57 protein-coding genes, 1 tRNA gene and 7 pseudogenes (1 of these 65 only partly in view) are annotated in these 55,209 nt (G+C 68.5%); 38 read left to right on the forward strand and 27 right to left on the reverse strand.

The features are described 5' to 3' along the window. The 3 genes from ACFYX3_RS24900 to ACFYX3_RS24910 all read left to right on the forward strand — a co-directional run. Window positions 1–418 carry the 3' portion of an SDR family NAD(P)-dependent oxidoreductase gene (locus ACFYX3_RS24900; protein ID WP_389017272.1) on the forward strand. The gene continues 374 nt to the left of window position 1, outside the view, so the window shows 418 of its 792 coding nt (coding positions 375–792); its start codon lies off the left edge, out of view; the stop codon is at window positions 416–418. A 28-nt stretch (window positions 419–446) separates the two neighbouring features. Next, entirely contained in the window at window positions 447–878 is a 432-nt protein-coding gene (locus ACFYX3_RS24905) for an NUDIX domain-containing protein (protein WP_389017275.1), read from the forward strand. A gap of 243 nt (window positions 879–1,121) precedes the next feature. Continuing rightward, window positions 1,122–3,026, forward strand: a complete 1,905-nt coding sequence (locus ACFYX3_RS24910) for an ABC transporter ATP-binding protein (protein ID WP_389017277.1) — start codon at window positions 1,122–1,124, stop codon at window positions 3,024–3,026. Between the two features lie 287 nt (window positions 3,027–3,313). Here ACFYX3_RS24910 and ACFYX3_RS24915 read toward each other — a convergent pair whose 3' ends face one another. After that, window positions 3,314–3,457, reverse strand: coding sequence for a hypothetical protein (locus ACFYX3_RS24915; protein ID WP_389017279.1), 144 nt, complete (start codon window positions 3,455–3,457; stop codon window positions 3,314–3,316). A gap of 51 nt (window positions 3,458–3,508) precedes the next feature. Between ACFYX3_RS24915 and ACFYX3_RS24920 the strand changes: the two are divergent. Both ACFYX3_RS24920 and ACFYX3_RS24925 read left to right on the forward strand, forming a co-directional pair. Beyond that, window positions 3,509–3,604, forward strand: a pseudogene (locus ACFYX3_RS24920) (GntR family transcriptional regulator); the annotation flags it as partial. Window positions 3,605–3,637: 33 nt separating this feature from the next. Beyond that, window positions 3,638–4,150 carry a hypothetical protein gene (locus tag ACFYX3_RS24925; RefSeq protein ID WP_389017282.1) on the forward strand — a complete coding sequence of 171 codons (513 nt, stop codon included), beginning with the start codon at window positions 3,638–3,640 and terminating at the stop codon, window positions 4,148–4,150. 440 nt (window positions 4,151–4,590) lie between these two features. On the opposite strand, the gene ACFYX3_RS24930 is transcribed toward ACFYX3_RS24925, so the two are convergent. After that, the gene (locus tag ACFYX3_RS24930; protein ID WP_389017285.1) at window positions 4,591–5,973 is read right to left on the reverse strand and encodes a serine/threonine-protein kinase; all 1,383 of its coding nucleotides are present in this window, start codon (window positions 5,971–5,973) and stop codon (window positions 4,591–4,593) included. Window positions 5,974–6,731: 758 nt separating this feature from the next. Here ACFYX3_RS24930 and ACFYX3_RS24935 point away from each other — a divergent pair. The 3 genes and pseudogenes from ACFYX3_RS24935 to ACFYX3_RS24945 form a co-directional block, all read left to right on the forward strand. After that, window positions 6,732–6,926 (forward strand): annotated as a pseudogene (locus ACFYX3_RS24935) (catalase); the annotation flags it as partial. A 278-nt stretch (window positions 6,927–7,204) separates the two neighbouring features. Beyond that, the gene (locus ACFYX3_RS24940; protein WP_389017288.1) at window positions 7,205–7,891 is read left to right on the forward strand and encodes a HemK2/MTQ2 family protein methyltransferase; all 687 of its coding nucleotides are present in this window, start codon (window positions 7,205–7,207) and stop codon (window positions 7,889–7,891) included. 486 nt (window positions 7,892–8,377) lie between these two features. Continuing rightward, a complete protein-coding gene (locus ACFYX3_RS24945; protein ID WP_389017291.1) occupies window positions 8,378–8,698 on the forward strand; it encodes a hypothetical protein in 321 nt (106 codons plus the stop codon). A gap of 231 nt (window positions 8,699–8,929) precedes the next feature. On the opposite strand, the gene ACFYX3_RS24950 is transcribed toward ACFYX3_RS24945, so the two are convergent. The 3 genes from ACFYX3_RS24950 to ACFYX3_RS24960 all read right to left on the reverse strand — a co-directional run bounded on the left by ACFYX3_RS24950 (window position 8,930) and on the right by ACFYX3_RS24960 (window position 10,932). Next, a complete protein-coding gene (locus ACFYX3_RS24950) occupies window positions 8,930–9,109 on the reverse strand; it encodes a hypothetical protein (RefSeq protein ID WP_389017294.1) in 180 nt (59 codons plus the stop codon). 14 nt (window positions 9,110–9,123) lie between these two features. Next, complete coding sequence (locus tag ACFYX3_RS24955) at window positions 9,124–10,215, reverse strand: IS630 family transposase (protein WP_389017297.1); 1,092 nt, start codon at window positions 10,213–10,215, stop codon at window positions 9,124–9,126. Window positions 10,216–10,326: 111 nt separating this feature from the next. Further along, complete coding sequence (locus tag ACFYX3_RS24960) at window positions 10,327–10,932, reverse strand: dihydrofolate reductase family protein (protein ID WP_389017300.1); 606 nt, start codon at window positions 10,930–10,932, stop codon at window positions 10,327–10,329. A 410-nt stretch (window positions 10,933–11,342) separates the two neighbouring features. On the opposite strand from ACFYX3_RS24960, the gene ACFYX3_RS24965 reads away from it, so the two are divergent. Then, the gene (locus ACFYX3_RS24965; RefSeq protein ID WP_389017303.1) at window positions 11,343–12,092 is read left to right on the forward strand and encodes a hypothetical protein; all 750 of its coding nucleotides are present in this window, start codon (window positions 11,343–11,345) and stop codon (window positions 12,090–12,092) included. Window positions 12,093–12,229: 137 nt separating this feature from the next. Here the strand turns inward: ACFYX3_RS24965 and ACFYX3_RS24970 are convergent, their stop codons facing one another. Next, a complete protein-coding gene (locus ACFYX3_RS24970; protein ID WP_389017306.1) occupies window positions 12,230–12,478 on the reverse strand; it encodes a hypothetical protein in 249 nt (82 codons plus the stop codon). Between the two features lie 23 nt (window positions 12,479–12,501). On the opposite strand from ACFYX3_RS24970, the gene ACFYX3_RS24975 reads away from it, so the two are divergent. Next, window positions 12,502–12,852, forward strand: a complete 351-nt coding sequence (locus ACFYX3_RS24975; RefSeq protein WP_389017309.1) for a hypothetical protein — start codon at window positions 12,502–12,504, stop codon at window positions 12,850–12,852. Between the two features lie 361 nt (window positions 12,853–13,213). On the opposite strand, the gene ACFYX3_RS24980 is transcribed toward ACFYX3_RS24975, so the two are convergent. Continuing rightward, complete coding sequence (locus ACFYX3_RS24980; protein ID WP_389017312.1) at window positions 13,214–13,711, reverse strand: hypothetical protein; 498 nt, start codon at window positions 13,709–13,711, stop codon at window positions 13,214–13,216. A 713-nt stretch (window positions 13,712–14,424) separates the two neighbouring features. Then, window positions 14,425–14,799 (reverse strand): hypothetical protein, encoded by a 375-nt coding sequence (locus tag ACFYX3_RS24985; protein ID WP_389017315.1) that lies wholly within the window; start codon window positions 14,797–14,799, stop codon window positions 14,425–14,427. Between the two features lie 8 nt (window positions 14,800–14,807). On the opposite strand from ACFYX3_RS24985, the gene ACFYX3_RS24990 reads away from it, so the two are divergent. Together ACFYX3_RS24990 and ACFYX3_RS24995 are read left to right on the forward strand one after the other, a co-directional pair. Next, window positions 14,808–15,404 (forward strand): hypothetical protein, encoded by a 597-nt coding sequence (locus ACFYX3_RS24990; RefSeq protein ID WP_389017318.1) that lies wholly within the window; start codon window positions 14,808–14,810, stop codon window positions 15,402–15,404. A gap of 269 nt (window positions 15,405–15,673) precedes the next feature. Beyond that, a tRNA-Met gene (locus tag ACFYX3_RS24995) sits at window positions 15,674–15,747 on the forward strand. Window positions 15,748–16,349: 602 nt separating this feature from the next. Here the strand turns inward: ACFYX3_RS24995 and ACFYX3_RS25000 are convergent. After that, window positions 16,350–17,327 carry a hypothetical protein gene (locus ACFYX3_RS25000; RefSeq protein WP_389017321.1) on the reverse strand — a complete coding sequence of 326 codons (978 nt, stop codon included), beginning with the start codon at window positions 17,325–17,327 and terminating at the stop codon, window positions 16,350–16,352. Window positions 17,328–17,570: 243 nt separating this feature from the next. Between ACFYX3_RS25000 and ACFYX3_RS25005 the strand changes: the two genes are divergently transcribed. Then, a complete protein-coding gene (locus ACFYX3_RS25005; protein ID WP_389017324.1) occupies window positions 17,571–17,909 on the forward strand; it encodes a thioredoxin family protein in 339 nt (112 codons plus the stop codon). 22 nt (window positions 17,910–17,931) lie between these two features. Here ACFYX3_RS25005 and ACFYX3_RS25010 read toward each other — a convergent pair whose 3' ends face one another. Next, window positions 17,932–18,267 carry a hypothetical protein gene (locus tag ACFYX3_RS25010; RefSeq protein ID WP_389017327.1) on the reverse strand — a complete coding sequence of 112 codons (336 nt, stop codon included), beginning with the start codon at window positions 18,265–18,267 and terminating at the stop codon, window positions 17,932–17,934. A 615-nt stretch (window positions 18,268–18,882) separates the two neighbouring features. Beyond that, window positions 18,883–19,353: a DIP1984 family protein gene (locus ACFYX3_RS25015; RefSeq protein ID WP_382663042.1), complete on the reverse strand. Its 471-nt coding sequence runs from the start codon at window positions 19,351–19,353 to the stop codon at window positions 18,883–18,885. A gap of 353 nt (window positions 19,354–19,706) precedes the next feature. Between ACFYX3_RS25015 and ACFYX3_RS25020 the strand changes: the two genes are divergently transcribed. After that, window positions 19,707–21,446 (forward strand): immunity 49 family protein, encoded by a 1,740-nt coding sequence (locus ACFYX3_RS25020; protein ID WP_389017492.1) that lies wholly within the window; start codon window positions 19,707–19,709, stop codon window positions 21,444–21,446. Between the two features lie 13 nt (window positions 21,447–21,459). Here the strand turns inward: ACFYX3_RS25020 and ACFYX3_RS25025 are convergent. Further along, window positions 21,460–22,684 (reverse strand): annotated as a pseudogene (locus tag ACFYX3_RS25025) (RNA-guided endonuclease InsQ/TnpB family protein). A 17-nt stretch (window positions 22,685–22,701) separates the two neighbouring features. Here ACFYX3_RS25025 and ACFYX3_RS25030 point away from each other — a divergent pair. Continuing rightward, entirely contained in the window at window positions 22,702–22,872 is a 171-nt protein-coding gene (locus ACFYX3_RS25030; protein ID WP_389017330.1) for a transposase, read from the forward strand. 522 nt (window positions 22,873–23,394) lie between these two features. On the opposite strand, the gene ACFYX3_RS25035 is transcribed toward ACFYX3_RS25030, so the two are convergent. Continuing rightward, a complete protein-coding gene (locus tag ACFYX3_RS25035) occupies window positions 23,395–24,495 on the reverse strand; it encodes a DUF5937 family protein (RefSeq protein ID WP_389017333.1) in 1,101 nt (366 codons plus the stop codon). A 128-nt stretch (window positions 24,496–24,623) separates the two neighbouring features. Between ACFYX3_RS25035 and ACFYX3_RS25040 the strand changes: the two genes are divergently transcribed. Both ACFYX3_RS25040 and ACFYX3_RS25045 read left to right on the forward strand, forming a co-directional pair. Beyond that, window positions 24,624–25,094, forward strand: coding sequence for an aminoacyl-tRNA deacylase (locus ACFYX3_RS25040; RefSeq protein WP_389017336.1), 471 nt, complete (start codon window positions 24,624–24,626; stop codon window positions 25,092–25,094). Window positions 25,095–25,191: 97 nt separating this feature from the next. After that, window positions 25,192–25,827: a LysE family translocator gene (locus ACFYX3_RS25045; protein WP_389017339.1), complete on the forward strand. Its 636-nt coding sequence runs from the start codon at window positions 25,192–25,194 to the stop codon at window positions 25,825–25,827. A 169-nt stretch (window positions 25,828–25,996) separates the two neighbouring features. Here the strand turns inward: ACFYX3_RS25045 and ACFYX3_RS25050 are convergent. The 5 genes and pseudogenes from ACFYX3_RS25050 to ACFYX3_RS25070 all read right to left on the reverse strand — a co-directional run. Further along, a pseudogene (locus ACFYX3_RS25050) lies at window positions 25,997–26,740 on the reverse strand (Tn3 family transposase); the annotation flags it as partial. 54 nt (window positions 26,741–26,794) lie between these two features. Continuing rightward, on the reverse strand, window positions 26,795–27,709 hold the full coding sequence (locus ACFYX3_RS25055) for a transposase family protein (protein WP_389017342.1): 915 nt from the start codon (window positions 27,707–27,709) through the stop codon (window positions 26,795–26,797). Window positions 27,710–27,846: 137 nt separating this feature from the next. Next, window positions 27,847–28,212 (reverse strand): ParA family protein, encoded by a 366-nt coding sequence (locus ACFYX3_RS25060; protein ID WP_389017345.1) that lies wholly within the window; start codon window positions 28,210–28,212, stop codon window positions 27,847–27,849. 908 nt (window positions 28,213–29,120) lie between these two features. Further along, window positions 29,121–29,783, reverse strand: a complete 663-nt coding sequence (locus ACFYX3_RS25065) for a response regulator (protein WP_389017348.1) — start codon at window positions 29,781–29,783, stop codon at window positions 29,121–29,123. Then, a complete protein-coding gene (locus ACFYX3_RS25070) occupies window positions 29,780–30,934 on the reverse strand; it encodes a sensor histidine kinase (RefSeq protein WP_389017352.1) in 1,155 nt (384 codons plus the stop codon). Before ACFYX3_RS25070 ends, ACFYX3_RS25065 begins: the two co-directional genes overlap by 4 nt. Window positions 30,935–31,229: 295 nt before the next feature. On the opposite strand from ACFYX3_RS25070, the gene ACFYX3_RS25075 reads away from it, so the two are divergent. Beyond that, entirely contained in the window at window positions 31,230–32,672 is a 1,443-nt protein-coding gene (locus ACFYX3_RS25075; protein WP_389017355.1) for an alpha/beta hydrolase family protein, read from the forward strand. Window positions 32,673–32,833: 161 nt separating this feature from the next. Here the strand turns inward: ACFYX3_RS25075 and ACFYX3_RS25080 are convergent, their stop codons facing one another. From ACFYX3_RS25080 to ACFYX3_RS25095, 4 genes and pseudogenes are all read right to left on the reverse strand, one after another. Continuing rightward, the gene (locus tag ACFYX3_RS25080; protein ID WP_389017358.1) at window positions 32,834–33,739 is read right to left on the reverse strand and encodes an HD domain-containing protein; all 906 of its coding nucleotides are present in this window, start codon (window positions 33,737–33,739) and stop codon (window positions 32,834–32,836) included. A gap of 285 nt (window positions 33,740–34,024) precedes the next feature. Beyond that, window positions 34,025–34,138 (reverse strand): annotated as a pseudogene (locus ACFYX3_RS25085) (HD domain-containing protein); the annotation flags it as partial. A 369-nt stretch (window positions 34,139–34,507) separates the two neighbouring features. After that, entirely contained in the window at window positions 34,508–35,683 is a 1,176-nt protein-coding gene (locus tag ACFYX3_RS25090; RefSeq protein ID WP_389017361.1) for a ParB/RepB/Spo0J family partition protein, read from the reverse strand. Next, the gene (locus ACFYX3_RS25095; protein WP_389017364.1) at window positions 35,683–36,417 is read right to left on the reverse strand and encodes a ParA family protein; all 735 of its coding nucleotides are present in this window, start codon (window positions 36,415–36,417) and stop codon (window positions 35,683–35,685) included. Before ACFYX3_RS25095 ends, ACFYX3_RS25090 begins: the two co-directional genes overlap by 1 nt. 341 nt (window positions 36,418–36,758) lie before the next feature. Between ACFYX3_RS25095 and ACFYX3_RS25100 the strand changes: the two are divergent. Next, window positions 36,759–37,490 (forward strand): annotated as a pseudogene (locus ACFYX3_RS25100) (transposase). Window positions 37,491–37,502: 12 nt separating this feature from the next. Here the strand turns inward: ACFYX3_RS25100 and ACFYX3_RS25105 are convergent. Together ACFYX3_RS25105 and ACFYX3_RS25110 are read right to left on the reverse strand one after the other, a co-directional pair. After that, window positions 37,503–37,808 (reverse strand): hypothetical protein, encoded by a 306-nt coding sequence (locus ACFYX3_RS25105; protein ID WP_389017367.1) that lies wholly within the window; start codon window positions 37,806–37,808, stop codon window positions 37,503–37,505. Between the two features lie 588 nt (window positions 37,809–38,396). Beyond that, on the reverse strand, window positions 38,397–39,623 hold the full coding sequence (locus tag ACFYX3_RS25110; RefSeq protein WP_389017370.1) for a hypothetical protein: 1,227 nt from the start codon (window positions 39,621–39,623) through the stop codon (window positions 38,397–38,399). A 370-nt stretch (window positions 39,624–39,993) separates the two neighbouring features. Between ACFYX3_RS25110 and ACFYX3_RS25115 the strand changes: the two genes are divergently transcribed. Genes ACFYX3_RS25115 through ACFYX3_RS25125 form a run of 3 tightly spaced genes read left to right on the forward strand, consistent with a single transcriptional unit; the run spans window position 39,994 to window position 40,888 of the window. After that, a complete protein-coding gene (locus ACFYX3_RS25115; RefSeq protein WP_389017373.1) occupies window positions 39,994–40,278 on the forward strand; it encodes a hypothetical protein in 285 nt (94 codons plus the stop codon). A 23-nt stretch (window positions 40,279–40,301) separates the two neighbouring features. Further along, window positions 40,302–40,556 (forward strand): hypothetical protein, encoded by a 255-nt coding sequence (locus ACFYX3_RS25120; protein ID WP_389017376.1) that lies wholly within the window; start codon window positions 40,302–40,304, stop codon window positions 40,554–40,556. A gap of 50 nt (window positions 40,557–40,606) precedes the next feature. Further along, window positions 40,607–40,888: a hypothetical protein gene (locus ACFYX3_RS25125; protein WP_389017500.1), complete on the forward strand. Its 282-nt coding sequence runs from the start codon at window positions 40,607–40,609 to the stop codon at window positions 40,886–40,888. Here the strand turns inward: ACFYX3_RS25125 and ACFYX3_RS25130 are convergent. Further along, on the reverse strand, window positions 40,795–41,316 hold the full coding sequence (locus ACFYX3_RS25130; RefSeq protein ID WP_389017380.1) for a hypothetical protein: 522 nt from the start codon (window positions 41,314–41,316) through the stop codon (window positions 40,795–40,797). The two genes, ACFYX3_RS25125 and ACFYX3_RS25130, sit on opposite strands and share 94 nt — an antisense overlap. A 1,174-nt stretch (window positions 41,317–42,490) precedes the next feature. On the opposite strand from ACFYX3_RS25130, the gene ACFYX3_RS25135 reads away from it, so the two are divergent. The 12 genes and pseudogenes from ACFYX3_RS25135 (at window position 42,491) to ACFYX3_RS25190 (ending at window position 51,792) form a co-directional block, all read left to right on the forward strand. After that, a complete protein-coding gene (locus ACFYX3_RS25135; protein WP_389017383.1) occupies window positions 42,491–42,721 on the forward strand; it encodes a hypothetical protein in 231 nt (76 codons plus the stop codon). Window positions 42,722–42,785: 64 nt separating this feature from the next. Next, complete coding sequence (locus ACFYX3_RS25140; RefSeq protein ID WP_389017386.1) at window positions 42,786–43,382, forward strand: SMI1/KNR4 family protein; 597 nt, start codon at window positions 42,786–42,788, stop codon at window positions 43,380–43,382. A gap of 994 nt (window positions 43,383–44,376) precedes the next feature. Further along, window positions 44,377–45,486 (forward strand): bifunctional DNA primase/polymerase, encoded by a 1,110-nt coding sequence (locus ACFYX3_RS25145; RefSeq protein WP_389017389.1) that lies wholly within the window; start codon window positions 44,377–44,379, stop codon window positions 45,484–45,486. Then, window positions 45,483–46,997 carry a phage/plasmid primase, P4 family gene (locus tag ACFYX3_RS25150; protein WP_389017392.1) on the forward strand — a complete coding sequence of 505 codons (1,515 nt, stop codon included), beginning with the start codon at window positions 45,483–45,485 and terminating at the stop codon, window positions 46,995–46,997. Before ACFYX3_RS25145 ends, ACFYX3_RS25150 begins: the two co-directional genes overlap by 4 nt. Beyond that, window positions 46,994–47,395 (forward strand): DUF6009 family protein, encoded by a 402-nt coding sequence (locus ACFYX3_RS25155; protein ID WP_389017395.1) that lies wholly within the window; start codon window positions 46,994–46,996, stop codon window positions 47,393–47,395. Before ACFYX3_RS25150 ends, ACFYX3_RS25155 begins: the two co-directional genes overlap by 4 nt. A 222-nt stretch (window positions 47,396–47,617) precedes the next feature. Beyond that, on the forward strand, window positions 47,618–47,839 hold the full coding sequence (locus ACFYX3_RS25160; RefSeq protein WP_389017398.1) for a hypothetical protein: 222 nt from the start codon (window positions 47,618–47,620) through the stop codon (window positions 47,837–47,839). Then, window positions 47,839–48,111: a hypothetical protein gene (locus ACFYX3_RS25165; protein ID WP_389017401.1), complete on the forward strand. Its 273-nt coding sequence runs from the start codon at window positions 47,839–47,841 to the stop codon at window positions 48,109–48,111. Before ACFYX3_RS25160 ends, ACFYX3_RS25165 begins: the two co-directional genes overlap by 1 nt. A gap of 241 nt (window positions 48,112–48,352) precedes the next feature. Next, a complete protein-coding gene (locus ACFYX3_RS25170; RefSeq protein WP_389017403.1) occupies window positions 48,353–48,955 on the forward strand; it encodes a hypothetical protein in 603 nt (200 codons plus the stop codon). Window positions 48,956–49,150: 195 nt separating this feature from the next. Further along, entirely contained in the window at window positions 49,151–49,579 is a 429-nt protein-coding gene (locus ACFYX3_RS25175) for a DUF4240 domain-containing protein (RefSeq protein ID WP_389017406.1), read from the forward strand. A 229-nt stretch (window positions 49,580–49,808) separates the two neighbouring features. Next, window positions 49,809–50,297: a hypothetical protein gene (locus ACFYX3_RS25180; RefSeq protein ID WP_389017409.1), complete on the forward strand. Its 489-nt coding sequence runs from the start codon at window positions 49,809–49,811 to the stop codon at window positions 50,295–50,297. A gap of 48 nt (window positions 50,298–50,345) precedes the next feature. Then, a pseudogene (locus ACFYX3_RS25185) lies at window positions 50,346–50,570 on the forward strand (transposase); the annotation flags it as partial. 307 nt (window positions 50,571–50,877) lie between these two features. Further along, window positions 50,878–51,792, forward strand: a complete 915-nt coding sequence (locus ACFYX3_RS25190; protein ID WP_389017412.1) for an SDR family NAD(P)-dependent oxidoreductase — start codon at window positions 50,878–50,880, stop codon at window positions 51,790–51,792. A gap of 289 nt (window positions 51,793–52,081) precedes the next feature. On the opposite strand, the gene ACFYX3_RS25195 is transcribed toward ACFYX3_RS25190, so the two are convergent. Continuing rightward, a complete protein-coding gene (locus ACFYX3_RS25195) occupies window positions 52,082–52,363 on the reverse strand; it encodes a hypothetical protein (RefSeq protein ID WP_389017415.1) in 282 nt (93 codons plus the stop codon). Between ACFYX3_RS25195 and ACFYX3_RS25200 the strand changes: the two genes are divergently transcribed. After that, the gene (locus tag ACFYX3_RS25200; protein ID WP_389017418.1) at window positions 52,355–52,810 is read left to right on the forward strand and encodes a hypothetical protein; all 456 of its coding nucleotides are present in this window, start codon (window positions 52,355–52,357) and stop codon (window positions 52,808–52,810) included. The two genes, ACFYX3_RS25195 and ACFYX3_RS25200, sit on opposite strands and share 9 nt — an antisense overlap. Before the next feature lie 111 nt (window positions 52,811–52,921). Here the strand turns inward: ACFYX3_RS25200 and ACFYX3_RS25205 are convergent, their stop codons facing one another. Then, a complete protein-coding gene (locus ACFYX3_RS25205) occupies window positions 52,922–53,593 on the reverse strand; it encodes a hypothetical protein (protein ID WP_389017421.1) in 672 nt (223 codons plus the stop codon). 87 nt (window positions 53,594–53,680) lie between these two features. Between ACFYX3_RS25205 and ACFYX3_RS25210 the strand changes: the two genes are divergently transcribed. From ACFYX3_RS25210 to ACFYX3_RS25220, 3 genes are all read left to right on the forward strand, one after another. Beyond that, window positions 53,681–53,971 (forward strand): hypothetical protein, encoded by a 291-nt coding sequence (locus tag ACFYX3_RS25210; protein WP_389017424.1) that lies wholly within the window; start codon window positions 53,681–53,683, stop codon window positions 53,969–53,971. A 35-nt stretch (window positions 53,972–54,006) separates the two neighbouring features. Then, on the forward strand, window positions 54,007–54,513 hold the full coding sequence (locus tag ACFYX3_RS25215) for an HD domain-containing protein (RefSeq protein WP_389017428.1): 507 nt from the start codon (window positions 54,007–54,009) through the stop codon (window positions 54,511–54,513). A gap of 435 nt (window positions 54,514–54,948) precedes the next feature. Beyond that, a complete protein-coding gene (locus ACFYX3_RS25220; protein ID WP_389017431.1) occupies window positions 54,949–55,158 on the forward strand; it encodes a hypothetical protein in 210 nt (69 codons plus the stop codon). Window positions 55,159–55,209: the final 51 nt, after the last annotated feature.

The raw sequence follows: 55,209 nt of genomic DNA on the forward strand, positions 1-55,209 counted from the left end.
CAACCTGACGATCCACTACCGCGTCAGCCAGGCCGTCACACGTGGCATGATCCGCAACCAGTGGGGCCGCATCATCAACATCGGCAGCGTCAACGCCCGTGTCGGGCGCCGCGGCCTCACCGCCTACAGCGCCGCCAAGGCCGGACTGCTCGGCTTCACACGCTCCCCAGCCCGCGAACTCGGCCCCGACGGCATCTGCGTGAACACCGTGCTCCCCGGAGCCATCCAGGTCGACAACCAGGACGTCTCCAACGACCGGTACAGCACCGCTCCTAGCGACCAGGTCCGCCGCCAGTGCGTGCCCCGCCGAGGTCGCCCCGAGGACGTCGCCGCCGCGGTGGCGTTCCTCGCCGCGCCCTCCGCATCGTTCATCACCGGCCAGTCGTTGCACGTCGACGGTGGCTGGCACCTCCACTGATCCGACACGTACAGGAAGAAGCACCGCCGTGACCGAACGCGTCCGCGCCATCCTCACCACCCCGTCCCGCACCCTCCTGCTGATCAAGCGCGTCAAGCCGGACGTCCCCGTCTACTGGGTCGTCCCGGGCGGCAAGGTCGAGACGTCCGACGCCACTCTCGAAGACGCCCTGCGCCGCGAGATCAGGGAGGAGATCGCCGGCGAGGTCGAGCACCTGCGGCTGCTGCACGTCCTGGAGGACGGTGAGGACCGCCAGCACTTCTACCTCGCCCCGATCAGCACGTGGTCGTTCGAGGACCGCACCGGCCCCGAATTCAGCCAGGAAGGCCGCGGCGAGTACCTGCTCGAAGAGATCCCCCTGACCCCCGAGGCCCTGCGGGAGATCAACCTCAAGCCGGACGCGATCACCGAGGTGATCATCAACGCCCTGCACAGCGGCATGATCCCGGCGGGGGTCTGACCCAGCACTCCGACGCCCCGCTCACGCCACGCCCAGCGTCTGAGCGGGGCGTCGTCATGACCTGCCCGCCTCGTGTCAGAAGATGCCGGCTCTCACGTACGCCACTCGCATCACAGCAGGTCAGAGGGTTTGAGACCGCCTCATCACACCCTCGGGTGATCAACGCTCCGAACGGTTCCCCGTGCGCGCTCACCCCCGTACGCTCACGCGCTCCACCACAACTCGACACGAGGAGCTGATGCGTTGTCCAGCGACACAGACACCGACAAACCCGTCGAGGAGCTGAGGTTCCAGTCCTCCACGGTGGCCGTCTTCCAGAGGCACTCGGTGACCACCTGGTCCATGGCCCGGCGCCTTCCCCAGCTCGTACGCCGGGCCCTTCACCTCGCATGGCGCGTGAATCCCCGTTCCGTGATCGTCCTGCTCACCTGCCAAGCTCTCTCGGCCGCCCTGGAGGCGTTCGCGCTCGTCGCCACCACGAGCACCATCACCGCACTGATCGCCTCCGGGCACATCCAGGACCGCCTCGTCGAGGCATTACCCGCGGTCAGCGTCCTCGCCGGCGCGGCCGGTGCACGCGCTCTGCTCGCCATCGTGATCGTCAATGTCTCCACCCGCCTCTCCCCTCGTATCTCGCGCGAGGCCGAGCTGGAGATGCTCGACGCGGCCGTCCACGCCGAACTCGCCGCCTACGACCACCCCGGTTTCAACGACAAGTGGGAAAACGCCGACCGGGGCGCCGACGTCGCACGGGATCTGATCACCGAATCCCAGCAGTTCATGGCCTGCCTCGCGTCGATCATCGCGGCGGCCGGCGTCGTCACCGTCCTGCACCCCGTGCTGCTGCCGCTCCTCGTCCTGGCTGTGCTCCCTCAGGGAATCGCCAGCATGAAGGGCGCGCGCATCCACTACGAGTCCTCACGCGCCATGGCCGCCGAGCGGCGCACCCTCAGCCACCTGCGGTGGTTCATCGTGGACAAGGACACCGCCGACCAGGTCCGTTCCGGCACCATGGCCGACTTCCTCCTCGGCCGCTACCGCGCCATCGGATCCCGTGTCGACGCCGTCACCGACAAGGCCGTCAATCAAGGCGCCCGCTACGCGCTCATCGGCGCCGTCACCGGCGGCATCGCGTCCGCCGCTGTGTGGATCGCCCTCGGCATGCTGCTCGCCACCGGCCACATGTCCGTCGCGTCTGCCGGAACCGCCGTCTTCGCGATGCGCACCGTCGGCTCCTCCCTGCGCGGCATGGTCGGCTACGGCACGCAGCTCTTCCGCACCGGCCTCTACTTCGACGACTGGGTGGAGTTCATCGAAGAGGCGGGCGGCCACCGCCTCAACCGGGGCACCGTGATTCCCGGATCGCCGAGCGTCGTCAAGGCCGACAGCCTCACGTACTACTACCCCGGAGCGGACCGGCCCGCGTTGGACAAGGTCACCCTGGAAGTCCGCCGCGGTGAAGTCCTGGCCCTGGTCGGCGAGAACGGCTCCGGCAAGACGACCCTCTCCAAGCTCCTGTCCGGTCTGTACCTGCCCACCGACGGCACCGTCACCTGGGACGACCACCACACGACCGACCTCGATCCCCACGCCCTGTGGGAGAACACCGCCGTCGTGCCCCAGTCGTTCGCCCGCTGGCCCCTCACGGCCCGCGAGAACATCACCCTGGGCCAGCCCCACGGAGGCGAGGACAACGTCCGCGCGGCCGCCGAGAAGGCCGGCGCCCATGAAGTCGTCGACGACCTCCGCAGCGGCCTGGACACGCTTCTGGCCCGCGAGTGGTTCGGCGGGGTCCAACTGTCGGGCGGTCAGTGGCAGCGCATCGCCATCGCCCGCGCCTTCCACCGCCCCGCCGGCCTCCTGGTCATGGACGAACCCACCAGCGCCCTCGACGCCCGCGCCGAGCACCGCATCTTCTCCGGCCTTCGCGAAGTCGCTCAGGACCGTGCCGTCGTCCTGGTCACGCACCGGCTCGCGAACGTCGCCGTCGCGGACCGCATTGTCGTTCTCGACCACGGCCGCGTCATTCAGGACGGCACCTTCGGCGAGCTGGTGAAGGCGCCGGGTCTCTTCAAGGAACTGTGGGACTTGCAGAACGACCGGGGCGTCCCTGCCCAACGCAACAACTCCGAGGAGACCGCCATGTGATCGAGAAGAGCACGCCATGACGGATCGACTCACACCCTCTCAGGGTGTCTATCTGATCCCCCGCCGGGAGATGGGGATGATGCTTCGCGACGTGGGCGGAACGCACTGCCGGCCCGGGTGCGGGACGGTGCTTGACGGGAAGCCGCGCTCTGGCAAGACCGCACTGGAGACCGCACGAGCGCGTAGCTACCTGCATAGCTGCCCGTGCCGCCTGGTCTCCTTCTACGCAGTCAGCCAGAAACAGGACATCGGCAGGGGCGCAGGCGCCCACCGGTGCCCCTTGCCCTTCAGGCGCTGCGGTTGACGAGCCGTTCGTAGATCTCTTCGGCCTGGGGTTCGGGGCTGACGTCGAGCCGTCGGTTGATGGTGAGGATGGTCTCGTACGCGGTGCAGACTCCGTTGTGGTTTCCGACCTGGTCCTCGATGAGCATCCAGTCCCGGTAGAGAGGCTCGGCGCTCGGAGGGAGCTTGCAGATGCCGCGTACTACAGCGACCAGGGGCGGCCCGTCGAGACGGCTGACACCCTCGTGCCTGCTGCCCTGTGCGGGATCGGCTATGAGCCTCCCCTCAGTCGATGATGGGAGGCTGTGATCCACTCGGGAGGGGTGCGAATGGCGGATGATCTCCAGTTCAGCTGGGAACTGGGCGGCTCGGGGTGGGCCACGTACCGTATCGCCGACGGAGCTTCGGAGCAGAAGGGCATCGTCGGCTACTGCACGGACGCCTTGGCCGATCTGCTGTATGCCGTGGCGGGTCTCTATGGGGACTCACCTGTCCAGCGCGTCTCGTTCGATCTCGAACCCGCCGAACTGAGGTGGCGACTCCGGCGCCGGGGAGCAGACGTGGCCATCGCCATCTACCGGTTCCCGGACATGTCGACGAGCTGGGACTCGCCCGACGATGCGGGCACTCTTTCCTGGAGCTCAACGCAGCCCCGCAGTGTGCTGGGCCACGTGGTGTTGGAAGCCGCCGAGACAGTGCAGCGGGTTCACGGCGAGGCGGGGTATCGGGAGAAGTGGGTGCTGCATCCGTTCCCTGTCGCCGCTCTGCAAGACCTTCGGCGGCTGCACCGGCGAGGCGCCGACTGCCGGCACGGGCAGTGCCGGGACAGTCCTGAGGACTGACATCGGCCAGCGGCATGGACGAGGACAAAGGTGACGTAGGGAGTGCACCTTGAGCGGCTCGACGAGCGGCTGTCCGATGAGGAACTGAACGACGGCGGTCGATCACGACTGGGGCCGGCTCCTCAGCAGCCGGTCCGTGTGACTCACGGCTTCCCCATGCGTTCGGTCCGAGCGGGTGTTCACGGCAGGGTCTGCTCTTGGGTGGCGATCCGCCGCTCGTCAGGCGCCGACGTGTTCCACCAGACAGACGTATGCCGGTGGTATCGCGGCGTCGAGACGGCTGTAGTCGAGGATCGCCGGGTAAGTCAGACGTGTCCCAGGGTAGGAGGGCGTGCACTCCTGGGGGGAGTCATAGAACACAACCGACTCGCCATCCAGATGCACAGCTTGTCCGTCGACGGCACCTACGAGAGTGGCGCCGCACTGATAGCCAGGGGCATTCAAGAGAAGCGCGCCATCGCGGTCGGTTCCCGTTCCTTCGCCAGTCCAAGCGATACAGAACGCCGTCCCGGGATCGCCGCCGGTTTCCGGCTGGGAAACGAGGCGGACAACCCGGGTGGAAGGGCGCTCGCCACACAGGGTGTTGATATCGGTGACGTACCACGGCGCACCGTCTGTGCAGATGTCTTCCTTGGATTCACAGCTCGACTCGCCGTCGGGAACTTGTAGGTGACGGGTAGGCATGTGGCCGAGGTCTTGGCAGTCGGCAGAGTGCTGGTTGACGACGGCATCGAAGCCGGGGCCGACCGGTCGCCGCTGCGCATCGTCGTGGGCGACGCCGGGGCGACCGGGTGTTGCCCGCGGATCGCGTAGGTAACTCCCAGAGCCACGGCGAATGCCATCACGCCGGCGGTGGCGAGGAGTCCGGCGCGGCGTCGGAGGGGACGTCGTCGGGCAAGCGTCCATGCGGGGTCGTCCTGAGTGGGTATGTCCCAGTGGGCGGCCACGAGGTCCCCGATGACGGTGGGCGTGTCAGCGTTCGGGGACAGGACGCTGGTGGTCTGGGCGGCGAGCAGAGCGGTGCATTTCTCCGCCAGAATGGCGGGTGTGGGCCGGTCGCCAGGTTCTTTGGCCAATGATGACGTCACCACCGCGAGCAAGTCATCAGGCACGCCGGCGATATCGGGTTCGCCGGACATCACGCGGAAAGCCACCACGTCCGGGGCTCCCGTGCCGAAGGGCAGACGTCCTGTCGCGGCGTACGCGATCAGAGCTCCCCAGGCGAATACATCGCCGGCGGCGCCGGCTGTGCCGGTTCGGTAGCACTCGGGACCGATCCAGCCGGCGGTGCCTGTCATCACACCCGTGTGGGTCACAGAGGTGCCGTCCAGAGCGTGGGCGATACCGAAATCGAGCACCCGTGGGCCGGATGGCGCCAGGATCACGTTGGCCGGTTTGATGTCACGGTGAACCACCCCTGCCTCGTGGATGGCCGCCAGTGCCGCCGCGGTGCCCGCCGCCAGGGTGTACAACTGGGCCCCGGTCAGCGGACCGTCCGCAGCGACGCGCTGACCAAGCGTGGGCCCGGGGACGTACTCGGTGGCCAGCCAGGGGTGGCTGGCATCGGTGTCGGCGTCGAGCACCTCCACCAGACAAGGACCGGAGACCCGCCGAGACAGCGCGACTTCCCGCTTGAACCGCGCACGGAACTCGCCGTCGTCGGCCTGTGCCGGATGAATGAGCTTGAGCGCGACTCGGCGCCCCGCGGAGTCCAGAGCAGCATGGACAGTTCCCATTCCGCCGGCACCCAGACGGCCGAGTATCCGGTAGGGGCCAACGCGGCCGGGATCGCCAGGACGGGCAGGCTGGACACGCGTGGGCAACGAACCTCCAAAGGCTAAAGCGAGGACGAGCCAGCACCGTAACGTCCTGGCCGACGTTCCGGACGCCTCGCGTGTTTTCGCAGCCCAACTGTTGTGCGTTCCGGCAGGCCGAAGTTCCGCAGACCCGGTCGCGGCCCGCCGGAGCTGCCGCCGGGAAGCAACGGTTCGACTCAGCCCCGCAGGTGCGGCCACCCGTCCCTGTTGGAGTAGCTCTCGAAGCAGCACACTGGGTCGATCGATCCCATTCCTCGCCGGTGGCCAGTTCGTACGCCTTGTCCGGTACATACAGCAGGTCGCTGCTGCCCCAGGTCCGCCGCACCTACGCGCCTCGATGGCCGCGGCCCTCGGGTATCACGCCGCCGACCCCGACCGCGGTCCACGGTTGTGCTTCCACCTCAAGCCCGGCAGCTACGGCACCACCGCTCTCATCGAGGTCCTCAAACAGCTCATGGTGTTCTACCGCGGGGAACGGGTCGTGGTGGTCCGGACGGACTGTCCGCCCACTGGAGCCGGGCCATGCGCGCCTGGGCCGCCTAGCAGGACTGGCTCACCCTGGAGCGATTACCCGCCTATGCACCCGAGCTCAACCCGGTGGAGCTGCTGTGGTCCTCGCTCAAGAAACGTGAACTTGCCAACCTCGCCGGCGACCATCTCGCCGACGTCGCCGAACAGGGCATCCACCGCATCGACCAGAACGACCAGATCACCTGGTCCTTCCTCACCCACACCGGCCTGACCATCCACCCACCACACTCACAGAACTTACGAAAAGATCAGCAGTCTGGGAGGACGCGCAGCGGATCAACGGGATGGACCCCGACTTCCACCGCCGTGACCTCTTCGATGCCATCGAATCCGGGGCGTACCCACAGTGGGAGCTCGGCATCCAGGTCTTCCCGTCGGCATCACAGCCGACGACCCGGGTACCGCTCTGGATGAGGACTGTACGGCCGTCGTAGAGACCGTTGCCGCAGCGCCGGCCGAGCACCGGGCCTGGGACAGGTTCCCGCCGGCTGTCTGAGGGACCAGGCGGGAACAACGAGAACGGGTCCCCGTGACCTCTGCGGTGAGCCCGTTCCCGCCCGCCGCCCCCTTTTCCCGGCGGGTTACGGCCTCCTCATCCGTGGTCCGAAGATCGCCGGAACGCTGCATGAGGTCGCCCACCCTGGGCAGCCGCCGTATGACGTCCAAGTAGGGGCCTTACGGGCGCCACGATCCCCGGAGGTACGTGATGTCCGGTACGGCTCTCAGCTTGGGCACTCTCACCGGTGGCCTGGTCGCCCTGCCGAATGTCTACCGCCCGCAGGCGGACACCCACCTGCTCGCCGAGGCACTTGCCCGCGAGGAGCTGGGGCCCCGCACCAGCGTCCTCGAAATCGGCACCGGAACCGGCGCGCTCGCTCTGCACGCCGCTCGCAGAGGTGCCGCGGTCACGGCGGTCGACGTCTCCTGGCAGGCCGTCGCATCAGCGCGTGTGAACGCCCTGCTCCATCGGCTTCCCCTGCGCGTCCTGCACGGAGACTTCAGGGCCCGTACCGTCGGCCTGCGATTCGACCTCATCGTGGCCAACCCGCCGTACGTACCCGCTCCGGGCGTGACATTGCCTTCGCGGGGGCCGCAGCGCGCTTGGGACGCCGGCCAGGACGGGCGCCTCGTGATCAACCGGATCTGTGCGACCGCTTCCACTCTGCTACGCCCCGGCGGCGCTCTGCTGATGGTGCATTCCGGCATGTGCGGGGCAGAGGAGACCGTGGACCGGCTGGCCGGGGCAGGACTGTCCGCGCAGGTCACAGCGAAGGCATCCGTGCCCTGGGGCCCGGTCCTGCGCTCGCGGCGGATCTGGCTGGAGCGGCAGGGCTTGGCGAGCGAGGCTGAGGAATGGGAAGAGTTGGTGGTCATCCGTGCCCAGCACCTCTGACGAGAGTCCGTGCCCGGCCGACGGAGTGAAGCCCGCCCGCCGCGTGTCCGTGGACCCACAGGAGCCCGTCCTGATCGAGGGCCCGGTCGAAATCGTCCTGGGCGACGGGACGACCACCCGCTCCGACCGGTTCGTTGTTGCCGTCTGCAGGTCGAAGCTGATCATCGCCGTGCCGGCGCTGCGGCCAAGCCGTTGTTTCCGGCCGCGGTGATCGTCCGGTTCTTCAGGTGGCCGGGGTCGCCGTCGCCGAGAACATAGAACTGGTTCTCCGCTACAGAGAACCGGTAGGGACCTTTCGCTTTCGTCCGCTCCAGGGAAAGCTCGACAGTCGGGAACCCCTCGTGGACCGGTTGCCCCCGGACCACGACCTCGAGCCGGCAGCCACGAGGGCTGTCGGCTCGACGCGCATCAGCCCCGGACGACCGGGCCCGCGTACGAGCTGGATCCTCCCGTACCCCTACTGTGGCAACCGGCGTTGGGAAGAGCATGGACCACGGCAATGCCACGCCGGTCACCGGAACCTACCCCGACGAGCCCCGCCTCGCTCTGCTCACCGCCGCCGAGGCCCGCGAGACGATCGGGCACCTGACGCTCCTGGAGCGCCTCGATCCCGGCGGGCGCGGCCAGGCGGCCGGGCAGCTCGCCGCCGAGGTCGCACAGAGTCTTCGAAGTCCCTTCGCCGGCGATCGGCCAGGTGGCTGTGTTCACGAGAACGAGGTTCTGGCACAACTTCTGTGGTGTCGGGCAGAATCTCGATGTCCGAGGCCGGAGCGCGCCGGGAATCAGCAGTTCAGCGGCTTGACCTGAGGCAGACACCAACCCGGGTGGTGTGGCTCCACATAAGTTGTGCCAGAGCCCGTTCTCGTAAACAGGGCCGAGTGCCCATCCCGGCAGCGGCGACAGCGTCGACGTTGGTCTGGGCCTCGAGAGAGGCATCCCAACCGAACAGGGCGGCGAACTCCAGGACGATCGCGACAAGCGATAGCCAGACGGTCGGCTCACAGCTGAGGAGGAAAGAGGTACGCATGCGGGACTCCTTCAGTGAGAGGACGGAGGGGTGGTACGTCCACGGATCGCACGGCCCACGAGCACGGCGAGCGGGGTCACGACCACGACGTACGCGGCGCAGGCCACTGCGGCCACGAAGCTGCCGGTGAATGCGAGGACGAGTCCCCCCAGGACGAGGGTCACGGCGAGGGTCCAGAAGAACAGGCGCATGAGACGTCCAACGACTAGTCTTCTGAGTCAGGAATTCTGTTCAGATATGAGGCGAGGCGTTCGAGGATCTCGTCCGCGGTCCTGGTCCAGACGTAAGGCCCGGGTTCGGTGTTCCAGGCTGCGATCCAGGTCCGGATGTCGTTCTCCAGGGCCTGGACGGTCTTGTGGACGCCTCGCCGTATCTGTTTGTTCGTCAGCTCGGCGAACCATCGCTCCACCAGGTTGAGCCAGGACGACCCGGTCGGTGTGAAGTGCAGGTGGAACCGGGGGTGGGCCAGTAGCCAGGTCTTGATGGCCGGGGTCTTGTGGGTGGCGCAGTTGTCCAGCACCAGGTGGACCTCGAGACCGTCCGGCACTTCCCGGTCGAGCTTGACGAGGAACTTCTTGAACTCCTCGGCGCGGTGGCGGCGGTGCAGGGAACCGATGACCTTGCCGGTGGCGACCTCGAGTGCGGCGAACAGGGTGGTGGTGCCGGCGCGGACGTAGTCGTGCGTGACGCGTTGCGGCACTCCGGGCATCATCGGCAGCACCGGCTGCGAGCGGTCCAGGGCCTGGATCTGCGACTTCTCGTCCACGCAGAAGACCAGGGCCCGCTCGGGCGGGTCCAGATAGAGGCCGACGACGTCGTGGACCTTGTCGACGAAGTACGGATCCGTGGACAGCTTGAAGGTCTCCGAGCGGTGCGGCTGCAGACCGAACGCCCGCCAGACCCGTGACACCGTCGACTGCGACAGACCCGTCTGCTTCGCCATCGACCGTGTCGACCAGTGCGTCGCGTTCTTCGGTGCGGACTCCAGGGTCCTGGCGACCAGCGCGGCCACCTGCTCGTCGGTGACCGACCTGGGACCGCCCGAGCGGGGCATGTCCCCCAGGCCGGCGATCCGGTGCTCGACGAACCTCGCCCGCCACCGGCCCACCGCATGCGCGGTCGAGCCGAGCCGGGCTGCCACGTCCTTGTTGGAAGCCCCCTCCGCGCAGGCCAGGATGATGCGGCAGCGAAGAGCCCACGCCTGCGGCGTGGAACGGCGCCGCACCCATCCCTCGAGCGCGGCCCGTTCCTCATCCGACAGAACCAACTCGGCCTTCGGCCGCCCAGTACGCGCCACAGGCCAAGCCTATACATCTGAACAGAATTCCTGACTCAGAAGACTAGTGCTGCTCCGCACCCGTCGGCGCCGGCTTGGCGGCCGTCCACCAGACCGGTGGACGAGGCGACGTCACGCAGGGACGCCGAGCGGCGGGTGCTCGAGCACGCGAGGCTTGTACTCGACCAGCTGGATGCTGTTGTCGAAGGTGCGGTGCGCGGTCATCTCAAGGGCAACATCCGGATAGCCGTCGTAGATGCGTTCTTCGCCCGTGGCCCCGGTGATCACGGGGAACATCACGACCCGGAAGCGGTCGACGAGTCCGGCACGCAGCAGGGACCGGCACAGACTGAGGCTGCCGATCGTGCTGAGGATCCCCGAGCCGCTCGACTTCATGGCGCGGACCGCCTCGACGGCGTCGTCTCGGACGAGCCTGGAGTTGGCCCACGTCAGCGGCTCCTCGAGTGAGGAGGAGAACACCACCTTGGAGGCTTGCGTGAGTTCGTCGACGGACGCCTCCTCCTCGGGCCTGAACTCGTCCTGACCGTTCGGGACCTCGCCTGCGGCGAAGCCCGACATCAGGCGGTAGGTGTTCGCTCCCATCAAGTAGGTGACCTCGGGCTGCTCGCCGAGCCATGCGAGGTACTCCGGGCCCTCGAGGCCCCAGAACCCGGGCCATCCCTGTCCCGATGCGTAGCCGTCGAGGGAGGTGATGAAGTCGACGAGAAGCTCCGACATGGCGGTGTCCTTCCTTGGGTGTCACGAGTGTGGACCGGGCGGGAGCCACAAACTCATCGGCCGCGCCGTGAGGTAGCGAGAAAACCCAACCGACCTGGCCTCTCTCGCTACTGGCCGTTCCGATCCTCCCGGAGGCGGTGGACCGCTTCTTCGGCATGGCCGTGCCGCGGGCATCCGCGCGCCTGGCGCACAGTCCACCGCAGGGCACACCGCTGACACGGGGGCAGCGGTGTGCCCTGCGCCGGCCGCAGCCGCGAATGTGTCCGCCAGACCGTCGCCTGACCCACCGCAACCACACACGGGAAGCGCCCGTCCTCGACCCGAGGGACGGGCGCTTCCCACGAGGGGGGTGGCTTTGTTCAAGCAGAAACACGCAGGACAACTGCCACTGACTCCGAGACCATCAGCCGATGACCACAGAACCGCATCTGCTGTCCCTCCGTATCGTCGTGCCACCGCTGGGAAGCCGACACGGCGCCGTGGAATGTCGACCGATCATCAACGGACGAGACCTCCTGGCCGACGTGTTCGACGAGGGGCCGGCAGATGACCCTCGGTATCTGTTGGGGCAGCATGCGCCGCTTCACGCGACAGACACGCCTCGCGAGGTTCGGCTTGCCGAGGCCGAGTGCACGGAAGGATGCTGCGGCGCTGTCTACGTGACCATCAGGCGCGAAGGGCAGCACGTGGTCTGGAGCGACTGGCGCAACCCTGATGAGGACGATGTCGACCTCGCAGAGCTTCGATTCGACGTCAATCAGTACGACGCGGAGGTCCGCCGGGCCTCGACCGACCACAGCTGGGAGTGGCCGGCCCGAACAGTCGCCAGGCTTCTGGAAGAACGGCTCCGGGAGCGGGTGGGCTGGCTGACGACCTGGGAATGCGAACTGGGAGCCGTCTCAGCTTGGCACTGGGAACCTGACCAGATCAGCGTCTTCCTGTTCCATCCCGGCCGTTCCGCGATCAGAGAAGACCGTCCCTGGCTTCAGTTCAGGATGCCCCTTCCGGTCTCCGGAGACGACCCGGGTGACCAAGCAGAGCGCCTTGAGGCGCGTCTCACGGCCGGAGACCCCCGCGAGGTCGCCGAGGTTTGCGGCGGTTCGAAGGAGTTTGCCGATCAGCTCGGCTACGCCTGGCCAGGTGCCCGACGTCGAGCATGAAGCGCGGTCCTCAAGGACACGCTGGAGACGCTCCGGGAGCAGGGCGGTCACACCGGGGGTGACCTCGGAAGACGGTTACGGCGTGGCCGACAGCAGTGGCCTCGCGCAAGCGCCCGGTCCCGGACCGCAGCGGTCCATCACACGCCGGCGTACGCGATCGCCAGGACCGTCAGCGTGCTCGTCGCCGCCCCGACCATGATCACCGCCGTCACGTGCCCGCGGGCCACCGTCCGGATGATGCCGTCGTCCTCGCCGTACGGCTCCGAGTGCGCCAGGGAATCCTCCTGCGCGTCGACGAGACAGACCGCGAGGTCCCGGCGCGCACGATCGGGGAGTTGCTTGTACGTGTCGAAAACATCGGCCGGAAAGCTGAGCCGGTAGGTCACGCGGCGCCCTCACGGTCACCACGGTGACCGGCATCGCGCAGGACATCGGCAGTGTGATCGACAAGACCCTCGCCACCCGCACCGAGCTGTCGCGCACGCGCGGCGGCGATCCGCCCGGCAGCGGACTCGAGTACCTCAGCCGCGGCCGCCCACCGGTCGAGCACCGCCGGCAGCTCGGCCACCGGCGTCAGGTGGACGTCCGCCAAGAGCTGCTGCCGAGAAGCCGAGTGCGGCAGAGCATGGTGGAGCCGGTCCACCGTCCACGTCCGAGCGACCGTTCCTGTCGCTGCCAGCGTACGCCGCCTCGCACAGCCAGGTCGGGCACTCCGCCAGTCCCCGCCGCCTCCGGGGACGGCATCCCCACCGACGTATGAACGCCCAAGGTCCGTAAGCCTCCGTTGCCGGCGCCGCAAGCGACTACGGGGCCGGCCGGGCTGAGAAGACGGCAGCAGCGGGAGGCAGAGGGGCCGCTGGGCCCGGAGCGGCGCCCCCCTCGCACTGGGCGCGGACCGTACCCCTGCCGTCACACCACCAGATCGTAAGGCGACCGCACCGCTGCCGAGGGCTGAGGAGGAGCAGCGGCTGCCGCGATGTGGCCGAGGCCGAATAGCTGATCCCAGCCCGGCGGGCCGCCCCTGGCCGAGCGTCCGGTCACTCGCCCACCCGGCCCGAGGCACAGACACGCGGGGCTGTGACTGAGCGATTCAGCGGACGGGGACTCGCCAGGTGTGGCGCTCAGGAGGCCGGGGAGCAGGTGCGATCGCCAGCGTCGCCGAGCGCGAGCGGGGCCTTGGACGTCGTGCCGCCGTGGCTCAGTGACAGCTCGATGCTGCCTTTCGTGTAGTCGGGGAACCATGCTGCGTAGAGCGTCCGGGCCCCGCCCGCCACGGTTCCGACCTTGCGGATTTCCAGGGGTGTGCCGCCGCAGGTCGCGGAGGTCACCTGCTGATGGTCGGCACCGAAGAGACGAACCCAGCCGTCGGTGAAGAGGGTGAAGATCGGATGTAGTCCGCTGGGGGACGTGACGGGCGGGTCCAGGCGACGGGTGGCGCAGGACTTTTCCCGGACCATGGTCGCGGTGACCGTGGCCGAGCAGAGCCTCTGGTCGCGGGTCTCCCAGGCGTAGGCGGCGCCGGCCGGCCACACCTCAACCAGCATCAGCCCCTGCGGGCCTGGGGCGTCGGGGCTCTGTGTCACCGACTTCGTGAGGGTTTCGTGGGTCTTGTCGGTCACTTCGGTCAGGTCTTGAGGCGAGGCAGACGGCCCAGCGGTCGAGGCGGAGGTGCGGGAGAGGGACGGCACCGCAGAACTCCCCTCTCCACCCGAGCAGCCTGTCGAGGTTGTGACCAGCAGTACCGCTGCCCCGAAGACAGTACGAAGTTCGCGTCGCATGAGCATTCCTCCCCCGTGCGCGCCCCGAGACTTGGGCGCACACAGAGGATTACAGCAGCCAGAGCGGACGGCTGCCCTGCCGCCAACCCCGCCAAGTCGACGGCTCGGTCGCCAGGTGAAGCGCTCAGTCACAGGGGCTCCGCCCCACACCCCGGCCACCACGGCCTCAGGGAGCATCGGCACAGCGGTTGGCTGAGAACTTCGACGGAACGCTGCGTGCGGGCGCGGCTGAGGCGGGATTCGAGCTGCCAACACCCCGCTCAGTACCGAACCTCTTTCACCGCCTCCTGACCGAACCGGGCGCCCGGATCTGCGTGCCGGAGTCGAGGATGACGGGTTCGAAGGCCTGATGGAGTGCTGGGAGGCGACGTGGCCGGAGGGCCAGGAGACGTTCGACCGTGTGCGCGCCGCTCACCGTGAGGCCGCGCTTGCCGGCGTCGACCTGATGGCACAGTCGCCCATGGCGACCGGGCTGATCGGCCTGACGCGAGCCGTCGCTGGTTCAGAGCGCGGGTCAAGTCCCGGTTGGCGGCTCGGGCGGCGTCTAGTTCGGCCTACCGTTCCTCCAACGCTCGGGACAACTCGACGTTTCGCTGTTCGAGCCGGGTGAGGCGGCTGCTCAGATCGGCGACGTCGGCAGGTGCCCCGAGCCCGGAGGTCCACCGGCTCTCTTCGCTGAGCGCTTTCGACAGGTGATCTTCGAGCTGGTGGACGCACTCGGCCAAGCGGACGCTGCGGGCATCCGTGTTGACTGGGTCGGCTTGCAGCGAAGCCCGTGTGACGGCCGGCCCGGTCCCGGCCGGGCTGACGGGTTCGTGGGCGGCGGTGTGGAGGGCGTCGTGGAGGTCGCGGTGGCGGTGGAGGAAGCTGCGGTCGATACGGGCGGCCCGGGCGAGGGCCTTGCTGACTACCGGAGGATCTCGGATCATGCGTGTCCATGGCAGACGTAACGGCGGTGCTTGGGCTGGTCGGCGGGTTAGGTGCAGCAGCTATCGGTGCGATGGGCGGCATCCTCCTGCAGCGATCTAAGCGCCGTGAGGACAGCGCCGCAGTCGCCGTGCAGCGCGCGGATGCTGCGGACGAGCGACGGCGACTCATGAACGAACTGACGCTGGAGATCATCACTTCCGCACGGACTGTCAACCGTGCGCTGTTGGCGTCACTCGAACGATTCGTGCAGGACGCTGAAGCTGGTCGGTCGGTCGACGCCAACCGCTTTGATGAGCAGGTCGGCACGTTGGAGGCTGATCTGGCTGGATCGCTCCACCGCCTGGCGGCGAGCGAGACTGCGATCGTGCCGACGGAATCCCTTACCGGTGAGCACAGACCCTTCGCCGAAGTCGTGGCTGAGATGACCGCCTCCATACGGAAGCACCTCCTAGAAGTGGCCTCTGGCTCTTCCTTGGACTGCCTGGAGACTGACCTCCGCTTGGCACGTGCCACGTCCGCCGACCTCGACACGTTCCTCCGCGCCCAGACCGAGGCTGTCGTGGGACGGCCACTCGGCTTCAGGCTGGCGATGGACGAGGTCTGATCTGGGCGGCGATCGCTGCGGAGGACGTCAATGGGTCTGCCGCGGCTGGACCCGGCTCGCGGTGGCTGCGGTCGAACGCGCCGTGCCGTGGCGCCCATCTCCAGCACCGCAACGAACATCGTGACCGACGCCGGCTCGCAGGCCAGTGGCGGCCCGGCGGGATGCCGGTCCTGCCGTGTGGCGGCAAGCCCCACCCCCAGCACCTGCCGGGTGAGTCAAGTGGCTGGTCTTGGGTGACACTGCGGGTGGCGTACAGTTGGACCTTCCGACGCGGGGTGGAGCAGCTCGGTAGCTCGCTGGGCTCATAACCCAGAGGTCGCAGGTTCAAATCCTGTCCCCGCTACTGAAGTCGTTTGAGGCCCGGATCCTGTGGATCCGGGCCTCAAACGTGCACGTGAGCGTGAAGCCGTCCCGCCTGTTCCCGTCGACCGGGCCGACGAGGGATGCCAGCCTGCTCCTCGACGCGCCCGACCACACCTGATCTGCCCCGATCACCACGCTGAGCGCTCCAGAGCGGTGGACACTTCTGGCCGATTTCCGACTTCAGTGGCGGGGCTCTTGCCGACGGGTGTATTCCTCGGCCGGCTTGAAGCGCGGGCGATGCGGTCTGCCAGGCGTGAGGCACCAAGCTCCGGCACCTGGCCGCAGACGGGGCAGCCCACGTCGTACACCTGCCACACGGGCCGGGCCTCCCTCTGCCGCGCTTCCCGCTCATCGATGATCAGCTGCAAGCGCTCGTCATGCGGCACCTGCCGCACCTGACCGGCACGGCCTCCGCCCAAGACAACGCACCTCTGGCCACGACCCACCTCGCAACGCGGACACGCCTTCTTGGTCCAGTACGCCCGGCCGACCTGGTTGTGCAGCGGCGCACGTTCTCGTGGCCTGAGCGGCGCGAGTGTCTGGGACGAGAAGGGCATGGACCGGGCCCTTTCGCTCCACAGCTCAATCTGGGTCTGCCGATGCGCCCCAACCTTGCCGACCTCGTTGGATTCCCGGCACAGTTACTTGACCTTGGACCCTGGTCTTCTGTCCGGCCACGCCCTGGTTCAGCCGGGCACACAGATCCTGGCGCGTCTCGGTTTCCTTCTCCATCCAGAGGGAAGCGTTTCGCAGGGCGACGTCCAGCTGGCCCTGGAGCTGCGGGCTCACGTCAGTCAGCTCGCCGATCTCGTGGCACACCGATTGCGCCAGGTTTGTGGACTCGACCCGGCGGGCGTAGAGCAGCCGGCGCAGCAGCTCCTGCGCATGCACGTCCTGCGCCGGTTCCTCCTGCTTCTTGCCCGGAGTCCACCGGGTGGAAGGGGGCCCGCTCCAGGCTTGGACGATCCGCTCGACCGCCGGGGTGGACAGGCCCCGCTCGGTGATCTCGCATTCGTCCAGGGCGAACCACTCGGTGGGCCGGGCGAACGCCTCGGTCCCGATCCGCACCCGGCGGGCGGTGCCGTCGCTGTCGAGGCGGATGCGGTGCACGCACCAATGTCGGATCAGGGTGTCCGGGTCCACCGGGACGGACACCCCGAGTACCGGTTCGTGCTCTGCGTCCCAGTCCGGTGCCACCTCCTGGTCCAGGTGCACGCGCAGCCTCTTGTGCGGGAGCTGGATGTCGACGACCGAACCGATCGGCGCCCCGTCCGGCTGGACGAAATCGAAGCCGGCCTGTGTACCGCGAGCGCGCAGCCAGATGTCGGCCGCGGCCTTCACGTACAGATGGTCTGCGCTCGCCACCCCACGAGCACGGCGTCCGCGCAGATGAGGAGGCCCGTCGGGGCCGGGATGGTGGGCGAAGTGGCAGACCCGGTCGGTATACACCTTGGTGGTCAGCTGCAGGCCACAGCCTCCGAGCAGTAGCCCGCACCAGAGCGTGTCGTGTTCGTGCCGCCGGCGGAAGGCGTCCAGCTTGATCGCTTCCAGCGGCAGCATCAACGGCTCCTCCGAGTCCGCGCTGCCCAGTACCGCCGTCTGAATCTGCCGCCTGTCACCCCGCACGCACCCCCACCTTCCCCTCCAATTCGGCGTGCCATCACACCCACTGGCTCCGCAGCCGATCATCGTGTCCACCCCGCTGCACGTGAAGGAGGGCAACGTGACGGTCGTACTCGGTGCTCTTCTGCAGCGCGGGAGATGATGGGGAGGGAATGATGGAACGCGAGGTCAGGAGCCTCCATGGCGAAGCAGGTTCACCAACCGCGTGAGGACGCGGAGTTCGACTTCATCCTCGGGATGAGCGGAGTCCCGGTCCTCGCGTACTTCATCGGGACATGGCCCAAGGCGATCGAACCCTGCCGGGCGATGGACCTCGTCGTGGGCGCCATCGCCGAGGAGTACACGGGCCGCCTGACGGTCGTCCGCACCGACATCACGCGCTGTCCGGTCGCCACCGAACGATACGGGGTCACCGGAGCCCCGTCCTACGTACTGCTGAGAGAGGGAGCGGCTGTGGCGCACGGCACGGGGCTCATGACCATTGCCGAGGTACGGGAGTTCCTGGGCGGCCGTCTCTGATCTGCTGCGGCCGCAAGGCCCGTCACGCAACCCGTGGGCGTGCCGTCTCGGCTCCAACACGGCCGGCGCCGTTCCGCCCGGCGGCGCGCTCGGCTCGGGCCCGCAGGATCGCGGCCGCGCGGACGGCTTCGACGGCCTGGCGTTGCTTGACACGGACGTCCTCGAGCGACGCCGGCGCCTCGTCCTCCTGGTCCTGGTCGATGTCGGGGAAGACGCGTTCGGCGAGCTCGCGGCGGGCCTGTTCCTGCCGTACGACGGCGGCGGCGAGTGCCGGGTCCTCCTGGCGGGGCGGGGCGACCACGCGGTGGGCGGCGAGTGCACGGTGGTAGCCGGCCGATGTGGTCTCCCGGGTCTTCACCGGTCCGGGCCGGGACGACCTGTCGCGGGGCTGGTTTCTTGGCGGCCGCCAAGGACGTTGCCGTGATGGCGGCGCGGAAGGCGGATGCCAGGACGTGCACGGCTTGGACGTTCGCTTCGGGCACCGTCTTGTTGGCGGCCTCGATGAGCTTCGGCGCGATCCAGCGGATCTTCGTGCCGTATGCGAGGGCGTCGGGGACAACGTCCACGCAGTTGGTCGTCTCCGCCGCTGACCTCGACCCGGATGGCGAAAGGTTCCCTGCCGGAGCTCCCGCGGCCTTCTCCCCTCAGGGAGGACCTGTTTCGGGCCTGTCTTCCGGTTCTGTGCCTGTCGCCGAAATCGTCGACGGCGTCAGGTGGAGACTGCTGTTCTTCGGTGGTGCTGTGATGTGGAAAGCCCCGAACCCGCCCTCGCCGCCTCGGATCTGCACGTGGTGATGTGCTGTGCGATGTGCACCATTACCTGTACACGGTGCTGAGCTGCACTGTTGATGGGGAGTCGAACCCCCGCGTTGCTCTTCACGCGCCAGGAGTGGGCTGGAAAACCGCCGGCCCTCGGTGTGTGCACGCCTCCGAAGCTGCTACCTGCTCCACAAAGCCCAGCCTGCCGGACTTCTCAGTCCAGCAGATCGACCTCCCAGTTCGTGCGCTGGATCCGCACATCGACCTCGCGGATCTCCCGAGCCAGTGCATCTGCCTGACCGCGCAGCTCCGCGACAGGAAGGGCGGAAAGCATCATCAGCTCGGACCGAAGCTGCCGGCCGTATCCCCGCTCGCCGCTACCCGCCGCGGCATCCGCTGCCGCGGTGACCACAGAGTGACGCAAACGCAGGACATCACGGCGTGCGAGGGCATCGGTGAGCGTGCCGTCTGGACCCATTTCCACGGTGGCATTGGTCCGGTTGATCCGCCGGATCAACGTTTCCAGGGAGTCCAGCACCTCGCCGACCTCAGCCAGCAGCTGGGCTGCATCCTCGGCAGGTGTCTCGCCTTCCTGGTACCGAGCACTGCCGACAACGCGTGCTCGCAGCTGTTCTACACGGCGCGTGGCCTCCGCGCGTTCTGCCAGTGCCTCAGCAAGCTTCACTGTCTCCACCTCCCCCTCCATGAGCTTGCACGAGTATACGAGTGCGAACGAGCGCGGCCGCTTCGCAGACGGCACCGGCAAGATCCTCCTGTTCGTACGGCACCGGCCTCGCTCCGGGCGGCAGAGCCGTCACGGAGCGAGGCAGCATCGGCTCGACGGGCGGTGAGAGGTGCACTCTCCACTCCTACGCCTTTCGTGCCCCGCCCGCTCGCCTGCACGCGCCGCGCTGGGCTCCCGAGGCGACGCCGTATGGCATGGGGCCTTGCTCACGTTGCCGGCCTGTCAGAGTCCGCGCCTAGGCTGTCGCAGAGATTCGATCAAGGAGCAGGGCAGTGCGAATAGAGCGTCACCAGGTGGGCCGGGCCGCCGTTTCGACAGCGCGCGAGGACTTCACGAACCGCATCGGGCGTCAGGTGCACTCCATGTCGAGGGCCGGCCGCATGGCCACGTACGAATGGCAGTCGGTCGCGGACGAGTTCCTCGACTACCTCGGCGCTCTCTCCGTCGAAACACCCGACCTCGACAGCCCAGAGGCCAAGGCCGCCCTCAAGGACGCCTCCGAGGCCGCGGTCGGCGCCGTCGCCTACGCCGCGTACCACCCCCACTGCACCTTCAACGTCTTCCTGGAGTACGTCAACTTCGGCATGAGCTACGACCCGGGTGACGAGGCCCCCGAGGAAACGGTCACACCCGGCGAGTGGATCGACGCGCTGTGTCTGTCGGTGCTCCGGGACAAGGCGAAGTGGCACGGTGAGGAATTCACCTTTGCCCGGCGGAAGTTCGCCGAGCAGGCGAAGGGAACGCCTGGCGGTGAGCTCGCCACGGGGTTGACGGCCGTGGTCCTGGACGACGCCGGCGACGGGGAGTACCCGCCGAGCGCGCGGGCCAAGCTGGCTGCCCTCGACGCTGCTCTGGACCGGATCCGTGCCTGCGCCGAACAGACCGGCGAGCCCCTCCTGGACCGGCCCGACAGCCTGGCGCTGCGCACACTGCGCGCACTGACGACAGAGGACCGGGAGGCCTTCGATGCCGCACTCGCCGACCTCCTGACCAGGCACGCCGCCCTGCACGGCCCAACAGCCACACCAAGCACTCTCCTCCCCCTGGTCCCCATCGCACTCGCCGCGCTCGCGTACCGGACGCTGGGCTGGGCACCTGCCGTCCACACGGACTACCTGCCGCACGCGCTGGTCACCGGCTTCGAGACGCAGGGACCGCGGGTCGCAGGGTTCGGCCGGAGCCGGCGGCCGGACGCTGTCGCCGCGCTCGCCACGGGCCCGCTTGTCGTGGAACGGCCGGCCTGCGAGCGGGATGGGGATGGGATCCAGCGGATCGAGGCCATGTACGAGGAACACCTCCACGAAGCGTTCACTCCCGTCGACGGCAAGCCTCTTGCTGTCTCGCATCTGGCCCACGTGCTGGAGGACCAGAGGCGCCTGTTCCAGTGGCGGGCGGGAAACCCCGGCGACCTCGCGGACGCCCAGCTCGCCACTCTTCGGCTGGCCTCTCAGATGGGCGCGGCCCTGTTCCGCGTCGCGCTGGCGGAGCCGGACACCGAGGTCGAGGTGTCCATCGGCGGGCGCACCCTGCGCTACCCCGCCAAGCGGGGTAGGGAAGCCGGTGCCGGGTACTGGCAGATGGCCGTCGCCTTCGCCCTGATCACCGGTGTGCGTGAGGACCTCGCCCCGCTGGTCCTCACCGGCCCCACCTTTGCCGGCCCGGACGGATCCGCGTTCACCGCGTACCGCGAAGCGCTCTACGCCTACCTGGCGGGCGCCGAACCCGAAGCGGCCGCACAGCGGGCGCTGCAGGAGGCCGAGAAGGCCAAGGACTGGGGCTTCGCGATGCCGCCGGCCGTGCTGCTGTCGCAGCTCGTGGAGGGCAACGAGGAGAGCTTCAACCTCGCCCTGGCCGACGCGCTCGAAGCCCATCGCGCCTACTACCAGGTCGCCGACCGCGCCGACGGCCCCGAAGTCTCCGTCAACCTCGACGTCCTGGCCCTGGCCTGCCACGGCCGCCGCCGGGGCTGGGCCATCCGCGTGGAGTCCTCCTACCTGCCGCAGTACCTCCTGCGGGCCGCTGAACCCTTTTGACATCCTCTCCGCCCTAAAGGACGGAGATTCCCGCCTGCCGCGCCGTTGACCGGCGCGGCTTCGGGTGGGTTCCTGTTTCTTCGCGCTGTGCCGGGACGAGTCCCGGTCTCACCCGCGCTCCGCAGGCTGATACCGCCAGTCCGGCGGCCTTGGCGACGTTGACCGCCGCGTTGATGTCCCGGTCCAGGACAGCCCCGCAGGCCCCGCAGGTCCACATACGGATGTGCAGGGGTTGGGGGCCGTCCTTGCTCCCGCAGGCCGAGCAGACCTGCGAGGTCGGCTCGAACCGGCCGATGCGGTGGAAGACACGCCCGTACAGGGCGGCCTTGTACTCCAGCATCGAAACGAACGCCGACCATCCGGCGTCGTGCACGGACTTCGCGAGGCGGGTGCGGGCAAGCCCCTTGACCGCCAGGTCTTCCACCGCCACCGCTTGGTTCTCGCGGATGACCTTCGTGGAGAGCTGGTGGTGGAACTCGCGCCGCGCATCGGCGGTCCGTGCGTGGGCGCGGGCGACCTTGATGCGGGCCTTGGCCCGGTTGCTGCTGCCCTTGGCCTTGCGGGACAGATCCCGCTGGGCCTTCTTCAGCTTCTTCTCGGCCCGGCGCAGGAAGCGGGGGCTGTCGATCTTCGTGCCGTCGGACAGGATCGCGAAGTGGGTCAGACCGAGATCGATGCCGACCACGGCGTCCGTGGCGGGCAGCACCTCGGGGGCGGTCTCGACCACGAACGAGGCGAAGTACCGGCCCGCACTGTCCATGACCACCGTCACCGTGGACGGCACCGACGGCAGGGTGCGGGACCACTTCACGGCGATGTCACCGACCTTTGGGAAGCCGGAGCTTTCCCCCAGCCGTGATCTTCCACCCGGCGTTCGCGGTGAACCGGACCGACTGCCGCGTGTCCTTGCGGGACTTGAACCGGGGCGCACCCATGCGCGGGCGCTTGCCCTTGAGGCCGTCGAAGAAGTTCTTGTAGGCGGCGTCCAGATCCCGCAGGGACTGCTGCAGGACGACCGATGACACCTCGGCGAGCCACGCCCGCTCGGGAGTCTTCTTCGAGGCGGTGAGCTGCTTGGACAGCTCACCCGACGGGATGAACGGCAGCCCGGCGGCCCGGGCGGTCTCACGGACGCGCAGCGCGTCGTTGAAGACGACCCGAGCACACCCGAACGCCCTCGCCAGCGACTTGCGCTGACCGGCGCTCGGGTACACGCGGAAGCTGTACCGAAGCTGCATGACGACCACCATATTCTTTGGTCTACGGCGTATCGGCCCGGATGCTGCGCAAGGAGTACGACGCTCACGTGCGCCGGTACCTGTGGGGCGGACACTTCTGGTCCGGCTCCTCCTTTGCCAGGAGCTGCGGCGGCGCACCGCTGACCGCGGTCAAGCAGTACACCGAGAACCGGAAGCGACCCGTCTGACCGCCACCCCGCAGGCACAGCGAACCCCGGCGATCCGCGCCTCCGGGCCAACAATGCGCTTCACCCCCGCCCTGAAGGGGCGGAGCACTGCGCAAGATCAGAGATAGAAGCCCCACGGCCTTTCGTCAGCACGCCCATCAACCCGTTGCGCGTACGGCCCACGGCTACCCCACCCTCACAAGCGGATTCCCACGGAGCGTAGTGGCCCACCGGGTGGTGGGTCCGGGATCAAAGCCGTGATCAAGACGGTGTCAGTGAGCCTTTTCCAACCTCGTATCTGTGCTGGTCAAGGGCACGTGGACAGCTGGCTACGCCAGTCGGCGACAGGCCCCTGGCCAGCAGATCCACAGCTGGCCACCATGTCCCGAACTCTCAACCGGACGTAGCCAGCCCTGCTGACAGGCAGGTTGGAAAAGGCTCATAGGAATCAGTGGACATGCCGCCGCCCTGTCGTCAAACGATCGTTTGCCGACACAGGTCTTGCTTCTGGCGATGCCCGCGGGGGCCTGCAACAGCGTTCGCTCAGGCCTCGGGCCTGGGGGCGAGGGTGATGAGGGCGGTGGCAATCTGGTCGAGGCGAGCGGGGGCGAGGGCGTAGAGAACGTAGTAGCCCTCGCGCTGGGTGGTGGTGAGTCCTGCCTGGGTGAGCTGATGGAGGTGGCGGGAGGTCACGGAGGGGGACAGGCCGAGGAGGGTGGCGAGTTCCTGTGTGGTGCGGCTCTGGGCGGCGAGGTGGGTGACGATCTGCAGGCGTGGGGCGGCGGCCAGGGCCCGGAGCACGGTGAGGGTGTCTTTCTGACTGGTGGGGCGGGCGGTCGAGGCGGGCGCGAGGGGCAGCGCGGGGTAGGTGATCCGCATGGGCCAGGGGGCGTCGCAGGTGACGCGGACGTGGGGCCAGACGTAGTGGCTGGCGGTGAACGTCACGGGGTGTTCATGGGTGACGGTGACGTCGTGGTCGTGCGGACGGTCGAGCCGCAGGGTCCGCCGGCCGGGGTCCACGCGGATCTGGGGAGCGAGGGTGCGGAGCATCGGGAACAGGCCCTGGTGGGCGATCCGGGCGCCCGAGCGGGCGATCGACTCGTACAAGGAGGGCTCGATGCGCTCCCACTCCTGGGCGAAGCCGGCGTCCCAGTAGTCCTCGAGCACGGTGAGCGCGTCGTCGAGGACGGGTCGGGGATCGGTGAGGATGCCCTCCAGCCGTGCCGCCCGGCCGGGGTCGCTGTCCCGGTACTCGGTGAGTACCGCGTCGCGGGCGGCGGGGTCGTCGACGAGGTCGTCTCCTGTGTGGCGGGTGGTGTCGACGAGCGTTCTGGCGAGTTCGGCGGCCAGCAGAGCGGGCGGCAGGTCCCGTACGGCCGCGAGCTGGTCCGCGAAGTCGGCGTCGTGATCACCGGTGCGGCTTTCGAAGAGGGCGGGGATGTGGTCGGCCACGACGAAGTCGTGCTCGCGCATGCGCCGGCGCAGGGCGGCGGGCAGGCGGCGGCACTGCCGGACCCAGGGGACGTGCAGGGCGTGGTGGCCGGGGTCGGTGAGGACGTGCCAGGAGTGGACGGCTTCGAGTAGGGGTGAGACGGAGAAGGCGATGTCCTCCTCGGCCGTCTCGGCGAAGCGCAGGGTGATCACGATTGCAGGATTTCACAATCAGTTGATCGGAACCCGCTGCGTCGATCAGGCTCAGGAGCAGACCGCGCGCCGTCCGGCCGCAGGTCGACTCCCGTCCGTTTCGAGCCGAAGGCTGCAGGTGTCCCTCCATGAGTACGCCCGAAGCGCCCTGGCAAGCCGTGCTGGACGCGGATGGCTGCCCGTACACCGTCCACCAGCATGCCTCCGCGCACAGTGTCGCCGAGCGCCAGGCCTTGCCTTTCCCCTGGTCGCAGGCGGTGAAGACGCTCGCCTTCACCACTCCGGACGTCCCGCTGTTGCTCGTGGCGCTGCGGGCGGAGGACCGGGTGGACTTCGCCCGTCTGGCGGCCGTCCTGGGCACCAGCCGTTCCCGGCTGCGCACGGCGGACGCCGGCCTGCTCGCCTCGGAGGGCCTGGTGCCCGGGGGCGTGCCGCCGGTCAGCCACCGGCCCGGGGTGCCGTGCCTGATCGATGCCACGGTCGCCGAACCGGACCGGCCCGTCTACTGCGGCGCCGGATCAGCCGACCGCACCCTCCAGATCGACTCCGCCGTCCTGGCCCGCCTCCCCCGCGCCCAGGTGGCCGCCCTCTCCCGGTAGCCATCCCGCCTGCGCGCCGGGCCCGCCCCCTCGTCACAGCTCGCACCTCGCGCAGCCCTTCACCGGCTGCGCGGCACAGATCAGGAAGTCCCGGCACATGGTGAGTACCGAAAGCCTTCTGGCGTTTGCCGCGATGTCCCTCGTTGTGATCGCGATTCCCGGCCCGAGCGTCCTGTTCATCGTCGGCCGCGCCCTCGCCCACGGCCGCGGCACCGCGCTCGCCACCGTCCTGGGCAACCTCCTGGGCTCCTACGCCCTCGTCCTCGCCGTCGCCCTCGGCGTCGGCGCCCTTGTCCAGAGCTCGACCACCGTGTTCACCGCCGTAAAGCTGGCCGGCGCCGTCTACCTCGTCTACCTTGGCGTCCAGGCGTACCGCCAGCGTGGTCGGCTGCGCGCCGACCTGACGACCGGGGAGGGCGAACGGCGCGGTGATCTGCGCACCGTCCTGGACGGCCTGCTGGTGGGCGCCACGAACCCCAAGGGCCTGGTCTTCTTCGCCGCGGTCCTGCCGCAGTTCGTGAACCACGACGCGGGGAACATCCCGCTGCAGATGATGGTCCTTGGCCTGATCCCGGCCGGGATCGGCCTGGTCTGCGACACCGTCTGGGGCCTGGGCGCCTCGGTGGCCCGAACCTGGTTCGCCGGCTCCGACCGGCGCCTGTCGATGATCGGCGGCGCGGGCGGCATCGCGCTGATCGGCCTCGGGCTCATCGTCGCCACCACCCGCCGCTGACCCCTCCCGAACCAGCGCAGCCGTGGGCCGCGCGGGGCTTGCTCGCTAGCCCGCATCAACGAGATCGACCCCTACGGCTGCCTCGGCGGACGCCTGAGCTGACTCCCACTGCAACGCCCATCCAGCGCGTCCGGCGGGGCGGGCGCGCTGGCACCGCCACAGCCGCCTGTCAGTCTCCGGTGCCGTCGTCTTCGTCCAGCTCAGGCGCGTCCGGGTCGCGCAGCGGGCGCAGGGCGCCGACGGCTGGGACCCTAGCAATGAAGCTGTATCGGCCGAGCAGGTTCAGGTTCTTGTGCTTGAGCGGGGAGAGCCGGGCGATGTCCTCGTCGCGGATCTCCTGGCCCTCGACCTTCAGCTGGTCGACGGCGGCGTCGATGTAGCGGGCGGTCCACAGCACGATGGCGTTGAGAACCAGGCCGAGCGCGCCGAGCTGGTCCTCCATCCCGTCGCGGTACGCCTGATGGATGGTGCCGCGCTTGCCGTGACAGACATCCCGCGCGAGCTTGTGGCGGGATTCCTGCACGGTGAGCTGCCGGTTCATCTGCCGCCGGTAGGTGTCGTCGACCGGGTCGACCACGCGCAGCAGGTGCTCGGTCTTGGCGATCCGCCCGTACTCCGCGAACGCTGCGCCCAGCGAAGTGGGGCGGCCCTCGCGGCCGAACATACGGAGCAGGTCGTAGGCGCGGACCTGGTTGGTGACCAGGGAACCGGCGACCTTCAGCATGTCCGGCCACTGCGTGATCACCTTGTTCAGGTTCACGCGGTTGCGGACCAGGTCTTCCACCGCGCCGTACGTTCCGGTTTCGACGCCGGGCATCGTGGCCCGCCAGAACCGCTGGTCGTCCAGGTCGCGGAACCGCGGGCTGAAGTTGTAGCCGAGGATCTTGAACAGGCCGGACACCATGTCGGAGTAACGAGTTGGTGCGTGATAGCGGGTGGGACATGTCTGCCCTGTTCAGTGCCGTCTTCAGTCGGTGATGTTGCGGTCGGAGACGAGGGCGGCGATGGCTTGGTAGGTGGCGGGAAGGTTCTCTCTGCGGTGGGTCCAGCGCGTCAGTTGTTTCCAGCGTTTGTGGTCGGCGAGGGCGTGTTCGACGGTGATCCGCTGTGAGGAGTGCTCGTGTCGCTGGCGTTCGTTGTGTTCGAGGAAGGGAAGCGTTGCGCCCGGCCGTAGCTTGCGCGGCTGGGTGAGAGCCTTGCCTCGATGGTCTCTGCTCAGGCCGAGGTAGCCGTCGTCGAGGAGGACCTGGACCAGGTCGAAGGCATGGAAGCATCTGGCGATGCCGGCCGTGCGGGCGGCGGTGGCGTCGTGCATGCGGCCTGGCCGCAGGGCGTCGGTCCACAGGGTACGGCCGTGGTGGTCGGCGATGACGGTGGCCTTCATCGTGTTCTGCTTCTTCTTGCCCGACACGAACGCCTGCCGACCGCCCCGGCCCGCGGTGGGCCTGCGGACCTGGACCTCGGTGGCGTCCAGCCGCAACCGGACCCCTTCGGCCTGGGCGTAGGCGAAGACGTCCTCCAGGGTCCGCAGTCGCAGCCCGGGCCGCTCCGGGACGGCAAACCCTCTCCCGGCCAACAGACGGCGCACCTCACCGACCGCCCGGGTCATGGTGGAACGGTCCACTTCGTAAAGGAGGGCCAGGACCGCGTGCGGGAGGTCGTGACGCAGGGGGATGAGCGTGGCGACAAGCCGGTCCACGAACACCAGCCGATGGCGGGCACCCGCTCCCGGCGCCCGCTTCCTGGCCCCGCCTCGAGCCTGGTGCCGGCGGCCTTCGACCCCGGCCACCCACGGCCGTGCCAACTCCGCGACCAGCGAAGACAGATGACTCCTCGAGACACCTGTGAACAACGGATGCGCCAGGACCGAACGATCCACCATGCCTTTCACCAGCAGAGCATGCCCACTCGCTATCGCGCACCAACTCGTTAGGGCCGGGTCAAGTTGACGCGCAGTTCCTGGGGCACCTTGCCGATCTTCCGGCAGGCCACGGCCGCAGCTTCGACATGCCGGACCGTCTACTCGAGGACTGGCGCGGCACCCCGAAGGTCAGCGGACAGTTGACTCTTGATGTCTTCCTGTACCCATGTGGCAGAGGAGTTCGTCGCGAAGATGATGACTCCCAGGAGCCGGAGCACCGGGTTCAGGGCGACCGCATGAGCAAACCGTCTTGCGACCGTACGCAGGCCCTTCCGGGACGACAGGTCGGATTTCGTCGGGATCAGGACGCGATGCCCCGCGACGAGGACCTGGAATTGGAGTGGTTCGCACCCGGGTGCGACGTCGAGGATGATGACGTCGTAGTCGTCGGCGACAGCATCGATGACGGCCGCGTACATCGCTGTCCATGCGGCCTGGTCGTCGAGGTTGTCTGTGTGCCGCACCGCGCGGCGCTGGCACTACAGCTCCTCGACGATTTCTTCGAGCGCGGACCGCCGGGGAGTACGAACAGATTCGGGCGCGCTTCGCCGGTTGGAATGAGTGGCTTGCCGTCGAGAATGGCTGCGGCCTGCGCACGTCCCCCATCGTCGAGGGGACCTCCCGTGAAGCCGAGGTCTTCCGCTACGTACGCGTCCCGCTCCTCGGTGAACTCGCCCGGTCTCAGCCTGTACAGCTCCTCGGCGAGCTGCTCGGCATCCACGCCCCCACTGTGCGCCGTACGCACCTAGACGACACGGCCACGTCGACAGCGGCTCCGCCAGATGCCCCGGCCAGGTCACCCGCCCGGTCTGAAAAACATCTCTCTGCGGGCTCTCCGGCCCACCGGGACGTACGGTCGGAGGACGGCATCCGGCAACGGATTCCGAAGGACCGGCCGCCCGCAGCCCCGAGCGCGGGCGGCCGGCCACTCACCAGGGTCCACGACCGTTGAGCGCGCGAACGAGTAACCCGCTCTGCAAGGTGGCGCTGATCGAGGCCGCCCCCGACAGCACGAACGAGTTCCTCGCCAGCGCCCCGCCGTTCGCCGCGGGGCTACCCGATCGGACTCGTCCTGGCCGTGCGTGAAGCCGCCAGCCGACTCGCCACCGCGCTGCGCCCGTGCCCTGCAGCTCGATGGCACCGGCCGGTTCACCAGCAGCTTGCGGACCCGCCTCTCACCCCGGCCCGTCTCGCACAGCCCGTCATCAATCAGCTTCGGCGGAACGAGCTGGGGCAATCGCCAAGACGGCCGGTGGCGAAGACACTTCGAACGGACACGGTAGGAGCCGGCATGCCAGGCTGGACGGACAACAAGGCTCCCGTGGTACGGCGTCTTGGTCGCCTTCCGTCCTACGCGGAGCCCCGGCCGGCGTCAGGCCGGGGAGACCAGGCGGTTCTCGTGGGCGAAGACCACGGCCTGGATCCGGTCGCGGAGTTCCAGTTTGAGCAGGATCCGCCCCAGATGGGACTTCACGGTCGCCTCCGCGAGGCACAAGGCGGCCGCGATCTCGGCGTTGGACAGGCCGCGACCGACCTCGACGAGCACCTCACGCTCCCGGGCGCTGAGCCGCTCCAGCCGCTCGTCGCGGGCGGCGGTGCCCCCGTCGGCCAGGTGCGGACGGAAGTCCTCCAGCAGGCGCCGGGTGATCCGCGGGGAGAGCACCGCGTCACCCGCCGCGACGTTGCGGATCGCGGTGAGCAGCTCCTCGGGCCGGGTGTTCTTCAGCAGGAAGCCCGAGGCCCCGGCGCCGAGCGCGGCGAAGGCGTACGCGTCCAGGTCGAAGGTGGTCAGGATCAGCACCCTGCTCCCCGGGGAGACCTCGACGACCTGCCGGGTCGCCTCGATCCCGTCCGTCCCGGGCATCCGGACGTCCATCAGGACGACGTCGGGCCGCAGCTCCCGGGCGAGGCGGACGGCCTGGGCGCCGTCCGCGGCCTCGCCGACCGGCACCATGTCGGGCTGGGCCTCCAGCACCGTGCCGAAGGCCATCCGGAGCAGCGCCTCGTCGTCGGCGATCACGATACGGATCGTCATACGATGCCCGTCCCACCGCTGTTGAGCAGGAGCCGGGTCCGCACGCCCCAGCCGCCGCCCGGAAGCGGTCCGGCCCGCAGCGTCCCTCCGTAGGCGGCCGCGCGCTCGCGCATGCCGGGGATGCCGTGGCCGGGCGGTGCGGCGGCGGGAAGCGCCGGCCGGGGGCCGTTGTCGGTGACCTCCACGCCGACGCTCCCGGCCGAGCACTCGACCAGGACCGTCGCGCGGGTGCCGACGGGGGTGTGCTTGAGGGTGTTGGTCAAGGCTTCCTGCACCAGGCGGTAGACGGTGAGTTGCGCGGTGGCCGGCAGGTGGGCGTGGCCGCCGCGGATCTCCAGGCCGGTCGGCAGCCCGGCGGCGGTCATCTGGTCGGCGAGCGCCTCCAGCTGGGTGATGCCGGGCAGCGGGTGGCGCTCGGCGTCCGGCTCGTCGGCCCGCAGGACGCCCAGCGAGCGCCGCATGTCGGTGAGGGCCTGCCGGCCCGTCTCGGAGATCTGCAGCATCGCGGCGGTGGCCCGGTCCGGGGACCTGTGCTGCGCGTAGACGGCGGCGTCGGTGAGCGCGACCATGACGGACAGGTTGTGGGTGACGATGTCGTGCATCTCGCGGGTGATCCGGGCCCGCTCCTCGGCGACGGCCAGCCGAGCCTGCTGCTCCTGGTGCAGCGCCTGCCGTTCGGCCCGCTCCTGCACGGCGGCGAGGTAGGCCCGGCCGGTCCGCACGTTCACCCCGAGGACGGCGGCGGCGACCACCGTCGCGGAGAGCGCGACGAACGGGGTCAGGAACGCGCCGTCGGGTGTCCAGCGCAGGCAGGCCAGCGCGGCCCCGCCCTCCACGACGCCGGCGGCGAGCAGCGTGCCGCGCCGGCCCGTGTGCGCGGCCGCGGTGTACAGGGCCACCAGCAGGGCGGCATCCGCGGGCAGTTGGACATCCGCCAGCCACTGGAGGAAGGCCGCGGCCACCACGGTGGTGAACACCGCGAGCGGGGCGCGGCGCCGCCACACCAGGGGCAGCCCCAGGGCGGCCGTGAGCGCCGCCGCCACCGGCAGCTCCCGCGCCGGGTACGTGGTCACGACGTTGAGGAGGAGCAGCGCCGGCAGCACCGAGTCCCACACCAGGGGCGGTACCCGGTCCCGGTGGCGCACCGTCACACCTCTCCGCCGCTCGGTTGTCGTGGCTGCCCGGTCGGGGCCGCCACCACGTACAGCCGCAGCCTAGGCCGCGGGCCCGCGCCGCACATGAGCCCAGCGTCGGAGCGCACCGGGCAGGGGTACGACCACAGGAGGAGACCCGCCACCTCCCGCAGTCGCAGGCCTGCCGCCGGTCCGGGGCGCCCGGTTGCCACTCCGGTCGCACCGCGGCCCGCCCCCGGTTGCGACGCCGGTCGCAGTCGGCAGCGACCCGGGGCCGATGCGGCGGCCCGGACCCGGCGCCGAGCATGACCGGGTGACCGAAACCATCCCGGGGCTGTTCCTGTCCCTTCCGGAAGTCCTCGTCCTGCTGGGCACCGTCGCGCTGCTGGTGGCGCGCTGGCTCCCCCCGGCCACCCGCCGGCCCGTCACCGTCGCGGCGGGGACGGTCCTCGTACCGTCGGCGATCGTGCTGGGCACCGTGGGAATCCGCTGGCAGATGCTGCCGGTCCTGGCCGGCGCCGCCGCCGCCTCGGCGTTCGCCCTCCCGCCCCTGCTGCGGCGCCGTCCCGGCCGACCGGCGCGGCGGGCCCGCTGGTGGCTGGCCCTGCCGGGATCGCTGGCCTGCGTCGGCCTGATCGCCACCGGCCCGGTGGCCGCCTGGGCCTTCCCCGTGCCCGTCTTCCCCGAGCCGACGGGCGCCTTCGCGGTCGGCACCCGGGTGGTGCAGTGGACCGACTCTCTCCGCCCCGAGAGCTTCACCGCCGATCCGGACGACCGGCGCACGGTCGTGGTCCAGCTCTGGTACCCGGCGCAGAAGAGCCCCGCGGGCGTCCCCCGGGCCCAGTACCTGGGACGTACAGAGGACGAAGCGCGGACCGTCTCCGAGGCCCTCGCCCACGGGGTCGGCCTGCCCGGCTTCCTGGTCGACGGCGTCCCGAGGGCCCGCAGCCACGCGGTCGTCGACGCCCCGGTGACCGGCGGAGGAGAGCGGTTCCCGGTCGTCCTGTTCTCCCCCGGGTCGGGCGGGGTGCGGACCCAGAACACCACCTGGGCGGAGGAGCTGGCCAGCCACGGCTACCTGGTCGCCGCCCTCGACCACCCGTACGACTCCACTGTCGTCGTCCTCGCCGACGGCCGCACGATACGCGCCACCACCGCCTCCTCCGGGGACCGCGACAGGGACGAGGCGCTGGCCGCCGACTGGACCGCCGTCCGGGCCGCCGACCTCGGCTTCGTCCTCACCCAACTGGAGCGACTGGACCGCGGTGAGACCGCCGACCCGCTGACCGGGCGCCTGGACACCGGCCGCGCCGCGGTGGCCGGCCACTCCCTGGGCGGAGCCGCCGCCCTGCAGGCGGCCCGGCAGGACCGCCGGTTCGACGCCGCCGTCGACCTGGACGGCTACCCCCACGGCCCCACCACGCCCGCCCTCAAGCAGCCCGCGCTCGCGCTCACCCAGGAGATCACCGCCGGCACCGACCCGCGCTACCTGCCCCGGCTCACCGAAGCCCTCGATCACAGCACCGCGACGAGCTATCGGCTCACCGTCCCCGGCGCCGGGCACCTCACCTTCATGGACGGCCCGCTCTACCTGCCGCCGGTGCCCTCGATCGTGGGCACCCTGGGCCGCACCGCGAGCCCGCGCGTCGTCGCGGCGGCCACCCTCGCCTTCCTGGACGCCACCCTCCGAGGCCGCCCCGGCGACCCGGCCGACACCCTCCGGGCCTACGGCCACCTGACCGTCCACCAGGGGTAACCAGGGGCTTGGGGAACTGCGAGGCCGACCACGTGATGGGCCGAACCCACGCGTAAGGCCGACCACGGGTCGGCCTCGCAGTTCCCCGAGCCCTGAAGACGATGCCCTACGCCTCACCGTGCCGCGAAAGCTCCCGCCAGGACCAGCGTGCCGCCGGCGAGTCAGGGCTCGCAGAGAATCAACATGCTGACAAGTAATGCTCTGACCTGCTGTGTCAAGGTACAGAACCTGCAGGTTGATTCTCTGCGCGCCCTTATGCACGTGTCGTAGGCGTGCACCTCGTCGATGACGACGACCTTTCCCGCGACCGCCAAGTGCCTCAGCGCCAGGTGCTTGCTCTTGAGCCCGGCGAACAGCAGCTGGTCCACGGTCCCGGTCACGAAGAACGACAGCATCGCCTTCTTCCGCCCCCACAACCAGATGTGAGCCACCAGGTACGCCGCAGCAGCGCGAACACTCGCGGACGGGTTCTGCGCCACTCTCCCGGCGTCCGGCTCGACGGCCGCGACCTTCCCGACCTCCATGAGATCGGTGAACTCGTCGTTCAGCGCGGCCTTGGAGCGAGCGAGAAGCACTGAATGGCGCTGCCCTTCCAAGGAAGGCAGTCTCTCCAGCCGCTTCAGCAGCCGGGGAAACATCGCATTGCCGGTGGCCATGGTCGGCAGGGCGAAGAACACTCCCCCGGTCCCGGACCGGGCGGCGAAGATCTCCGCCACGGCCAGCGCGGCCTCGGTCTTCCCCTCCCCCATCGGCGCCTCGATCACCATCAGCCCGGGCGCCGTCATGGACCTGGCCAGCTCGACCGCCGCCGCCTGGACAGGACGCGCCTTCGTTCTCTCCGGGAGCGCGAACCTGGAAGCGAACAGCTCGCTGACGTCCACGGGCGGCTCCGCGGGCCGCCACGGTCCCGGCAGGTTGAGCCCCCGCCACGCGGCTGCCGCACGCTCGGCGCTGCTGCGCGAGATGTCCTGCGGGTAGTAGAGGAACAGCTCCAAGTTGCTCGCGATCCAGTCGGCGACGATCACCAGCGCCGTCAGCAGCACCTGCACGGGCTGCGGCAGCTTCACCGCAGACCACTCCCCCAGCCGGTCCAGCGCGCCGAACTCGTCGGCACGCTTCCAGCAGCTCCCTCTGCACCTGACGCCATAAGCTCCGACTCGCGCCCGTCGACCACAGCAGGTGCCCACGATTGTCCAGCGCGCTGATCTGCCTGTACTCGGACGGCACCCCGTGGTGTCTCCCACGACCGCCGAGAACTGATCGCACTGCCCCGGCGCCCATCCGCAGCACTCCTCCAGCCGCTCCCCCAGCAGCAGCACCTGACAGGCGAACGCGGGCGTGGCCTTGCCGATGTCGTGCACAACGGCCAGCCACATGACCAGCCGACGCCCGTCGGCCTCGCCCCCGGGCAGCGCCTCACCGATCAGCCGTCGAATCTGCGTGGGAATCCACTCGTCCCAGAGCAGCCCGCCACAGCCGCGCTGTCATCCATGTGCTGCCACAACGGCAGCCACCCATCAGGAGTCCCCGTCGTACTTGCCCCACAGCGCGAGCACCGGTCCCTCAAGCCTGCTGCGAAGGCCTGAACGGCCCTCCCCCTCACGTGCCATGGAAGATGCATACACGGCGCCGACGGGGGTGGAGACCCGATCAAGACAAGATCCGGAGATCTCCATCGACTTCCGCAGCACTTACACACAGCAGGCAACCGGACGCGTAGTGTAAGCACTTTTTCACTCGATACGGCGCCTTCCCGACTGCAGACAGCAACATCCCGGAGCACCACGAAGCCCCTGCCCTTCCGTGCGGAAGAACAGGGGCTTCACGTCTTCTGGCTACGCCTCGCGTACGAGCCCGGCACCAACCTGCTGCAGGATCGCCCCGAGTGAGACACGGGCATGGGACGCGAGATCCCCCCGCATGTCCGCGATCACGGCCTCGACGCCACTGCTGCGCCGGAAGTAGCGCTGGATGAACGCGCTTCGCTGGACCGGGTCGAGCCTGTCGAAGGCCATGTCCATCAGAGCGACGCCGTCGTGCCAGGGCGCGGCTGACACCGGCTCGGCCGGAACGGCCGCAGTGCTCCGCGGTTCCGGAACGGCGACTGCCGGCTCGGCCAGATCGGCGACCTCGGTGGCCACCCCTCCCCCACTGGGCTCGGACGCCTCCGCCCCGGACTTCAAAACCGGGTTTTGAACCGGCGGCATCGTCGGCTCCGGAACGCCGGGCTTCAAAACCGGGTTTTGAACCGCCGGGATCGGCGTCTCCGGAACAGCGGCCCGCTTACGCGGTGCCTTCGGCTCCTGCGACTTCCGGATCTCCTCGGCCGCGACAGCCTTCTGCTGCTCCGGATCCTGGATCTTGGCGATCTTCTCCGCCGTCTTCACCTTGATCTGCTTGGTGTCGACGACCTCACGCAGTTCAGGCGTGAGGTTGAGCAGCGCCAGCCGGTTGGAGACGTACATCTGCGACTTGCCGATGCGCTCCGCGACCTTCTCCTGGGAGCCGTGCCTCTCGACCATCCGCTGCAGGAACTCCGCCTCCTTGTAGGGAGGGATGTTCTTGCGGTGGATGTTCTCGATGACGACGGCTTCGTCGACCTTGTCGTCGCCCTCGTTGCCGAGGCGGTCGCGCACCCGGATCTCGAACTTCGTCCAGCCGAGCTGCTTGGCCGCGTGAAAGCGCCGGTTGCCGAGGATGACGACCCACTCGGCATCACCAATACGAGAACCCTGCTCCGGCTTGAGGCGGAGATACGCCTCGCGGGACAAGGCAACGGCCGGCTGCAGCTGCCCGACCGACTTCATCGACGCCTTGAGCTCACGGAAGTCGGAGTCCTCGTCGGTGTAGTCGAGATCGGTCCGCGGGTTCTCGGGGTTGCCGATGAGCGTGTGCATGTACACGGTCGTCGGCGGCGCCTCCTCCTTGGCGGGCGCATCCGCGGAAGCCCGCTTACTGCCGGGCTTGCCAGGACCGTCGAGCAGATCGGTCCAGGGCTTCTTCGCCGCCATCAGCGCGAGCCCTTCTTGCCGGCACCGAGCTCAAGGGCGAGCTGGTAGAAGTCCTCGCGCGCCTCCATGGCGACGCGGTTCTTCTTGTACTGGGTGACGACGGTGCCTTCGAGGGCGGCCCGGGTGTGCACCTTGTAGTGGCGGATCACGGTGTTGGCCAGGTTCCAGCCCTGGGCCCGCACGAAGTCCTTGGTCTGGTCGAGGTCGGCTTCGCCGTCGCGCGGGTCCCAGTTGTTGATCACGACGAGGTAGGGGATGCCGAGGGGCTTCACCACTTCCTCGATGGTGTCGCGGGTCGGCATGAAACCGAGCGGCTCCGGCTCGACGGGGACGATGATGTCGTCGGCATTGGTCAGCACGGCGCGCATGGCATCAGCGGCCGTACTCTTGCCGAACGGGTCGCCGGCCTCTTCCTTCTCGTCCTCGGGAAGGTCCATCCAACCCGGGGTGTCGATGAAGGCGTGCTTGATCTTGCGGGACTTCTTCAGGTGGGAGAAGAGCTCCAGGTCGTCCTTCGAGTTGATCTGCTCGAAGGAGAAGGGGAGGTCGTGCCCCACTCGCTCCGACCACCAGGTGGTCGATCCCTGAGGGTCGGCGGAGACGGCGGCGACGAAGTGCGGGTCGCCTTCGGGGGCTGCGCCCAGGACGTGGGCGGTGATGGCGGCCGTGTTGACGGTCAGAGTCGACTTGCCGACGCCGCCCTTGCGGTTGATGAGCGCGGTAATCCGTGCCATGGGTGGTACTCCTGATGCTCCGTATGCTTCCCAGCCAGGTCGGCTGGTACTAGCGGACGTGGACAGGATGCCACGTATCCCCTCGTTCATAGGCACTCCGGCACGGCGGTTTCAAAACCGGGTTTTGAACTTGCCACCCCGCCCGGGCCCCGATCACCTCCCCGACTCCCCCAGGCGTCCGGTCTCTCTCAGCCCCACAGCTCATCAGCGAACCAATCGTCTGGTCTTCTGGCTCAGCGACTCCCGTCGTGCCGATGGAGGTGCTGGCAATGCTGAAGCGTGTCCCCCAGTTCGTAGCCTCCGTCAAGCAGTACCCGTGGATATATGGCGGTTGATCCGACATTGAGCCCAGGGGCGGGTTGAACGATGAGGGCTGGGGCGGATCTGGCGGCTGCTGCCACCAGATCCGCCCCGTGGTGGTCGATGGCGGGACCATCGGGTGCTCATCGACGCGGTGGCATGGAAGTACCGGGGCAACAACGCTTGGCGAGACCTGCCCGAGCGGCTCGCTCCCTGGCAGACGGTCTTCAATCGCTTCCGGCGTTGGGCGAAGGACGGCACCTGGCAGCGAAGCCCGACCGAGCTCCAGGCTCAGGCCGACGCAGCCGGAGACATCGAATGGCTGGCGAGACGGTGCGCGCTCATCAGCACACCGCCGGCGCCCACAGAAACGGGCTTCAGCAGGAGAACCGGACGACCACGCTCTCGGACGGTCCCGCGGCGGGCTCACGTCCAAAGTCCATGGCATCGGCAGCCCCAGGACAAGACCTGACAGCGAGAGCACTGATCGCGTGTACTCCTCCCGCACGATCCGCACCCATCTGCGCCGTCGCGGCATCACTGCGGTAATCCCGGAACCGGCCGGCCAGATCGCCAACCGCAAGCGGCGCGGCTCGCGCGGCGGCCGCCCACCCCACTCCGACCGCCGGGCATACAAGCACCGCAACACTGTCGAGCGATGCATCAACCAGCTGAAGCAGTGGCGCGGTATCGCCATGCGCACCGACAAGCTCGCCGTGCACCACCTCGCGGCACTTCAGGTCGAGGCGCTCTTCCTCTGGTCCCGAACCTGACGGTAAGGCCCTTCACCTCTGCCAGGAGAGAACTTCAACCGATGCGATGTCACCCGCCGCCAGCAGTCCGAAGAGTCGGAGAATCTCCTCGCGGGCGACATCGCGCATCTCCCCGGGGGCCACCGAGTCCTCGTCCGGGTTCTCCCAGACCAGCAGGCCGTCGCCGAAGGCGCTGAGGCACCACCCGCTCTCATGGGTGAGCGAGACATCGGGGTGCTCGTCATCGGCCTGCGACAGACCGTCGAGCACTCCCCTCATGGTCTCCGGATCAGGCTCGTCGACAGTCCCGCCCATGACGTCGTACATGAAGTAGCTCATTGATCAATTACCTCACGCGGTGATCCACAGGACACTGCCAAGTCGCGTACTACACGCCCCGACCCCGAGACTGACATTTGCATGCACCGAACATGTTGAATGTCCACTGGGCTGCACTGCCAGAGAAAACCCTCGATCCAAGAGCGGTGGACCGGCGCGCAGCCGTTACGGCCCCACGGCGGCCAGCGTCCAGGAGCGCCGACACGTCCGCCCCCGCCACGGCGTCAGCCGCGCAGACGGACAACCGCCTCAGGACCATCGCCCCTCTGGCAGCACCCTCTTCTCACAGCCGCCCGCATGGCTGCTAAGCCCGATCACCCACGAGCACACGCACTTCTGCAGCTCGTGAGCGGTCGGCATCATCGAGTCAGGCATCAGGAACAGGGGGAGACGCCGACACCAAGCCCGCCCCCCATGAGCCACCATCCCGCGAGCGTTTCAAAACCCGGTTTTGAAACGAGGCTCCGCGGGAGGCAACTCACTCTGGCCGACCGACGACCACCCTCGGCCACGGGCGCACGTGAGCGTCACCCACAGCCGCACGGCTTCCGAATCGACAGGGCTGGCACGGCCGGACACTGCTGTCCGTCACCTGTTTTGGTCGCGCATGGTGTTGATAGCCGCCTGAAGTTGCAGCCAGGTCGGATCCGTTCCGGATGCTGTGGTGACGGTTGCCGAGTCGTCCGATTCCCAGCTGCGGTCTCCATCGGTCGTCACCAGGTGGGTCCAAAGGGCGCCTTCGGCCGGAACCTCCGGGACCGCTTCCAAGAACGCTGCGACTGCAGCCTGCGGTGCGTCCCCGCCGGTGCCACCGACCTCGGAGGAGTCGGCCCTCACGGACAAGAGCACGAGATCGCCTCCACCGCCGGCGATGACGAGCTCGCCTGTCGACGTGCAGCCCAACGCAGACACCGGGGTACCGGCAAGCACGTCATGGCCGACCACGCGTAGCGCCTCGACGTCGACCTCCAGGAGGGCCCCGGTGGGGGTTCCCACCCAGAGCACACCGGGCCGGGCTCCGAAGGCGATGTTGTGGCGTGACCAGGCGCGCATCTGGTCGAGCCACTCTTGCGGGTACGGGTACCCGGGGTCGGGTTCGCCGAGAGTCGTCGCCAGAACGCGGCGGAGCGTGGGGAACTCGAAGACTTCCAGCGAGTTCTCGTACGCGTTGCCGCGGATCGCGAGATGACGTCCGTCCGCACTGAAGATCGGCGTCTCGTAGCCGTCGGCATCCAGGACCAGTGCGCGGCGCAGCACGCGCATCACCGCGGGCGTGGTCTCAGGATCGATCCGCGCGAAGAGGCCGAGCGTCGCTCCCTGATCGCTCGCGAGAGTGGCGATCAGACCACCGCCAGGATGCTCCGTGACGCCTGTGTCCCAACGGGGGCCGGTGCTGACGACGTACGAAGCGAGATCAAGGACGTCAGAACGTTCCCATGCGTCGTCCTCATCACCCGATGACGGCGAAGCCCACAACGTCTGACCATCCGGGCTGAACGCCAGGCTCCTGTAGCGGGCGGCGCATGCCAGACCCTTCAGCTCGGACAGCCCGGAGGGAGTCCACTGCACCACTCCGCTCTCGCCGGCGACGGCGAGCAGCGGCTGGTGGGGATGCCATGCCACAGCGGTGGCACCAGGCTCTGCGTCCACCGAACCGCAGTCGCGCAGCTGCCCCGCGTCACAGGCCCAGATGTGGACCGCTGGACGTTCCGAGTCCAGACCGGCGACCAGGGGAAGCCGCGGATGGCACACCAGCCGCTCGACCGTCTGCCCGCCACTGACCTGCGTACGTGCCACGACATCGATTGCAGTCATCCGAGCACCGTAGTTCTCGGCAAGTCCGGCACGGAATCCGGGCTGGGGGAGCGGGCAAGTGCGGAGATCGGTCCTGCTCGGCGCGGAACCAAACGCCCGGCAGAACTGAGACTGCCCAGCTCTGCCGAGACTGGACAGCCGGCAGGGGAGTGGCTTCTTCGACGCCCTCACGACTCATGGCTTCAAAACCCGGTTTTGAAGAACGAGCGCGGGGCGGATGGAACACACACCGCTACCACTCGATCCGTATCCCGTCCTGCTGACTCCGTGCACGAACGTTGGGCCAGGATCTCGTGCAGTCCCAGAGGTGTTGTCAGACGGGCTTCGTAGTACCCCAAGACATCGACCACTGCAGCCCGGGAGAGCACCTGTGACCAGTGCCGACGGTATCGAGATCCACCATGCTTGGAGCCGCTTGGTGCAGTGGTTGAACGGCAACGCCCCCGTGAACGCCGCGGCGCTACGCCCTCCGGCGGCAGTCCAGGAGATCGTGGCGGCAGAGCAGACGATCGGTGTTCCGTTCCCGGTTGAGCTCCGTACCTGGCTGACGCTCAACAACGGCGTACGGCTCGCGGACAGCCGCCTGGATCGGGCCCCTGTACACGACGACGGTGTTTCCTCCCGGGCGGCCAGCACCCCCTGTCCACCGCCCTGATCCCCCACGCTTACCAGCAACTGATGCCTGCCCCAGAGGAAGCGAACCCTGACGGGCCGTGGTGGAACCCGCGATGGCTCCCCTTCGCTGCGGACGACGACTGGACGTGCGGCTTCTTCATCGACACCGGAGACCACACAGTGGGGGAGTGGGGAGACTACGGGCACCTCGCCACCGATGTGTTCCCTTCCCTGGCCGCCTTCTTCGAGTACGCCCTCACGGACCTGCGCACCAGCACCACGTGGACCCTGCTCGACGACAGGCTCATCTACGAGTGACCCTTCGCCGGCCGCTCATGCGCGAGTCCATCCGCTGCACCATTCGTGGCATGGCCGACGAGACGCGGGAGCAAAGCATCCTCTGCTCCGGCGGTGGTCGGCTGCCGAGCATCGACCCGGTCGACGACTGCAAACGCCACGTGGCCGAGCACGTGATCAACCGTCGGACCCGGCACCGTGCCGTCGCCACGCAACACGCCTCATCGCAGCCCTCGACCCACGGCTGTGACCGCGGCCGTCACGCCACAGAATCCACGTTCCACGCCTCGGGCAACTCACTGCCGCAGAAGACACAGACGAAGTCGTCCTCGCGCACGATGTTGCACTCCTGACAGCCAGGGCATCGCCGGAACACCACCTCATGGGTGAAGCCGGACGGCCGCCCCAGCCCTGCCTCGTCCAGAGCCCGGGCAACTGCCGACCAGGAGCTGACGTCCGGGCAGTACCCGGTGGAGTGGTTACCGACCTCGCCGACGGCCCACCGGCGTGCCTCACGGACGAAACTGAGCTCACCGGCGCCCAGAACCATGCCTCCGCCGGCGCAGGCGACGTGCTCGCTACGACGCGGCGCCAGCCGAAGCACACCGTCCGTGCCCACCACGAAAGTGAACGGTTCGGCCAGCTCCGCTGCTGATCTCTCCGCGACCCAGCTTCCGAAATCAGCCGCCGAGCCGATCCTGTACCCACCGCTGTCGGGCCGGACCGCAGCCTTCAGCTCCGCCGGTCCGACATATCGGTAACTCCGCCCCCGCACACTCATCCAAGCCTCGCCAGTCGCTGTACTTCGCGGACGGACGAACCCGCTGCGCGCCGGTCCGGACCTTCCGGGCGATCGCATCGATCACTTCACGATCATCTCTCCACCGGCCTGCACGTTCCGACGTCCGGTCCGGGAACAACGGCTCGACCCGCGCCCCCTACCCATCAGGCAACGGCACACCCGAACCGACGTGGCAAGCGGCCCGGCTGTCGTGCCTAGTCCCACCAGAACGACCAGGAAGTCCGTCCTACGAGATCCGTGGCGTACTCGGGGAACGGTGTGGGCGGATCATCGACAGAGGCAGCGGTGCCTCCGCTGACCATCCGACCGATGCCAGAGCATCGCTGCTACGGCGGGCAGGGACGAGCACGAGTCTGCATTCGTCCAGCCCGAAAAGTCCCGTCTCGACGAACCAAGCCAGCAGGCTTGCCGCCACCTCCTCGGGCGTAGGACCTGCGGGCCTAGCCGGCATCTGCGGTGCCAGGCCCGGCCACTGCTCGAAGGGCGGTCCGGGGTCGTGGGGCCACGGCTCGATTCCTTCAGGTACCGGGGCTGGTGTCGGGTCCATCCAGAAGGGCAGCCTCCGGCGCCGGTACTCGGCGAAGTCCGCGGCCAGCACCTCCTCCAGGCGGACGGCATCGACGTGGTCCAGGCCGAGCGGGCTTCCCATGGCATCGGGCCGGCACAGGAGCGGAACCAGGCCACAGGCTCTCTGCTCGCTCAGCAGCCGAGGCCACAGTTGATCAACGTCTTGAGGGAATCCGTCAGAGACCCATACGCATACAGATCCGGAAGACAGGAACCTGCCGGGAGGCAGACCATCGGACAGGGCAAACGACATGGTCGCACCGTAGACCGCGATACCGACAGCACGGCGGCTTCCCGCAGGGGCCAAGGACGCTTCCGTCATCAGTGATCCGGACGAAGCCCCCTGGCCATGCGCTCATGGTTGCTCGCCGCCTTGTCTGTCGTGGTCCTGATCCGTCTTCCCTCCTCTTCTCCACCCCAGGGACAAGGCCCAAGTGATCGTCACAGTGCCGGGGTGGGTCACGATCCTGCCGATGCTGCTCCTGCTGACCGCTACCGTGATCTCCTCCTGGGCAGCTGCGCCTGTGACCGTAGTGGCCACCGCCACCGTCACCACCGAGCACCGACACTGGACCTGGCCGCGTTCGTGGCGGAGCGGGCCGAGAACACCTACGCCGACCTGTCTGCCCCGGCCCAGCATGCCGCTCTCGAACTGCCGCTCCGGCTGGTCGTTCCGGGCGGTGCCGAGGACGGTTCCCAGGACAGCGTGCGGACCGCGCCCCGCAGCAAGCTCTTCGACGGCCGTCCCGCGTCCGAGCAACAGGCCATGGCCCTGGCCGTCGACAACCTCACCACCACGGGCCTGCCTTCGAGGTAGTGACTCAGCCGCTCCCGTATACCTGTGTCACGCAGGCGGCTAGGTCGTCTCTTTCGGGTCTTGCATGATGATCGGCATGAACACGGAAACCTGCGACCCGGCCGAGTTGGCCACCCTCCGCGGGATCTTCGCGCCCCGTCCCGAGGCGGCGCCGCCGGCCGACTGGGAGGCGGTGCGGTCCTTCGAGGCGGAGCACGGCATCGTGCTGCCGGAGCCGTACCGCACGTTCGTGGCGGAGGTCTGCGACGGCCTGCGGGCCGGGCCGCCCTACTACGGTCTGTTGCCCTTCGCGCAAACGCCCTCGGACTGGGGCTCCGACCGCCCCGAGCGCCTGCTTGCCGAGCCGTTTCCCCTCACGGCGACATGGATGTGGGAGAACGACGAGAAGGACGAGGAGGCGCTGTCGGAGCAGGAGCTCGAGGCCCGGATGGATGCCGCGTTCGACCACGGCTCCCTGTTGCTGGGCACCGACGGCTGCGGCATGTACTGGCACCTGGTCGTCACCGGCCCGCAACGCGGTCACGTCTGGCTGATCGACGAATACGGCGCGATGCCCTTCGGTACCTCGCCGATGCCGGGCACCCCTGGTTTCACCGGATGGGTGACCCACTGGGCCCAGGGCCGCTCCTGGTTCGCCGGTGCTCCAGAAGAAACGGCCTAATCGCCAGAGAAGGCAATGCGCAGGTCTCTGTCCGTGCGGCAGCGCAGACCCCAGGCCAGTAGCGTCGAGACGGCCTGGCTCTCGGCACCTCCCAGCCGAGCAAGATCAGAACCTTCTAGCTCCCGCACCATGTGGTCCACTGCCTCACCCCGCAGCACCGTCTCCCCATAAGGATCGATGTGAGCCAGGGTGGGCAGCCGGTATCGGCCCAGCGTCTCAAGGGCTGCCCAAAACTCGCCATCGACGACTATCCGCTCAAGTGGCCCTGCTGCGGGACGCGGTCCTGACTTCCGTCCGGCCCGAGCGGTTGAGACCCCGCGCCGCAGCTCGATGACAAGCGTCATCACACCCCCCTCGTTCGCCCCTCAGGCCCTCGAGCTTATCGACCAACAGCTCACCTTCATGATCCGAAAGAAACGGCCTAGGGGAGTGGCACCAAGGAAACGGTCCTGAACCGAGGGGGAGCGGCTCAGGACCAGACGCTGGAACACCGCCCCGCCCCGCCGATGATCGGAGACCACGCACCCATGTCCTTCTCTCAGTCGCTTCGGTCGCTTCGGTCGCTCCCTCTTCGGTCGCTCCCCGGCTTCAGTCGCTGCCTCCAGCTACCCAGCGACTGAAGCGCAGCTACCGTCGCTGTCTTCAGTCGCTGGCATAAAACCGCAGGTCAGAGCCATAGTGACTCCCACATCAGCGACTGAAGCGACTGAAGCTCCACTTATCAGCCGTACAGATCGCGCGTGTGTGCCTGATATATAGGAGTCTTGAGTCGCTTCAGTCGCTGTTTTGGGTAGCATCACCCTTCTGACCTGCACTTTTATTCAGCGACTGAAGACAGCGACTGAGAGCGACTGAGTCGCTGCCCCGATCGTTCAGTCGCTGGGTCGCTTTTCTCGGTACGACGCGCCCGCCTTCAACATGGCTTGGCCGAACGAGTGTTTTCGCTAGGCTGTCTCCGTACTTGAGTCGCTTCGGTCGCTATTGGGGGAACCAGATGCCTGCTGAGCTGCGGGTTTCCTATAGCGACTCATCAGTCGCCGGCCTCGTTCCCGGAGCTCCGGACCCACTCGTGCTCGCTCGCTGGTGCGCAAGCCACGGCTGGCCCGTCCATCCGCTGGCTCCTGGCAAGAAGACCCCCGCCGCGAACTGTGCGGCCTGCCGCGAGCACGGACACGACCCCAGGACCTGCGCATGCCGGGCTGAGGGCCGGTGGTGTCACGGCTTCCACGCCGCCACGTTGGACAACAGCCGTATCCAGCAGTGGTGGGGCCCCCGCCGCCAGATGGGCGTAGCCGTCGCCTGTGGGCCTGCGAACCTCGTCGTCATAGACATCGACGCCCACCCCGCCCCGCCGCCCTCCAGGGACCGGCTCCTGCCCGGCATCGACATCGCCGAGGGAATCGACGTATCCGCGATGACCACCGGCTTCCACACCCTGGCCGTCCTGGCGGCTCTCCGTGGGCAGGACAGTCCTGCCGACGACACCACCACGCTGCGGGTACGCACCCCGTCCGGGGGCCTGCACGTCTGGTACCGCACCACCGACACCCGCCGCTGGCAGTGCTCCACGGGATCGGGCAAGACCCGGGCGCTCGCCTGGCAGGTCGACGTCCGGGCCGACGGCGGCTACATCATCGCTCCCGGCACTGCCACGGAAGCCGGCATGTACCAGCCGCTGGATACCGTACGCACCCCGGCTCCGCTCCCGGGCTGGCTCGCCCAGGAACTGCAGCGCACCCACCACCTGCCCGCGGCCCACGTACCGGCCTCCCGTCCCGTCCCGTCCAGGGCCCGTCAGGCGGTCTCTGCGGCCCGCGGGGGAGGGAACCCGATCCTCGCCACGCTCACCAGGGTCCTGTCCGAAGTCTCCGAATGCGCCGGAGTCACCGAAGGCGCGGGATTCTCCGAGAAGCTCAACCGAGCCGCCTACACGCTCGGCGGACTCGTCGCCGCCGAGCACCTCACGGCCCAGGCCGCGGAGGAGGCGCTCAAAGAGGCCGCCCGCCACGCCCGTCCCGGACAGGAGCGCCGCGCCGAGGCGATCATCCGCAGTGGCATGACCGCAGGCGCCCGTCGCCCGCTTCACCCCGGGAGCCGCCCGTGACCTCCCCGAGCGGAGACCCGAACACGCTCTTCGACTTCGACCCCCACGACCTGGCGGCCCAGATCATCGCCAAGTCGGCCCCCGTCCTGCCCCCGCAGAGCAGCGCGGTCTGGACACCGGGGGAGGCGACCGCCCACGGCCTGGTCCCGGACTCCCTCACCGACCGAGGCAACGCCAAGCTGTTCATCAAGCTCTACCAGACCGACTTCCGGCACGTCCCGGGCCTGGGCTGGTACCGCTGGGACACCACGCGCTGGCAGGTCGACGAGGACGACTCGGTGTTCTGGGCCGCGGGGGAGATCGGCGAACACCTCGCCACCCACGACCCGACCGGAGAGCACGCCGTCGAGGCCCTGCGCAAGCACCGCCGCCGCGCGCTGAGCACCTCGGGGATCAATGCCATGCTCATCCAGGCGAAGTCGGCCCCCGGCATGGTCCTCAAGGCCGAACACCTCGACGCCGACCCCTACGCCCTGTGCACCCCCTCGGGCCTCGTCGACCTCCACACAGGACTTGTGCGCAAGCCCGATCCGAACAAGGACTTCCACTCCCGCTCGACCACGGTCGGCCCCGCCCCGATGCCGATCCCGAGGTTTCTGCGCTTCCTGGACGACACGTTCGGCGACGACGCCGAAGGCGTCGAGATGAACCGCTTTCTGCAGCTGCTCCTCGGCTACTCGATCACCGGCGACGTCGGTGGCCAGGTCATGCCGTTCCTCTTCGGCGCAGGCAAGAACGGCAAGTCCGTCCTCCTCGATGTCCTGATGAAGCTCCTGGGTGACTATGCCGACGCTGCCCCACCCGGCTTCCTCATGGCCCGTCCGTACGAAGGCCACCCCACCGACCTCGCCGAGCTCCACGGCCGGCGCGTCGTCGTCTGCTCCGAAGTCAAGCCCGGTGACAAGTTCGACGAGGCCCGCGTCAAGCTCCTGACCGGCGGCGACCGCATCAAGGCCCGCCGCATGCGGCAGGACTTCTTCTCCTTCAACCCCACCCACAAGCTCTGGCTCCTGGGCAACCACCGCCCTGAGGTCGGCACCGGCGGCTTCGCCTTCTGGCGCCGCATGCGACTGATCCCCTTCGAACGCACTGTCTCCGACGACCGCAGGATCGACAACCTCGCGGACATCCTCGTAGCGGAGGAGGGCCCCGGCATCCTGAACTGGCTCATCGACGGAGCCCGCCGCTACCTCAGCGGAGAGAAGGACCTCACCGGCCCCGACAAGGTCCGCATCGCCACTACGGCCTACGCCGAGACCGAGGACCACACGGGCCGCTTCTTCGACGAGGCCTGCATCCTGGGACCCGACTGCCGGACCGAGCAGAAGACCCTCTACGACGCATATCGCTCGTGGTGCAGCAGCGAGGGCTGCCTCGCCATGAGCAGCCGTACTTTCGCCGCCCGGGCCCGCGAGCTCCTCGGGCTGTCCTCCCCGAAAGAGATGATCTTGTCGAATTCGAGGAAGTACTACCCTGGTATCGGACTACTCGCCCACGAGGAGACGTCATGAGTTCCCTGATCAGCGAGAACGATCTCAAGTACGAGACCGAGCTGGTCTGGCTCGAGGACGTCTCCCGCCTCGACTACGTCCGCCAGAGCCTCGACCGCCTGCCCACCCGCTCGGGCAAGCCTGCCTACCACCGCGACGGCCGGATGGTCGGTTACGCCGTCCTCGGCAGCGACGCCAAGGCCTCCCGAGCCTCGGGTACCTTCCGCCGCCGTGTCTTCTGGCTCCTCCCGCACGACCGCGACAGCGAACCCGAAGGCCTCTACGCCGGCTCCGCCCCTGCCGAGGCCATTGACCCCAGCACCCTCCGGCCCACCGTCAAGGGCCGCAAGACCGAACGCAGCGAAGGCGGCCCCCCGTCCGCAGCGATGCAGGAACTGGGCATAGGTCTCCCGCTGTAGCGCTCAAACAAAGCGACCGAAGCGACTGAAGCGACTGAACTTCGGACACAAGCGAACGTTTTCCGGGGTCCCGGCCACGCCCCCGCACGGGACCCCGCCACAAACGCAGACCCACGTACCCCAAACCCACCCCGGGACCGGGTTCAGCCAGACCGGTACCAGCGCCAGAATCTGAGCGATACCGTAGAAGCCCTTCACTTCCGCGTCTCAGGGAGCCCTCCGATGAGCGACCAGCCGGCCCCCCGCCTGCAACTGGATCAGGCAACCGCAGACTCGGTGCGCGCCTACGCGGCCCGCACCCGGGCCAGCGCCGACCGGTTCGCCGCCGTCCTGGAGGACATCGCCACCAACGGCCTGCCCTCCGTGGAGGACAGCACGCCCTGGGAAGACCTGCGCGAACGCCAGCTCGCGCGCCTCGCCGCACAGCGCCCGGCCGTCGCCTGATGCCGAACCAGCACAGCCCCCGCCGCGCCCGGATCGCCTTCTCGGACTCGGCCGCCAAGCAGGTCGAAGAGATCACCGACGAGGCCGAACTCCACGCCCTGGACCGCACCCTGGTCGTCATCTCGGTCAACCCCGACATCGGCGAACCGATCCCCGGCGACACGACCGGCCCCCGACTGCGCCAGTACGCCGACGAGGTCGAACAGGTCCGGGTCCTGTACTTCGTGACAGCGCTGCGTACGGTCGTGGTCGTCGCCTACATCGAGGTCTGAACTCAGCAGGGCACCCGTCCTGCCTCAGCCAACTAGGATCGCCGCTGACAAGACAGCCCCAAGTACACATCGCGCAGTCAGCGACCGAAGCGACCGAAGCGACTGAGAATCGCTATTTGATGTGACGCGCGGCAGCCGGGCCACGCATCCACGCAGAGATCGGCTCACGTCCTCCTCCGCGCAGACACATCCTGTGTTCAGGCTGCGCCGGGGAAGACGTAAGTCTCGGAGGTAGGTACCGATGATGGGTTCCCCGGACCTGTGGTCTCGCTGGGGACAGTGGCGAAAGTCGGACGCCGACGGGATGAAGGGCGGCGAGGCCCTTGTCCTGGAGCTGAACCGAATCGTCCACTCCTCCGGAATCGCCTCGCCTGTCACCTCCCGCCGAGGACTGGCCGCCCGGCTGCGCTACCTCGACAGTCCCGCCGGCCGCGCTGAGCTACAGGCACAGGGCGTCTCATCGCGCACGATCCGCACGTGGATGAAGGACAAGGGAAAGATCTCCCCGACCTCAGTCAGCCGCGAGCGGATCGATGCCGCGTACTGGCATCGCCGTCGGGAGAACCTGATCCGTTCTGGCTGGCTGACCCGTCACCTGGACAATGACGGTCGCGGACGCCGTATGGAGATCTATCCCGTGGACCAGACCCGCGTCGAGGCGAAGTACCGCAGGGACCTGAACACCCGCTCCATCACCGTCCGCTACATCTGGGGCGACCTGGTCGATGCCTGGGCCGCTCGTGACGCGAACCTCGTGGACGAGATCTGGGACGACGTCATCTCTGATCTCGACTCCGACTACAACGCGTACGCGTACGTCTCCTCAGTCGGTATCAGCGCGTGACCACCGCCCGAGAGGTTCAGACCCACACGGCCAGAGTTCTGTTCCCCGCATCTGGGGGAGCGGGATGCAGGTGACTTCCAGAAGCCGGGTTCGCCTGGTCTGCTTCGTACCTGTGTGATGCAGCCCGGCTGGGAACCCCGCACGAGCGGGGTCCGTCCGTCTGGAGTGTCAGAGCCGTGGGGCATGCTCGTGGGTATGAACGAGGACGCCTTCTGGCAGTTGATCGAGGAGTGCAGGCCTTCGGGTCCGGACCCTGATGCCGAGCTGCTTGTGGCTGGGATGACCGAGCGTCTTGCCCGGTCCCCGTTGTCGTTGGTGATCGGCTTTGCCGAGCAGCTGTCCTGGGCGCTGTACCGTTTGGACCGCAAGGAGTACGGACACGATCTCTCCGCGGACGCGTTCCTTTACACACGCGCCGGGGTCGTTGCCGCCGGCCGCGCTGTGTTCGACAGCGTCCTTCAGAATCCTGCGGTCTTCGCCCCCTATGCGGCCGACTCTGTCTGGGCGGAGGGCCTGCTCTACGCACCAGACCGTGCTTATGAACGTATGACCGGCGAGGAGTGGGACCGCGCCACGCGCTACTCGTACGAGTCGTACTCGAACACCGAGGGTTGGGCTGCTTGAACGCCTTCACCGGCACCTGGTACCGGACTCGGGTGCGCTGAGCGCTGCCACGGCCGGCGCGTTGGAGCCGACTCGTACACAAAGCCCGAACACCCGGTTTGCCGGCTTCGGTGAAAGAGGTTCAGAAGTTGGCACTTGTGCAGCTGAGTTGGCACCTTGGCCCCTGACCTTGCGCATGTGGCCTGAGCAACGGAGCAGATCCGGGCCGGTCGGACGTAGGAGTGGGTGGATGGGTGCAGATGTGGAGCGGGAGTGCTGGGAGATACGCCCCGGAGCCGGTGTGGGGCCGTTGCACTTCGGGACGTCTCCAGCCGAGGTAGCCGAGGCACTGCTGGTTGCTGGACCGCAGGAGCGGGTTGGCGGTCCGTATGCGCAGGAGGACTTCCCGGATGGGGTGAAGGCGTTCTACGAGGCGGGCCGGCTCGCCTGCGTCGCACTTGATGCGGTCACCGGTCCGCAAGTCTTCCTGTCCGGCTTCGCGCTGGCAGGGAGCGATCCAGAGCAGGGCCATCAGTTCCTGCTGGACCACGCTGCGGAGCATGGAAACTGGGTGCTTTACACGCCTGACGACTCGGTTTCCCTGACTGATCTCGGGCTTCTTCTGCGTTCGCAGCAGGTCGGGGAAGCCTGCCTTACGCGCCCGCTCTTCGTGAAGGAGGAGTGGCTGGATTCGCAGTACTTCCGAGATCACCTCCCGCTGCAGGCTGTACAAGGCTGATCGCGAGATGAGCTGCGGGTCTCGTGCTCGACGATCTCGGCCAGCAGGGTGTCCAAGGTGCGTACTGATCTTGTTCCGGATGACCTGTGGGAGTGGGTGGCCCCGCTTCTGCCGCCCACTCCCGAACGGCGCCGTCGCCACCCCGGGCGGCTACGCGTTCCCGACCGCATGGCCCTCGCCGGCGTCATGTACGTGCTGCGGACCGGTGTCGCGTGGCGCGATGTCCCTGCCGAGACGGTGGGCTGCTCCGGTGTGACGGCCTGGCGCCGGTTGCGGGTGGCGGATGAGTGCTCTGGTTGGCGGAGCTGAGCATCGTTGCGAGAGGGTGAGCGTGGATGGCGTGGGTGGTGATGGAACTCGTCCTCGAAGATGAGGTGCCTGCAGGATGCTCCGCGGCGGCCGCGGAGCAAGCAGTTCCCGTCGCGGCTGGTGGTCTCCGGTAGTCGTGCGGCCGCGCGTGAACGTGCGGTCGGCTCCGCCCTGTCGGATGGTTATCGGTGATATGTCGGAGGCCAGTGGCAGCGTGGGCGCCAGGTGGCTCCGCCGGGAGCAGCCGCCGCACCCCACGGGAGTTCTCGCCATGTCTCAGATCCCTTCCGCCGCTGACCGCGTGTATCTGGTCACTGGCGGCAACGCAGGTATCGGGTACTTCACCGCCGAGCAGCTGGCCGGTACCGGCGCCACGGTGGTGCTGGGCAGCCGGAGCGCCGCGAGGGCCGAGGCCGCCATGGACGCGATCCGGGCGCGGGTGCCCGGTGCGCGGGTGCGTTCGGTGGGCCTGGACCTCGCCGACCTCGGCTCGCTGCGGAGAACCGCGGATTCCTTGGAGGTGGAGCGCCTCGACGCGGTGGTCCACAACGCCGGCGTCCTCCTCGAAGGGCTGGAGCGGAGGGAGACACGGGACGGCAATGAGTTGCATTTCGGAACGAACCACCTCGGGCACTTCGCGCTCACCCACTGGCTGCTGCCGCTGCTGGAGGCCGCGCCGAGCGCCCGCATCGTGACCGTCGGCAGCTTCGCAGCCAAGTCCGAACGGCTCGACCTGGACGATCTGCAGTCCCGGGCTGGCTATCGGGCCAAGCGCACCTACGGTCGGTCGAAGTTGGCCCAGATGTACTTCGGCCTGGAACTCGACCGCCGACTGCGGGCCGCGGGCAGCACGGTGTCGAGCGTGGTGGTCCACCCTGGCGGTGCGCTGGACTCGCTCACCCCGTCGCGGCCGCCGGTCCATGTACGGAAGGCCAGGGTGGCACTGTGCGGGGCGGCCGCCGCACTTGTTCTCCAGGGCAAGCACGCGGGTGCCCGGCCCGCGGTCCGGGCGGTACTCGACCCCCAGATCGCGGGGGGCGAGCTGTGGGGCCCGCACGTCTTCGGACTGCGGGGTCGGCCGCACCGCGAGCGGCTGTGGGCCCAGCTGGAGGACGCCGAAACGGCATGTCGGCTGTGGGAGGCGAGCACAGCGCTGACCGGCGTCGCGCCTGCCGCCGCCATCTGAAGCACTCAACTCGCCATCTGAAGCATTCAGCCACAGCTACCTGGTCAGAGCCGTATTCGGAGTCAAGAACCGAACCTGCCGCCCGCAAAAAGCCGCGTGCGGCCTCCTGGCGTCCTTTCAGATGCCTGAAGACCACCTCATGCCAGATGCTTCGTGAACGGCGCTCCAGCACCCCATTCTGCGGGTCGCATTTCTCTAGAGATGCACGATTTCTTCGGTTCGTGAGGCTGGGAGGGCGCCTCGCTGGCCTAACGGACCCGGCACTCTCCCAGCCCCTCCCCCCGGCAGGTCAGTCGGTCATCCTGCTGCGCTCGCGCTTCAGGGCCGGCGGGAACACGTGCAAGGCCTCGTTGACGAAGTCGGAACGGCTCGGGAACGCCCATGAGTCGGCGAGCCCGTCGGTCACTTCGAGTTCGTGGGCGGAGGGACGGAAAGACAGCTGCTCACGGTTCTTGACCCTCCCTCGCGCCGGCCGCTGACCGGGTTCCGGTGTCCCGAACAAGCCGTCCGGGTCGTCGTCCTCGTCACCCGCTTCGGCTTGGCGGGCTGCCATCATGCTCAGATGGCCCACGACATAGTGTTCTTCCTCGCCCCTGACGACGAGACCGCCGTTGCGGCGCGCCTGCGGGGACCTGGTGAGGCCTTTGAGTCAGTGACCTGCCGTTTCATTGAGCCGGACAGTGCCATCGCCGAGTGGGACATGTACTTCGAGGAGCCTTCGGCCGAGGCCCCGCTGCTTGAACAGCTCTATGCGTGGCGGCCATGGCCGGAGTGGGTCACTGCCCCGTTGAACGATGGCGTTGAGGTGTTCGCCCTGCCGAAGCGACTGACCCGAGCGCTGGCCAACGCGAGCTCCGCCGAACTTGAAGAGCTGGCAGGCCGCTGGACCGCGCGGCTGTGGTCCGAGGACGGAGACGACATGACCGAAGATGATCTATTGGCGGTCCTGCAGGGAGTTGCCCGGCTCGCGGTGTCTGCGGTGAACACGGGTGGCGGCCTCTACAGCTGGAGCTTCTGACTGCCCGCCTTTGAACGTTCCTCGCGGTTGAGGCCGCTGCACGCCAAGAGCTCGGTCCCGGTGGCGTTGAGCTTCGCTCGAAATGAGCGGCCCGTGAACGCTCTGTGGTCCTCAGCTGTCGCTGTCCTTGACGCCTCCTCGCAGGCCCCACTCATCCAGGCCGGAGTAGATGAACGCGGTGCGGCCCCGCGGAAAGGACAGGGCCTTGGCCTCACCTGTATAGACCGCCACCAGCGAGTCGGCTCCTCGCCACCAGGTGTCGGCCAGTCCCATCACTTCGCGCACCGGCTCGAACCCGTCCAGCACGATGCCATCGACATCGTCGCCGGTGACCTTGATGATCTGCTCCGCCCACATGGACGCGTGGTGGGTCAGCGCGAGCGACTCCACCCAGCCCTCGACGGTGGCATGGAGAGGCACCCACTGACCTGAGTGAATGCCGAACTCGCCAGAAGGCCCGATCATGAACCCGTACGGGACCGCGCTCCTCTGCATCCCAGCCTCGAACCACCAACCTTCAGATTCAGAGCCTTCAGGGGAGTCCGCTTCGAGATACCTCGGGCCGCCGTCGTACTGAGATGCGGGTGGCAGGAGCAGACCGCCCCAGCGCTCCTCATAAGCTGTCATCCGGTCGATGACCGACGCCGGGATGTCTCGCTCAAGCCACCACTGTCTGTGGTCCTCGACGTGCCTGACGTCGACTTTGACTCCGTGCACTTGGACGAACGATCGAGCTCGTCGAGTCAGGCCGTCGGGCACGTCGTTGAAGAGGTTGAGATTCACCAGAAGGACGCTACCCAGTAGCCCAGGGACAGCAGGCTCCGGCCCCCTGTGCCTCCTGCGGCACCGTGTCCCGGTCGAGCTGGAGGCATGGGCCGCATTGCCCTATTCCGCACGCCCGGAAATCGGGACCTGCCGACACTCGCCGGCCGGTTCGGCAAGCGTGGCTACATCGACCACTGCACCGCCGTCCGTGTCGGCCAGGGCGGCAAGATCACGACCGAGCTCTCCGGGCCGGATACCGCGTTGCTGGAGCTCGACGCGGCTCTCCACCGGGCGATCGGCATCAGCGCATCCGAACCTCCGCCGGGATCGCCCAGCTTGCCTTCCGGCAGATCGAGGACGAGCCGGCCCAGCCCGGATACCCGCGGCAGGTCCTGATGTCGCTGTCACGAAGGACTGACGAAGGAGTGAAAGTGATCTCTGTCCGTGAGGCCGAGGTTCTGGCCGGCGATGCGCATGCAGGGCAGACCGACAGGATCGGGGTGTCGTACATCGAGCATGTCCGAGCCGTAGCCGCCGGGCTCAGCCCGTTCGGCGACGAACTCGTCATGGCGGGCCTGCTGCACGACCTCCTGGAAGACACCGATTGGACGGCCCAGCGTCTGCGGGATGCGGGGGTGCCGGACCGGGTCGTCGAGATCGTCGAGGCGGTGACCAACCAGGCGGGGATGTCATACGAGGAGAAGATCCGCCGTATCACCGCGGACCCCGAAGCAACACTCGTGAAGATCGCGGACAACGCCCACAACTCGCACCCGGACCGAGCCTCGCAGCTTCCCGCCGACAAGCGTGAGCGCCTGGCGGCGAAGTACCACTCGGCGCGCGCCGAACTGTGGCCGGCCGCGAAGCGGGCCGACGTCGAGACCATCATCCGCATCGTCAACCCGTCGCTGCTCGGGGAGTTGGACGCCCACTACTGACCGCCCCGGCTCCGCGGGCCGGGGCGAAGCCAGCAAGGCTATGCATTCTCCGGTGATGCGTGATGGATGTGCGGTACCCCGGGACGGCCGCCAGGTCGCCAAACTCAGCCAGCCGCCCCGGGCCTCCCACCCGCTCCCTGTGAAAGCAAAGGGGCCAGCGGCATCGTCCCCCACCACGCAAGGAGCGCAAAGTGACCCTCCGATCCTACTCCGCGATAGCCGGAGGAAGAGGACTGCTTCCTTCAGGGCCGGGCCGGCCTTCACCACCCAGGTCCACCCCATCCCAGACCAGCATGGACTGGACCGGACGAACTGCCTAGAATCTCCGCCCCCGGTCGCTTGAGCACTTCCAATACACCCCTGGCGTCCGGTGGTGTCCCTCATGAGAGACACCACCGGCCAGGCCCCGGCCCGGGGTTCGGGGAGAATCGGCTGGTGAGTACCGTACGACGCCAGCCCCTCGGCCCCGGCCCTGAGATCCCCGAGCCGACCGCCCGCGACCCGCGCGCCCTGACCGCCGCCGAGCGCGCCGCCGCGGGCGAGTGGACCGCCGCCCCCGCTCCCGTGCCGCCGACGGAGCCTCGGCCCGCCCGGCGCCGTCTTGGCGGCAGTCTGGCCGACCCCGGCACCGCGCCAGCTCTGTAGGGCCGGGCGGCAGTCCGCACCCGGCGGCTCCTCCGCCACCTCGCTCAGACA

Source organism: Streptomyces sp. NPDC002463 (genome assembly GCF_042889835.1).
Lineage (GTDB): Bacteria > Actinomycetota > Actinomycetes > Streptomycetales > Streptomycetaceae > Streptomyces > Streptomyces nymphaeiformis.

Coding starts and splice junctions, on each gene's coding strand:
- ACFYX3_RS24915 (WP_389017279.1), bottom strand. CDS start 3,457: ATGCTCATCGAGGACCAGGTCGGAAACCACAACGGAGTCTGCACCGCG.
- ACFYX3_RS24925 (WP_389017282.1), top strand. CDS start 3,638: ATGGCGGATGATCTCCAGTTCAGCTGGGAACTGGGCGGCTCGGGGTGG.
- ACFYX3_RS24940 (WP_389017288.1), top strand. CDS start 7,205: ATGTCCGGTACGGCTCTCAGCTTGGGCACTCTCACCGGTGGCCTGGTC.
- ACFYX3_RS24945 (WP_389017291.1), top strand. CDS start 8,378: ATGGACCACGGCAATGCCACGCCGGTCACCGGAACCTACCCCGACGAG.
- ACFYX3_RS24950 (WP_389017294.1), bottom strand. CDS start 9,109: ATGCGCCTGTTCTTCTGGACCCTCGCCGTGACCCTCGTCCTGGGGGGA.
- ACFYX3_RS24960 (WP_389017300.1), bottom strand. CDS start 10,932: ATGTCGGAGCTTCTCGTCGACTTCATCACCTCCCTCGACGGCTACGCA.
- ACFYX3_RS24965 (WP_389017303.1), top strand. CDS start 11,343: ATGACCACAGAACCGCATCTGCTGTCCCTCCGTATCGTCGTGCCACCG.
- ACFYX3_RS24985 (WP_389017315.1), bottom strand. CDS start 14,799: ATGATCCGAGATCCTCCGGTAGTCAGCAAGGCCCTCGCCCGGGCCGCC.
- ACFYX3_RS24990 (WP_389017318.1), top strand. CDS start 14,808: ATGGCAGACGTAACGGCGGTGCTTGGGCTGGTCGGCGGGTTAGGTGCA.
- ACFYX3_RS25000 (WP_389017321.1), bottom strand. CDS start 17,327: ATGCTGCCGCTGGAAGCGATCAAGCTGGACGCCTTCCGCCGGCGGCAC.
- ACFYX3_RS25005 (WP_389017324.1), top strand. CDS start 17,571: ATGGCGAAGCAGGTTCACCAACCGCGTGAGGACGCGGAGTTCGACTTC.
- ACFYX3_RS25040 (WP_389017336.1), top strand. CDS start 24,624: ATGAGTACGCCCGAAGCGCCCTGGCAAGCCGTGCTGGACGCGGATGGC.
- ACFYX3_RS25045 (WP_389017339.1), top strand. CDS start 25,192: ATGGTGAGTACCGAAAGCCTTCTGGCGTTTGCCGCGATGTCCCTCGTT.
- ACFYX3_RS25055 (WP_389017342.1), bottom strand. CDS start 27,709: ATGGTGGATCGTTCGGTCCTGGCGCATCCGTTGTTCACAGGTGTCTCG.
- ACFYX3_RS25065 (WP_389017348.1), bottom strand. CDS start 29,783: ATGACGATCCGTATCGTGATCGCCGACGACGAGGCGCTGCTCCGGATG.
- ACFYX3_RS25090 (WP_389017361.1), bottom strand. CDS start 35,683: ATGGCGGCGAAGAAGCCCTGGACCGATCTGCTCGACGGTCCTGGCAAG.
- ACFYX3_RS25095 (WP_389017364.1), bottom strand. CDS start 36,417: ATGGCACGGATTACCGCGCTCATCAACCGCAAGGGCGGCGTCGGCAAG.
- ACFYX3_RS25105 (WP_389017367.1), bottom strand. CDS start 37,808: ATGAGCTACTTCATGTACGACGTCATGGGCGGGACTGTCGACGAGCCT.
- ACFYX3_RS25110 (WP_389017370.1), bottom strand. CDS start 39,623: ATGACTGCAATCGATGTCGTGGCACGTACGCAGGTCAGTGGCGGGCAG.
- ACFYX3_RS25120 (WP_389017376.1), top strand. CDS start 40,302: ATGCCTGCCCCAGAGGAAGCGAACCCTGACGGGCCGTGGTGGAACCCG.
- ACFYX3_RS25125 (WP_389017500.1), top strand. CDS start 40,607: ATGGCCGACGAGACGCGGGAGCAAAGCATCCTCTGCTCCGGCGGTGGT.
- ACFYX3_RS25130 (WP_389017380.1), bottom strand. CDS start 41,316: ATGAGTGTGCGGGGGCGGAGTTACCGATATGTCGGACCGGCGGAGCTG.
- ACFYX3_RS25140 (WP_389017386.1), top strand. CDS start 42,786: ATGATGATCGGCATGAACACGGAAACCTGCGACCCGGCCGAGTTGGCC.
- ACFYX3_RS25145 (WP_389017389.1), top strand. CDS start 44,377: ATGCCTGCTGAGCTGCGGGTTTCCTATAGCGACTCATCAGTCGCCGGC.
- ACFYX3_RS25155 (WP_389017395.1), top strand. CDS start 46,994: ATGAGTTCCCTGATCAGCGAGAACGATCTCAAGTACGAGACCGAGCTG.
- ACFYX3_RS25160 (WP_389017398.1), top strand. CDS start 47,618: ATGAGCGACCAGCCGGCCCCCCGCCTGCAACTGGATCAGGCAACCGCA.
- ACFYX3_RS25165 (WP_389017401.1), top strand. CDS start 47,839: ATGCCGAACCAGCACAGCCCCCGCCGCGCCCGGATCGCCTTCTCGGAC.
- ACFYX3_RS25170 (WP_389017403.1), top strand. CDS start 48,353: ATGATGGGTTCCCCGGACCTGTGGTCTCGCTGGGGACAGTGGCGAAAG.
- ACFYX3_RS25175 (WP_389017406.1), top strand. CDS start 49,151: ATGAACGAGGACGCCTTCTGGCAGTTGATCGAGGAGTGCAGGCCTTCG.
- ACFYX3_RS25180 (WP_389017409.1), top strand. CDS start 49,809: ATGGGTGCAGATGTGGAGCGGGAGTGCTGGGAGATACGCCCCGGAGCC.
- ACFYX3_RS25190 (WP_389017412.1), top strand. CDS start 50,878: ATGTCTCAGATCCCTTCCGCCGCTGACCGCGTGTATCTGGTCACTGGC.
- ACFYX3_RS25200 (WP_389017418.1), top strand. CDS start 52,355: ATGGCCCACGACATAGTGTTCTTCCTCGCCCCTGACGACGAGACCGCC.
- ACFYX3_RS25210 (WP_389017424.1), top strand. CDS start 53,681: ATGGGCCGCATTGCCCTATTCCGCACGCCCGGAAATCGGGACCTGCCG.